The 57,671-nt window shown below is 30.5% G+C and carries 56 protein-coding genes and 1 pseudogene (1 of these 57 running past the window's edge); 29 read left to right on the top strand and 28 right to left on the bottom strand.

Translation table 11 applies throughout. The features are described from left to right. Window positions 1-169: 169 nt before the first annotated feature. Together BST83_RS16705 and BST83_RS16710 are read right to left on the bottom strand one after the other, a co-directional pair. A complete protein-coding gene (locus BST83_RS16705) occupies window positions 170-577 on the bottom strand; it encodes a hypothetical protein (protein ID WP_104810924.1) in 408 nt (135 codons plus the stop codon). A 15-nt stretch (window positions 578-592) separates the two neighbouring features. Beyond that, window positions 593-1,306, bottom strand: coding sequence for a hypothetical protein (locus BST83_RS16710; protein ID WP_104810751.1), 714 nt, complete (start codon window positions 1,304-1,306; stop codon window positions 593-595). Between the two features lie 76 nt (window positions 1,307-1,382). On the opposite strand from BST83_RS16710, the gene BST83_RS16715 reads away from it, so the two are divergent. Together BST83_RS16715 and BST83_RS21185 are read left to right on the top strand one after the other, a co-directional pair. Then, window positions 1,383-2,357: a LuxE/PaaK family acyltransferase gene (locus tag BST83_RS16715; RefSeq protein ID WP_104810925.1), complete on the top strand. Its 975-nt coding sequence runs from the start codon at window positions 1,383-1,385 to the stop codon at window positions 2,355-2,357. A 193-nt stretch (window positions 2,358-2,550) separates the two neighbouring features. Then, window positions 2,551-2,847: pseudogene (locus BST83_RS21185) on the top strand (YHS domain-containing (seleno)protein); the annotation flags it as partial. A gap of 80 nt (window positions 2,848-2,927) precedes the next feature. Here BST83_RS21185 and tyrS read toward each other — a convergent pair. Then, on the bottom strand, window positions 2,928-4,220 hold the full coding sequence (tyrS, locus tag BST83_RS16725; RefSeq protein ID WP_104810753.1) for a tyrosine--tRNA ligase: 1,293 nt from the start codon (window positions 4,218-4,220) through the stop codon (window positions 2,928-2,930). A 163-nt stretch (window positions 4,221-4,383) separates the two neighbouring features. On the opposite strand from tyrS, the gene BST83_RS16730 reads away from it, so the two are divergent. Next, the gene (locus tag BST83_RS16730; protein ID WP_104810754.1) at window positions 4,384-5,397 is read left to right on the top strand and encodes an SDR family oxidoreductase; all 1,014 of its coding nucleotides are present in this window, start codon (window positions 4,384-4,386) and stop codon (window positions 5,395-5,397) included. On the opposite strand, the gene BST83_RS16735 is transcribed toward BST83_RS16730, so the two are convergent. From BST83_RS16735 to BST83_RS16750, 4 genes are all read right to left on the bottom strand, one after another. Further along, on the bottom strand, window positions 5,375-5,875 hold the full coding sequence (locus BST83_RS16735; protein ID WP_240614798.1) for a DUF4296 domain-containing protein: 501 nt from the start codon (window positions 5,873-5,875) through the stop codon (window positions 5,375-5,377). The genes BST83_RS16730 and BST83_RS16735 overlap by 23 nt on opposite strands. Beyond that, a complete protein-coding gene (locus BST83_RS16740) occupies window positions 5,835-7,175 on the bottom strand; it encodes a dihydroorotase (protein ID WP_104810926.1) in 1,341 nt (446 codons plus the stop codon). The genes BST83_RS16735 and BST83_RS16740 overlap by 41 nt, the downstream gene beginning before the upstream one ends. Before the next feature lie 88 nt (window positions 7,176-7,263). After that, window positions 7,264-7,731 (bottom strand): GNAT family N-acetyltransferase, encoded by a 468-nt coding sequence (locus BST83_RS16745; RefSeq protein WP_104808305.1) that lies wholly within the window; start codon window positions 7,729-7,731, stop codon window positions 7,264-7,266. After that, window positions 7,732-8,451 (bottom strand): polyprenol monophosphomannose synthase, encoded by a 720-nt coding sequence (locus tag BST83_RS16750; RefSeq protein WP_104808306.1) that lies wholly within the window; start codon window positions 8,449-8,451, stop codon window positions 7,732-7,734. An 85-nt stretch (window positions 8,452-8,536) separates the two neighbouring features. Between BST83_RS16750 and BST83_RS16755 the strand changes: the two genes are divergently transcribed. Together BST83_RS16755 and BST83_RS16760 are read left to right on the top strand one after the other, a co-directional pair. Further along, window positions 8,537-9,178, top strand: a complete 642-nt coding sequence (locus BST83_RS16755) for a DUF4271 domain-containing protein (protein ID WP_104808307.1) — start codon at window positions 8,537-8,539, stop codon at window positions 9,176-9,178. A gap of 17 nt (window positions 9,179-9,195) precedes the next feature. Beyond that, window positions 9,196-9,942: a uroporphyrinogen-III synthase gene (locus BST83_RS16760; protein WP_104808308.1), complete on the top strand. Its 747-nt coding sequence runs from the start codon at window positions 9,196-9,198 to the stop codon at window positions 9,940-9,942. A 107-nt stretch (window positions 9,943-10,049) separates the two neighbouring features. Here the strand turns inward: BST83_RS16760 and BST83_RS16765 are convergent, their stop codons facing one another. From BST83_RS16765 to BST83_RS16785, 5 genes are all read right to left on the bottom strand, one after another. After that, entirely contained in the window at window positions 10,050-10,889 is an 840-nt protein-coding gene (locus BST83_RS16765; RefSeq protein WP_104810928.1) for an alpha/beta hydrolase family protein, read from the bottom strand. A 7-nt stretch (window positions 10,890-10,896) separates the two neighbouring features. After that, window positions 10,897-11,517: a LysE family transporter gene (locus BST83_RS16770; protein WP_104808309.1), complete on the bottom strand. Its 621-nt coding sequence runs from the start codon at window positions 11,515-11,517 to the stop codon at window positions 10,897-10,899. Between the two features lie 115 nt (window positions 11,518-11,632). Further along, complete coding sequence (gdhA, locus tag BST83_RS16775) at window positions 11,633-12,976, bottom strand: NADP-specific glutamate dehydrogenase (RefSeq protein ID WP_104808310.1); 1,344 nt, start codon at window positions 12,974-12,976, stop codon at window positions 11,633-11,635. Between the two features lie 199 nt (window positions 12,977-13,175). Then, entirely contained in the window at window positions 13,176-14,513 is a 1,338-nt protein-coding gene (gene gdhA, locus BST83_RS16780; RefSeq protein WP_104808312.1) for an NADP-specific glutamate dehydrogenase, read from the bottom strand. 178 nt (window positions 14,514-14,691) lie between these two features. Continuing rightward, window positions 14,692-17,724, bottom strand: a complete 3,033-nt coding sequence (locus BST83_RS16785) for a PEP/pyruvate-binding domain-containing protein (protein ID WP_104808313.1) — start codon at window positions 17,722-17,724, stop codon at window positions 14,692-14,694. Window positions 17,725-17,858: 134 nt separating this feature from the next. On the opposite strand from BST83_RS16785, the gene pheS reads away from it, so the two are divergent. The 7 genes from pheS (at window position 17,859) to BST83_RS16820 (ending at window position 26,428) form a co-directional block, all read left to right on the top strand. Then, the gene (gene pheS, locus BST83_RS16790) at window positions 17,859-18,878 is read left to right on the top strand and encodes a phenylalanine--tRNA ligase subunit alpha (RefSeq protein ID WP_104808314.1); all 1,020 of its coding nucleotides are present in this window, start codon (window positions 17,859-17,861) and stop codon (window positions 18,876-18,878) included. Next, window positions 18,878-19,135: a hypothetical protein gene (locus BST83_RS16795; protein WP_104808315.1), complete on the top strand. Its 258-nt coding sequence runs from the start codon at window positions 18,878-18,880 to the stop codon at window positions 19,133-19,135. The genes pheS and BST83_RS16795 overlap by 1 nt, the downstream gene beginning before the upstream one ends. 414 nt (window positions 19,136-19,549) lie before the next feature. After that, the gene (locus tag BST83_RS16800; protein ID WP_437438462.1) at window positions 19,550-19,957 is read left to right on the top strand and encodes a GbsR/MarR family transcriptional regulator; all 408 of its coding nucleotides are present in this window, start codon (window positions 19,550-19,552) and stop codon (window positions 19,955-19,957) included. 125 nt (window positions 19,958-20,082) lie between these two features. Beyond that, window positions 20,083-21,216 (top strand): efflux RND transporter periplasmic adaptor subunit, encoded by a 1,134-nt coding sequence (locus BST83_RS16805; RefSeq protein WP_104810929.1) that lies wholly within the window; start codon window positions 20,083-20,085, stop codon window positions 21,214-21,216. Between the two features lie 13 nt (window positions 21,217-21,229). Continuing rightward, a complete protein-coding gene (locus BST83_RS16810; RefSeq protein ID WP_104810930.1) occupies window positions 21,230-24,373 on the top strand; it encodes an efflux RND transporter permease subunit in 3,144 nt (1,047 codons plus the stop codon). A 4-nt stretch (window positions 24,374-24,377) separates the two neighbouring features. Then, the gene (locus BST83_RS16815; RefSeq protein WP_104811344.1) at window positions 24,378-25,793 is read left to right on the top strand and encodes an efflux transporter outer membrane subunit; all 1,416 of its coding nucleotides are present in this window, start codon (window positions 24,378-24,380) and stop codon (window positions 25,791-25,793) included. A 239-nt stretch (window positions 25,794-26,032) separates the two neighbouring features. Next, entirely contained in the window at window positions 26,033-26,428 is a 396-nt protein-coding gene (locus BST83_RS16820; protein WP_104810931.1) for a hypothetical protein, read from the top strand. Window positions 26,429-26,760: 332 nt separating this feature from the next. Here BST83_RS16820 and BST83_RS16825 read toward each other — a convergent pair whose 3' ends face one another. Beyond that, window positions 26,761-28,236, bottom strand: coding sequence for a Na+/H+ antiporter NhaC family protein (locus BST83_RS16825; protein ID WP_104810932.1), 1,476 nt, complete (start codon window positions 28,234-28,236; stop codon window positions 26,761-26,763). A 272-nt stretch (window positions 28,237-28,508) separates the two neighbouring features. Between BST83_RS16825 and BST83_RS16830 the strand changes: the two genes are divergently transcribed. From BST83_RS16830 to BST83_RS16845, 4 genes are read left to right on the top strand one after another with little or no spacing between them, the layout of a single operon-like run. Then, window positions 28,509-29,165 (top strand): hypothetical protein, encoded by a 657-nt coding sequence (locus BST83_RS16830; protein WP_104810933.1) that lies wholly within the window; start codon window positions 28,509-28,511, stop codon window positions 29,163-29,165. Further along, window positions 29,152-30,207: a sensor histidine kinase gene (locus tag BST83_RS16835; RefSeq protein ID WP_104810934.1), complete on the top strand. Its 1,056-nt coding sequence runs from the start codon at window positions 29,152-29,154 to the stop codon at window positions 30,205-30,207. The genes BST83_RS16830 and BST83_RS16835 overlap by 14 nt, the downstream gene beginning before the upstream one ends. Beyond that, window positions 30,204-30,875 (top strand): LytR/AlgR family response regulator transcription factor, encoded by a 672-nt coding sequence (locus BST83_RS16840; protein WP_104810935.1) that lies wholly within the window; start codon window positions 30,204-30,206, stop codon window positions 30,873-30,875. The genes BST83_RS16835 and BST83_RS16840 overlap by 4 nt, the downstream gene beginning before the upstream one ends. Before the next feature lie 2 nt (window positions 30,876-30,877). Beyond that, window positions 30,878-31,420, top strand: a complete 543-nt coding sequence (locus tag BST83_RS16845; protein ID WP_104810936.1) for a pyridoxamine 5'-phosphate oxidase family protein — start codon at window positions 30,878-30,880, stop codon at window positions 31,418-31,420. Between the two features lie 5 nt (window positions 31,421-31,425). Here the strand turns inward: BST83_RS16845 and BST83_RS16850 are convergent, their stop codons facing one another. After that, window positions 31,426-31,860, bottom strand: a complete 435-nt coding sequence (locus BST83_RS16850; RefSeq protein ID WP_104810937.1) for a TerB family tellurite resistance protein — start codon at window positions 31,858-31,860, stop codon at window positions 31,426-31,428. 97 nt (window positions 31,861-31,957) lie between these two features. Between BST83_RS16850 and BST83_RS16855 the strand changes: the two genes are divergently transcribed. Both BST83_RS16855 and BST83_RS16860 read left to right on the top strand, forming a co-directional pair. Next, the gene (locus BST83_RS16855) at window positions 31,958-33,604 is read left to right on the top strand and encodes a glycerol-3-phosphate dehydrogenase/oxidase (RefSeq protein WP_104810938.1); all 1,647 of its coding nucleotides are present in this window, start codon (window positions 31,958-31,960) and stop codon (window positions 33,602-33,604) included. Between the two features lie 41 nt (window positions 33,605-33,645). Then, the gene (locus BST83_RS16860) at window positions 33,646-33,978 is read left to right on the top strand and encodes a hypothetical protein (protein ID WP_104810939.1); all 333 of its coding nucleotides are present in this window, start codon (window positions 33,646-33,648) and stop codon (window positions 33,976-33,978) included. Between the two features lie 162 nt (window positions 33,979-34,140). Here BST83_RS16860 and BST83_RS16865 read toward each other — a convergent pair whose 3' ends face one another. Beyond that, window positions 34,141-35,487 carry a Kelch repeat-containing protein gene (locus BST83_RS16865; RefSeq protein ID WP_104810940.1) on the bottom strand — a complete coding sequence of 449 codons (1,347 nt, stop codon included), beginning with the start codon at window positions 35,485-35,487 and terminating at the stop codon, window positions 34,141-34,143. 603 nt (window positions 35,488-36,090) lie between these two features. Between BST83_RS16865 and BST83_RS16870 the strand changes: the two genes are divergently transcribed. From BST83_RS16870 to BST83_RS20870, 3 genes are all read left to right on the top strand, one after another. After that, window positions 36,091-37,611, top strand: coding sequence for a PhoX family protein (locus BST83_RS16870; RefSeq protein ID WP_205853617.1), 1,521 nt, complete (start codon window positions 36,091-36,093; stop codon window positions 37,609-37,611). A gap of 13 nt (window positions 37,612-37,624) precedes the next feature. Then, the gene (locus tag BST83_RS20865; RefSeq protein WP_240614844.1) at window positions 37,625-38,260 is read left to right on the top strand and encodes a hypothetical protein; all 636 of its coding nucleotides are present in this window, start codon (window positions 37,625-37,627) and stop codon (window positions 38,258-38,260) included. 183 nt (window positions 38,261-38,443) lie between these two features. Next, the gene (locus BST83_RS20870) at window positions 38,444-39,418 is read left to right on the top strand and encodes a cytochrome-c peroxidase (protein WP_240614845.1); all 975 of its coding nucleotides are present in this window, start codon (window positions 38,444-38,446) and stop codon (window positions 39,416-39,418) included. A gap of 61 nt (window positions 39,419-39,479) precedes the next feature. On the opposite strand, the gene BST83_RS16880 is transcribed toward BST83_RS20870, so the two are convergent. From BST83_RS16880 to BST83_RS16895, 4 genes are read right to left on the bottom strand one after another with little or no spacing between them, the layout of a single operon-like run. Further along, window positions 39,480-40,748: an MFS transporter gene (locus tag BST83_RS16880; protein ID WP_104811346.1), complete on the bottom strand. Its 1,269-nt coding sequence runs from the start codon at window positions 40,746-40,748 to the stop codon at window positions 39,480-39,482. A gap of 1 nt (window position 40,749) precedes the next feature. Beyond that, on the bottom strand, window positions 40,750-40,977 hold the full coding sequence (locus BST83_RS16885; RefSeq protein WP_104810941.1) for a hypothetical protein: 228 nt from the start codon (window positions 40,975-40,977) through the stop codon (window positions 40,750-40,752). 21 nt (window positions 40,978-40,998) lie between these two features. Next, window positions 40,999-41,658 (bottom strand): hypothetical protein, encoded by a 660-nt coding sequence (locus tag BST83_RS16890; RefSeq protein WP_104810942.1) that lies wholly within the window; start codon window positions 41,656-41,658, stop codon window positions 40,999-41,001. A gap of 43 nt (window positions 41,659-41,701) precedes the next feature. After that, window positions 41,702-42,697 (bottom strand): NAD(P)H-dependent glycerol-3-phosphate dehydrogenase, encoded by a 996-nt coding sequence (locus BST83_RS16895; protein WP_104810943.1) that lies wholly within the window; start codon window positions 42,695-42,697, stop codon window positions 41,702-41,704. Window positions 42,698-42,791: 94 nt separating this feature from the next. Here BST83_RS16895 and BST83_RS16900 point away from each other — a divergent pair, with 94 nt between their 5' ends. Genes BST83_RS16900 through dut form a run of 3 tightly spaced genes read left to right on the top strand, consistent with a single transcriptional unit; the run spans window position 42,792 to window position 45,548 of the window. Continuing rightward, a complete protein-coding gene (locus BST83_RS16900; RefSeq protein WP_104810944.1) occupies window positions 42,792-44,246 on the top strand; it encodes a lipopolysaccharide biosynthesis protein in 1,455 nt (484 codons plus the stop codon). A 2-nt stretch (window positions 44,247-44,248) separates the two neighbouring features. After that, on the top strand, window positions 44,249-45,112 hold the full coding sequence (locus BST83_RS16905; RefSeq protein WP_104810945.1) for an alpha/beta hydrolase: 864 nt from the start codon (window positions 44,249-44,251) through the stop codon (window positions 45,110-45,112). Between the two features lie 4 nt (window positions 45,113-45,116). Further along, window positions 45,117-45,548 (top strand): dUTP diphosphatase, encoded by a 432-nt coding sequence (gene dut, locus BST83_RS16910; protein ID WP_104810946.1) that lies wholly within the window; start codon window positions 45,117-45,119, stop codon window positions 45,546-45,548. A 189-nt stretch (window positions 45,549-45,737) separates the two neighbouring features. Here the strand turns inward: dut and BST83_RS16915 are convergent, their stop codons facing one another. Both BST83_RS16915 and recA read right to left on the bottom strand, forming a co-directional pair. Then, on the bottom strand, window positions 45,738-46,274 hold the full coding sequence (locus BST83_RS16915; protein ID WP_104810947.1) for a GNAT family N-acetyltransferase: 537 nt from the start codon (window positions 46,272-46,274) through the stop codon (window positions 45,738-45,740). A gap of 148 nt (window positions 46,275-46,422) precedes the next feature. After that, window positions 46,423-47,442 (bottom strand): recombinase RecA, encoded by a 1,020-nt coding sequence (recA, locus tag BST83_RS16920; RefSeq protein ID WP_170062811.1) that lies wholly within the window; start codon window positions 47,440-47,442, stop codon window positions 46,423-46,425. A 111-nt stretch (window positions 47,443-47,553) separates the two neighbouring features. Here recA and BST83_RS16925 point away from each other — a divergent pair, with 111 nt between their 5' ends. Then, window positions 47,554-48,345 (top strand): aldose 1-epimerase, encoded by a 792-nt coding sequence (locus BST83_RS16925; RefSeq protein ID WP_104810948.1) that lies wholly within the window; start codon window positions 47,554-47,556, stop codon window positions 48,343-48,345. Between the two features lie 4 nt (window positions 48,346-48,349). Beyond that, window positions 48,350-48,928: a pseudouridine synthase gene (locus BST83_RS16930; RefSeq protein WP_302849508.1), complete on the top strand. Its 579-nt coding sequence runs from the start codon at window positions 48,350-48,352 to the stop codon at window positions 48,926-48,928. Between the two features lie 28 nt (window positions 48,929-48,956). On the opposite strand, the gene BST83_RS16935 is transcribed toward BST83_RS16930, so the two are convergent. The 3 genes from BST83_RS16935 to BST83_RS16945 all read right to left on the bottom strand — a co-directional run bounded on the left by BST83_RS16935 (window position 48,957) and on the right by BST83_RS16945 (window position 51,492). Next, window positions 48,957-49,544 carry a porin family protein gene (locus BST83_RS16935; RefSeq protein WP_104810949.1) on the bottom strand — a complete coding sequence of 196 codons (588 nt, stop codon included), beginning with the start codon at window positions 49,542-49,544 and terminating at the stop codon, window positions 48,957-48,959. A 21-nt stretch (window positions 49,545-49,565) separates the two neighbouring features. Beyond that, window positions 49,566-50,348: a membrane metalloprotease gene (locus BST83_RS16940; RefSeq protein ID WP_104810950.1), complete on the bottom strand. Its 783-nt coding sequence runs from the start codon at window positions 50,346-50,348 to the stop codon at window positions 49,566-49,568. Between the two features lie 91 nt (window positions 50,349-50,439). Beyond that, the gene (locus tag BST83_RS16945) at window positions 50,440-51,492 is read right to left on the bottom strand and encodes a hypothetical protein (protein WP_104810951.1); all 1,053 of its coding nucleotides are present in this window, start codon (window positions 51,490-51,492) and stop codon (window positions 50,440-50,442) included. Between the two features lie 178 nt (window positions 51,493-51,670). Between BST83_RS16945 and BST83_RS16950 the strand changes: the two genes are divergently transcribed. Genes BST83_RS16950 through BST83_RS16960 form a run of 3 tightly spaced genes read left to right on the top strand, consistent with a single transcriptional unit; the run spans window position 51,671 to window position 55,674 of the window. Then, on the top strand, window positions 51,671-52,180 hold the full coding sequence (locus tag BST83_RS16950) for an RNA polymerase sigma factor (RefSeq protein WP_104810952.1): 510 nt from the start codon (window positions 51,671-51,673) through the stop codon (window positions 52,178-52,180). A 58-nt stretch (window positions 52,181-52,238) separates the two neighbouring features. After that, window positions 52,239-53,153 (top strand): FecR family protein, encoded by a 915-nt coding sequence (locus tag BST83_RS16955; protein ID WP_104810953.1) that lies wholly within the window; start codon window positions 52,239-52,241, stop codon window positions 53,151-53,153. Further along, a complete protein-coding gene (locus BST83_RS16960) occupies window positions 53,116-55,674 on the top strand; it encodes a TonB-dependent receptor (protein ID WP_240614846.1) in 2,559 nt (852 codons plus the stop codon). The genes BST83_RS16955 and BST83_RS16960 overlap by 38 nt, the downstream gene beginning before the upstream one ends. Window positions 55,675-55,677: 3 nt before the next feature. On the opposite strand, the gene BST83_RS16965 is transcribed toward BST83_RS16960, so the two are convergent. From BST83_RS16965 to BST83_RS16975, 4 genes are all read right to left on the bottom strand, one after another. Further along, complete coding sequence (locus BST83_RS16965) at window positions 55,678-56,118, bottom strand: GNAT family N-acetyltransferase (protein ID WP_104810954.1); 441 nt, start codon at window positions 56,116-56,118, stop codon at window positions 55,678-55,680. Window positions 56,119-56,160: 42 nt separating this feature from the next. Beyond that, entirely contained in the window at window positions 56,161-56,595 is a 435-nt protein-coding gene (gene rpiB / locus BST83_RS16970; protein WP_104810955.1) for a ribose 5-phosphate isomerase B, read from the bottom strand. Window positions 56,596-57,188: 593 nt separating this feature from the next. Next, the gene (locus BST83_RS19965) at window positions 57,189-57,362 is read right to left on the bottom strand and encodes a hypothetical protein (RefSeq protein WP_170062812.1); all 174 of its coding nucleotides are present in this window, start codon (window positions 57,360-57,362) and stop codon (window positions 57,189-57,191) included. Window positions 57,363-57,602: 240 nt separating this feature from the next. After that, a protein-coding gene (locus tag BST83_RS16975; protein WP_104810956.1) for a diacylglycerol/lipid kinase family protein crosses the window boundary here: on the bottom strand, window positions 57,603-57,671 show its final stretch. 861 nt of this gene lie beyond the right edge of the window; only the last 69 of its 930 coding nucleotides appear in the window; the start codon falls outside the window, past its right edge; it ends in the stop codon at window positions 57,603-57,605.

The following is a 57,671-nucleotide window of genomic DNA, read 5'->3' on the forward strand; positions in this document are numbered from 1 at the left end:
AAAAATTGTTAGAAAACTATCTTGTAAAGTGTCTTCTGCATCTTGATAATTTCGAGAATATTTTAAACAAACAGCAAATAGTTTACCAGAAAAAAGCTGATAAACCTCTGCTTGCGCTGCAATTTTTTGTTTGCAACATTCCTTTATAAGTTCTTCTAATTTGATGGTTCTAATTTACAGGAACTACAACTTCCTCAAAAATATTTTCACCGTTACTATCCTTTCCTTTATAAAACTTAAAAACATAATCTTCTACTTGTGAAGCTTTTACTGGAATCTTCTTTTCTTCTTGAATAATTGCAAGTGTACAATGAGAATTTAATTCTACGAACGCAGAAATAGCAACAATTCTCGTAGTATCTATAGTTTCATAATATATTTCATTAAAATGATAACATCCATTTGGCAAAGAATATTTTACTGTAATTGTATCTATTTGACCATAGGTAAAACTTACAGGCGCTATCGCTTCATCTATTGGTAAATAGTCAAACGAATAATTTAGTTCGTCCTTATCATTGTTTAAACAAGAGTAAAAAACAAGTAATCCAAATAAAAGTAGTGTAAATTTTTTCATTTTTTTTTATTTTAATTAATATATTAGTGTTGGAATTCCGTTTTGACATTTTACTGAAGTCGGAGGATTTGTAATTGAACAATCTGAAATTAAACCCCATTTAAAGTTAAAATCTTTTTCGGCTTGTGCATATGCTTCTATTTTCTTTAGAAATGAAGCAGTATCTATTTGCGATGAATAGGCAATATAACCTTGAGCACCTCCGCAAGCTTTTGATCCATAAGCAACAAAAGACCAATCAGTAGCATTTAAACAAGAAACACTGTAGGACAAATTTTGAATTTCATTAAATAAATCCATTAAACTTCTATGTTCTATTTCTTGTGACGAAAGTTCTCTTTTTACAACCAATTTTTCTTCTGAAAGTTCTAAAATTCGCCATTGAAAATCTCCTGTAAAAGAAGTTGTGGTTATCTTTACAAGACCTTCTTCTGCGAATTCCCAAGTTCCAACATAATCACTAAATGTTAAAGGTGGCGTTCCACACCAACCAGAAGAGCGTTCCGTAAAAATAGCATTTTTTTTAAATAATATTCCGTAAGAATCATTTGGTAAAGAATTTACTCGAGTAAAAGTTATTTGTTCATCTTGGTAATTAGCCTCTGCCCAATTGCCAATTAATAAACTATTATTAGGATCTATAATTATTTCATTACTTTGATTGTTAATTTCGCAAGAAAATAGAAAAACTGTAAGAAATAATGATAAAAAGGCTGTTTTAGTTTTCATAATATTGAGTTCTTTATTATTAGATGAAAAAACTTTGAGAAGGTTGCGTCTAATAATCTTATTTTTGCACTATTCTATGCAAGAAACTATTTTTAACATAAAGTCTAATGAGCAGTTTACAAAAGCTGCACTTGAAGTTTTTAAACACCAGTTTAAAAACAATAAAGTATATCGTTCTTTTTGCGATTTAATTAATAGACACCCTTCGGATGTTACAAAAGTAGCACAAATTCCGTTTTTACCAATTCAGTTTTTTAAGTTAAGAGAAGTACTTTCATCAACAGAAAAAGTAGAAGAAACTTTTACAAGTTCTGGCACAACAGGAAGTGCTACCAGTAAACATTTTGTAACGGATATTAATTTTTACAAACAGAGTTATTTAAACGGATTTGCGAATTTTTACGGAAACATTGAAGAATATACTGTACTTGCTTTATTACCAAATTATTTAGAAAGAAATGGCTCTTCTTTGGTTTTTATGGTGGATGATTTAATTGCAAAATCTAAAAATTCTGAAAGTGGTTTTTATCTAAATAACTTAGATGAATTGGCGAAAAAACTCCTAAATCTTGATAAAAAAGGGCAAAAAGTATTGTTGATTGGCGTTTCTTTTGCGTTGTTAGATTTGATTGAAAAATACCAGTTTAAGCTTAAAAACACCATCATTATGGAAACTGGCGGTATGAAGGGGCGAAGAAAAGAACTCATCAGAAATGAATTGCATCAATTGTTACAAGATGGCTTTGGGGTTGGTGAAATTCACTCAGAATACGGAATGACAGAATTATTAAGTCAGGCGTATTCTAAGGGAAACGGTGTTTTTGAAACGCCACCTTGGATGAAAATTTTAACCAGAGACACCGAAGATGCTTTAACTATTTTGCCAACAGAAAAAGCTGGCGGAATTAATATAATCGATTTGGCAAACTACAATTCTTGCTCATTTATTGCCACGCAAGATTTAGGGAAAGTTTACCAAAACGGAACCTTTGAAATTATTGGTCGTTTTGATAATTCAGATATTCGAGGTTGTAATTTAATGGTGTTATAGTTTTGTAATGTTCATTTCATTTTATCGACAATTATAAAAATAAGAACTCAATGAAACACTTTATAACTATTTATTATTATCAACTTCTACTACTTTTTTTGCACAAAACTACAACACTAAACAAGGATTTGTTGCAGAAGGCTATGACGTTGTTTCTTATTTTAATAACAAAGCCGAAAAAGGAAATAAAGAATTTACCACAGAATTTGACGAAGTAAAATTTAAGTTTTCATCAAAAGAGAATTTAGAAATATTTAAAAAATCTCCTAAAAAATACATTCCGCAATATGGCGGTTATTGTGCCTATGCCCTTGGTGTAAAAGCTGAAAAGGTAGCTGTGAATCCTAAAACTTTCGAAATTAGAGATGGCAAATTATACCTATTTTACGATTCTTGGGGAATAAATACATTTGAGTTATGGAAAAAGGAAGGAGCAGAAAAGTTACAGAAACAAGCAAATAAAAACTGGCTTAAAATAATAGATAATTAATATTTTTACTCTTCTAGACCAAAATTTATAATAAAAAAAAAGCTGAATTAATTCAGCTTTTTTTTATTATAAAGTTAATGTTACTCTACTACTAGTAAATAATATGTTTTTTTACCCCGTTGTAATAACACATATTTATTTGCAATTAAATCTTCTTTAGTAATTGTAAAATCTTCTTTTACTTTTTCTTTATTTACTGAAATTGCATTTTCGTTTAACGCTCTTCTTGCTTCACCATTAGAATTTAAAAAGTTAGTTTTTGCTGCTAAAGCGCCAATCATATCCAACCCTTCTTCAACATCAGCAATAGATACAGTTGCTTGTGGTACGCCATCAAACACATCTAAAAAAGTTTGTTCATCTAAAGACTTCAAATCAGAAGCTGTAGATTTTCCGAATAAAATACTAGACGCTTTTAAAGCATTTTCATACGCCTCTTTTCCATGCGTCATTATGGTAACTTCTTCACCTAATTTCTTTTGTAGCAAGCGAAATCCGGGATCTTTTCTGTGTTCAGAAATTAAATTTTCTATCGTTTCTTTGTCTAAAAATGTAAACTTTTTAATAAAGTTTTCTGCATCTTCATCCGAAGAATTTAACCAATATTGATAAAATTTATAAGGCGATGTTCTATCAGCATTTAACCAAACGTTTCCTCCTTCTGTTTTTCCAAACTTTGTTCCATCTGCTTTTGTAACTAAAGGAACTGTAATTGCATACGCTTTTCCTTGCGCTTTTCTACGAATTAATTCTGTTCCAGTAGTAATATTTCCCCACTGATCTGAACCACCCATTTGCAGTTTACAATTTTTCTCTTGGTACAAGTGATAAAAATCGTATCCTTGAAATAATTGGTAGGTAAATTCGGTAAAACTCATTCCTTCAGAAGATTCAGAACTCAACCGTTTCTTTACAGAATCTTTTGCCATCATGTAATTTACAGTAATATGTTTTCCTGTATCTCTTACAAAATCGATTAATGAAATATCTTTCATCCAATCGTAATTGTTTACCAGTTCCGCTTTGTTTTCTACGGACGCATCAAAATCTAAAAACCGTTCTAAGTTTTCTCTAACACCAGCAATATTTTTAGCTAAAGTAGCTTCATCTAATAAATTACGTTCTGCAGATTTTCCAGAAGGATCGCCAACCATACCAGTCGCTCCACCAATTAAAGCAATAGGATTATGGCCTGCATTTTGAAAATGTTTCAAAATAAAAATTTGAACCAAGCTACCAATATGCAGTGAGTCTGCAGTTGGATCAAAACCAATATATCCAGCAGTTTTATTTTTTAGTAAATATTCTTCTGTATCTGGCATAATATCGTGCAATAGTCCACGCCAGCGTAATTCTTCAACAAAATTTGTCATTATAAATCTATAATTAATTTAAAATATGTCTGTTAAACTTAGCTTATCGAAGTTTTTTTATCGATTTCCAAACTCTAAATTCAACATTGTTAAACAAGTTAAATAACTACTTTTTAACGCTACAAAGATAAACTTATCAATGAAAAAATCATAAATTAGCACTATGATTTTAGTTACTGGAGGCACGGGTTTGGTTGGTTCGCATTTATTGTATCATTTAAGTTTACAAAATGATACAATTAGAGCTGTTTATAGAACAGAATCGTCTTTAGTAAAGGTGAAAAATGTCTTTTCTTTTTATACGGATGACAAAAATTTATTCAATAAAATTGAATGGTTTTTAGCCGATATTACCGATGTTCCTTCTATGATTCCCGCTTTTTTTGATGTAACACACGTGTATCATTGTGCTGCATTTATTTCCTTTAACCCAAAGGATTATCGAGAAATGCGAAAAATAAATATTCATGGAACTGCAATTATTGTAAATCTTTGTATTGATGCAAAAATTGATAAATTGTGTTATGTGAGTTCTATTGCGACTGTTGGAAATTCGTTAAAAGGAGATCTCAGTACCGAAGAACACGAATGGAATAAAGAGCTAAATAATAGCGGCTATTCTATTACCAAATTTGGTGCAGAAATGGAAGTTTGGCGGGCAAGTCAAGAAGGTGTTGATGTAGTAATTGTAAGCCCCGGAGTTATTTTAGGAAGTGGCTTTTGGACTGCTGGCTCAGGAAAATTATTCTCTCAAGTGTATAACGGATTTCAATTTTATACCGAAGGAATTACTGGTTTTGTGTCTGTGCAAGATGTTGTAAAACCAATGATTTTGTTAATGAATTCCGATGTTAAAAACGAACGTTTTATTTTAGTTTCTCAAAACAAATCATTTAAAGAAATCTTCTTTTTAATTGCAGATGCTTTTGGTAAAAAACGACCCTCTAAAAAAATAAAATCCTGGCAAACCAATATCTTTTGGCGAGTTGCTTGGCTCCTATCAAAAATTACAGGAAAAGAACCTTTATTAAGTAAATATTCGGCTAGATCTGCACATGCAGTTTCTAAATATTCATCAGAAAAAATAGAAAAAATACTTAATTTTAAATTTGAAAAAACAGAAAAATCAGTTGAAGAGATTTGTAAAAACTATATTAAAGAGCATTCTTTACCTTAAAATCTTTTTTATTTAACACCAAACTATCCTCTTTTATGTTATTTTTCTTAATTTCCCTAACCTTGTTTAGAGAGTCATTTCGTATCGAATCTCGTCTAGTATTTATATCGTCGTATATTTTTTTCTCTTTTTCTAAGCTAGCTTTCGCGTCCTCAAAAATTTCTTGATACAAATCTATTTTAGACATATAATACACATTACTAGTTTGAAAACGGGCACTATCAATTTTAAATTGATCGTAGACCAAAGACATGTATTCAATCTTAGTTTCTAGATTCTTATTTTTAACATATTTAGCGGAAGATGCAATCATCATTTCTTGAATTAAAAGACGCATTGTATCTCTGGGAATTAAGTCTTTTGGTTCTTCTAAAATAGTATTACTTGTGCAAGAAACCAAAAATATAAAAATTAATAAATAACTTATTTTCTTCATTTTAACGATTAAAAGTGATGCGTTTTCCTTTAATTTCATCATTAAAAACACCATTATTATAAATTAAATTTCCATTCACAAATGTGTGCGTTATGGTGGATGAAAATGTTGTTCCTTCAAAAGGAGACCAGCCGCATTTGTATAAGAGATTATCTCTAGAAACAGTTTGTGGTTTGTTCGTGTCAATTAAAACGATATCAGCAAAATAACCTTCTTTTATAAATCCGCGTTTTTCTATTTGAAATAATTTTGCAGGATTATGGCTCATTTTTTCAACTGCTTTTTCAATTGAAATTATGCCTTCTTTTACTTTCTCTAAAATTGCAACGATTGCATGTTGTACAAGCGGTCCACCACTTGGCGCTTTTAAATACTTATTACTTTTTTCTTCTAAAGTGTGTGGTGCATGGTCTGTCGCAATAACATCAATTCTGTCATCTAACAAAGCCTCCCATAAACCCAACCTGTCTGCCTCTGTTTTTACCGCAGGATTCCATTTAATATGCGTTCCTTTTTCTTCATAATCTTTATCTGAAAACCACAAATGATGAATACAAACTTCTGATGTAATTTGCTTTTCTTCTAAAGGAATGTCGTTTCTAAAAAGACGCGTTTCTTTAGCAGTGGATAAGTGAAAAACGTGCAACCTTGCTCCTGTTTTCTTAGCCAGTTCAATTGCTTTGGATGAAGACAAATAACATGCGGCTTCACTTCTAATTATTGGATGATATTTTATAGGAATATCTTCGCCATATTTTTCAATAAACTCTTCCGTGTTTTTTCTGATGGTCGCTTCGTCTTCGCAATGCACAGAAATAATCATTTTGGTTGATGAGAAAATTTTTTCTAAAATTTCTTCATTATCCACCAACATATTTCCGGTAGACGACCCCAAAAATAATTTAATTCCGGCTACTTTTTTAGAATCCGTTTTTAATAATTCTTCTAAATTATCGTTGGTACCACCAAACATAAAAGAATAATTTGCGTACGAATCTTTTGCAGCAATTGTAAATTTATCTTCTAATAATTTCTGAGTGGTCGCTTGCGGAACTGTGTTTGGCATTTCTATAAAAGTTGTAATTCCGCCAGCAATAGCAGCTCTACTTTCTGCTGCAATATTCCCTTTGTGTGTTAAACCAGGTTCTCTAAAATGCACTTGATCGTCTATAAAACCCGGAATTAAATACTTCCCATCCGCATTAATAATTTCTACATTGACGGGAGCTTTTATTTCTGATGAAATTTGTTTTATAATTTCATTTTCAATGAGAACATCACCTAAAAAAATAGTATTTTCATTTACAATTTTTGCGTTTTTTATTAAAATTGATTTCTTCATTCTCATTATTATTTAATAGCAATTACACAAAGGTTTTCGCAAACTTTATTATTGATGTTTTTAATGTTATGCCTAATTAATCGCGTTTTTAAATATCCATTCTCATATTTACTAAACTCTTTATAAGTCCGAATCTTTCATAAGCTTTTATAGCGCCAACATTGTTACTATACACATCTAGCCTTAGCTCTTTCAAGTCTTTTTCTTTTGCCCAGCCTTTTAAAGATTCTAAAATTAGACTGCTAATTCTTTGTCCTCTAAACGCAGGTTTTACAAATATAAAACCAATATAACCATGCTTTAAATTTTTATGATATTCTTTAGAATCCTCTAATCTAATATATCCAGAAGCAACTAATTCATCATTAAGAACCCCAACAATTAAATGACTTTTTTTCGAAGTAATTAATTGCGGAATATTATAATAACACAAATCACCATCCGCCAAAAAAGAATCTAAAGGTCTTTCGAACCCTATAACTCCTTGTTCAAATTGTAACAAAGTTTCTAAATCATCTAAATTTGCAGTTCTAATAGAAATAGGTTTGTTTATCATTTATTTTGGTAAGCCTTTTAAACGCATTCTTATTACTCCAAAAAGTGCTTCAAACACAATATTTCCGCTCATTTTAGACGTTCCTAAAGTTCTGTCAGTGAAAATAACTGAAACTTCTTTTATATTAAATTTATGTTTCCAAGCTTTAAATTTCATTTCAATTTGAAAAGCATAACCAGCAAACCTAATTTTATCAAGATTAATGGTTTCTAACACATTTCTTTTCCAACAAACAAAGCCTGCAGTTGTGTCAAAAACCGGAATTCTGGTTATAAAACGCACATATTTTGATGCAAAATAAGATAAAAGTACTCGTTTCATTGGCCAATTAACAACATTTACACCTTGCGAATATCTTGACCCAATAGAAACATCTGCGCCGTCTTTATAACACTTATTATATAAACGAATTAAATCTTTTGGATTGTGAGAAAAATCGGCATCCATTTCTATAATATAATTGTATTTTTTTTCAATTGCCCACCTAAATCCATGAATATAAGCACTTCCTAAGCCGTGTTTACCAATTCTTTTTTCTAAAAAAAGCTGTTTTGGAAATTCCGTAATAAGATTTTTAACAATTTCTGAAGTTCCATCTGGAGAATTGTCATCAACAATTAAGATATGAAATGCTTTTCTTTGATTGAAAGTGGCTCTTATAATAGCTTCAATATTTTCTTTTTCGTTGTAAGTGGGGATAATAACTAATGAATCAGACATAAATAAATAATATATGTAAGTAAGAAAACAAATATACATTATATAATTACTAATTTTGTGTTAATCATAACGAAATGAAAACTACTTGCAAGCACTAGAAAAAATAATAACTACTAAGAGTTGGGTTACAGCATTAATAATGCTACTATTTATAGGCGTAGTTTTATTAAAAGCATTAGACACCAATAGATTAAAAGGAAGTGTTTTTAGTTTGTTTAATATCAACTTTATAGAAAGCGAGTCTGAAGAAAATACAAGCTTTTTTGACTCCTTTAAGATCGTAATTTTCATGTTTACGGTAATTGTATTATCCCTATTAGCGTATCGCTTTAAAACGTATAGATTATCAATAAATGTATCAAGCTTTTCGTCTTATCTGCCCGTTTTTTTAAGTTTATTATCTTATTTTTTAATTAAAAGAACTTTAGAGTATTTGCTTTTTTACTTATTTTTAATCAAAAGAGACGTGCGTTTTTTCATTGTTTCAAAGGTTAATTATTTACATACAATTACATTTTTACTATATTTAGCAATAGTTTTAAGTGAATATATAGGTTTAAAACAATGGTATTTATTTTATTTTGCAGCCTTGTTATTTATTGTAAGATTTGTAATTCATATAGTAAGTAACAAAAAGCTGATATTTAATAAGTTGTTTTATTTTATTTTGTACATTTGCGCCGTTGAAATAGCCCCGCTATTTATATTGTTTAAAATGATGTTTTAATTATAGAACGAAAGCATATGAGAGTGAAAACAATTTTAGTATCACAACCTGCTCCCAAGACAGAAACTTCACCTTATTTTGATTTGTCTGACAAACAAAAAGTAAAAATCGATTTTAGATCTTTTATTCATGTTGAAGGGATTACGGTTAAAGATATAAGGTTACATAAAATTGATTTTAAAAACTTTACTGCAATTATTTTAACAAGCAGAAATGCTGTAGATCACTTTTTTAGAGTTGCAGAAGAAATGCGCTTTAAAGTGCCAGATTCTATGAAATATTTTTGTCAATCTGAGGCCGTAGCTTATTATTTACAAAAATATGTTGTGTATAGAAAACGTAAGATTTATGTTGGCACAAGGACGTTTACAGATTTAACCAAGTTAATAAAGAAACACAAAACAGAGAAGTTTTTATTACCTTCTTCGGATAAGTTAAAACCTTTAATACCTGCTGAATTAGATGAACTAGGCATTAATTGGACACGTGTAGATTTATATAAAACGGTAGTTAGTGACTTGTCTGATTTAGAAGATGTTTTTTATGATGTTTTAGTGTTTTTTAGTCCTTCAGGAATAGAATCTTTATTTCATAATTTCCCAAACTTCAAACAAAATAATACAAGAATAGCAGCTTTTGGTAATTCTACCATAAAAGCAGTTACAGAAGCTGGTTTAAAGTGCGATATTGAAGCACCAACTCCGGATACACCTTCTATGACAATGGCTTTAGATAAATATATTAAAGAAATAAATAAAAAATAATTTATTCTTAATTTTTACACTAAGCTTGTCGAAGTGTTTTTTCAGGGCAATATAAAACAAAAAAAATCGAACAGAAATGTTCGATTTTTTTTGTTTTAACAATCTATTTACTTCAAAAATTCAACACAAAATTTTACGGTAATTTCTAATTCTTTTGATCCCATTTTTTCTTTCCACGGATGAGAAGTATTAAAAACATGATTTGCATTTTCAATAATTTGATATTCACTTTTTGGATTCCATTTATGTAAATTTTCTGCTTCCTCGATCAAAACAGAAGTATCAGCATCTCCATGAATAATTAACTGCGAGATTTTTAAATTCTCAGTTGCTTTTTTCACATTAAAACGTTCTTTATTTTTGATAAAATCTTCATAAAACTGATAAAAATGAGGCATTTGCTGTTTTGTCCTTCCGTTTAAAACATATTTTACGCCGTCTTTTTTCCATTGCTCTAAATCGCCAATTGTAGCTGTTCTTTTTTCAAAATCACAAACTCCCGCCAACGTAATTACTTTTTTAATTCTGTTATCTTCATTTGCTTTTAATAACACGATTCCTCCACCTCTACTATGCCCAATCAAAGAAATAGCTTCTAAATTAATTTCATTTTTAAAATCCGAATTACCAGAAATCCAATCGATTACGGTTTCTAAATCATCCAATTCTTTTGTATAATTATTAGTACCAAAAGCTTCTAGATCCGGAAAATCTATTGGGTTATCAACAGTTCCTCCATTATGCGAAAAATTAAATTTGATGAAGAAAAACCCTGCATTTGCAAAAGTTTCCGCCAAGATATTCCAAGCTCCCCAATCTTTAAATCCTTTGTACCCGTGACAAAAAATAATTATTTTTTTTGGTTTCTTTGTTTCTTTATAAAAAACATCTGTAACGATAGGTTTGTTGTGTTTTCCTTTAACTTCTATGTTGTTTATATTTTTCATCTCTTCTTTAAAAAAATAGATTAATTACTGCTAAAACAGCTACGAATGCGGTTAAAATAGCTAAAATTATATTGATGTCTTTTGTTAGTTTCCCAGTCTTTTTCTGAATAAAATTAGCGGATTTCCCATATAAAAAAAGGATATAAAATGTACCAATTGCAGCTCCTAAAATAAAAAATAAAACGGAAATAACATCAAAACTAAACCTATTAAAAGCATCTAAAGTTGCCACTATTCCGCAAAAAAAAGGAATCGAAAACATATTTAAAACAGATAACGTAATTCCTGCTAAAAAAGCATTTTCCTTTTTTACAGCACCTGTTTCAATCTTAATTTTCCTTTTTTTTGATTCTCTGTAAAAATAGTAAGATAAAAAAACAAAAATTACAATCGCTATTTTTTCTAAGGTTTCTATAATTAATGGATTTTCTACAATCCCTTTCGTTAAAAAAACAGAAATATAAGCTTGTGGAAGTGCAACTACCGAAACACCAATTGCATATTCATTTAATTCTTTTTTACCGTTTTCTAAACTAATTTTTAGCGCTGTCATGTTTAGCATACTTGGAGTTATCGAGCCCAGAAAAGAAAAAATAAATCCGAAGAAAAAATGTGAAACTAAAATCATTACTTAAAAATTGATAGGTATTATAATTTTTTTTAAAACTACGGTATATATACTTACAAAAAAACGCATCAAATAAATTGATGCGTTTTTTATATTTAAATTTACTACTAAATCTTTATACAACTCCTTGGGCTAACATTGCGTCTGCAACCTTTACAAAACCTGCAATATTTGCACCTTTGATATAATCTATTGTTCCGTCTTCATTTTCACCATATTCTACACAAGAATCATGAATATCTTCCATAATATCTTTTAATTTATCATCTACTTCTTTACGAGACCAACTTAATCTTAAAGAATTCTGACTCATTTCTAAACCAGAAGTTGCAACTCCCCCTGCATTTGAGGCTTTTCCTGGAGCAAATAATATTTTTGCATTTTGAAACTCATGAATTGCTTCCGGTGTAGAAGGCATATTTGCTCCTTCAGAAACACACATACAACCGTTTTTAATTAATTGTTTTGCTTCGTCTCCATTCAACTCATTTTGAGTTGCACATGGTAACGCAATATCACATTTCACAGACCAAGGTCTTCCTCCTGCTACAAATTTTGCATTTGGATATTTTTCTGTGTATTCGCTAATTCTTCCTCTTTTTTCATTTTTGATGTACATTATATGCTTCAACTTTTCTGTGTTGATTCCTTCTTCATCTAAAATGTAGCCTCCAGAGTCTGATAAAGTTAAAACAGTAGCACCTAATTCTATCGCTTTTTCTGCAGCATATTGTGCAACGTTTCCAGAACCAGAAATCACTACTTTTTTACCTGCAAAAGAATCTTCTTTACGCAATAACATATTTTGTGCAAAATACACCGTACCATACCCTGTTGCTTCTGGTCTAATTAAAGAACCACCCCAAGACGCACCTTTACCAGTTAAAACTCCTGTAAATGAGTTGTTTAATTTTTTATACATACCAAACATAAATCCAATTTCTCTTGAACCAACACCAATATCCCCGGCAGGAACATCTGTATTATGACCAATATGTCTATACAATTCTGACATAAATGAATGACAAAAACGCATAATTTCATTTTCTGATTTTCCTTTTGGATCAAAATCAGAACCACCTTTTCCACCACCCATTGGCAAAGTAGTTAACGAGTTTTTAAACACTTGTTCAAATGCTAAAAACTTTAAAATACTTGCATTTACTGTTGGATGAAAACGCAAACCACCTTTATAAGGGCCAATTGCCGAATTCATTTGTATTCTATATCCTCTATTTACTTGTATTTCTCCATTATCATCTACCCAAGAAACTCTAAAAGAAATTAATCTTTCTGGCTCTACCATTCTAAGTAAAATATTTTTACCGTTATAAATATCGTGATTTGCGATATAAGGAATTACAGTTTCTGCAACTTCTTGAACGGCTTGTAAAAATTCTGGCTCATGGTTATTTCTAGTTTTCACCATTTCCATAAACTCTTTAATCTTTAATTCCATAATGTTTGATTTGATTTTCTACGATTTGTATACAAATTTAACGATGTAAATGTAAGAATTTTTCAATATCAGTAAATTAAAATACCCAAAATTACTCCTACAATTCCAACAAAATTTGGATAATACTACTTGATATTTCTTTGAAAATAAAAAAAATGCATCAAAAAAATGATTCATTTTAGTCTTTAAAATATATTTTTTACACAACTCCTAAATCTAACATAGAATCTGCTACTTTAATAAAACCAGCTATGTTTGCTCCTTTTACATAATTTATATAACCATCTTCTTGTGTTCCGTATTTTAAACAAGCGGTATGAATAGAATGCATTATTTGATGTAATTTATCGTCTACCTCTTCTTTAGTCCAATTTAGCTTCATCGCATTTTGAGACATTTCTAAACCAGAAACTCCTACTCCACCGGCATTTACCGCTTTACCTGGTCCATATAAAATTTTGGCATTATGAAATACATGAACAGCTTCTGGGGTACAACCCATATTAGAAACTTCTGCTATATATTGTACGCCATTTGCAACCAGTTTTATTGCATCTTCCTCGTTTAATTCATTTTGAGTTGCACAAGGCATTGCAATATCACATTTTACACTCCAAGGTTTTTCATTAGCATAAAATTTGGCTTCTGGAAATTCATCTGCATACGGAGAAACAATGTCATTATTAGATGCTCTTAACTGCAATAAATAACTTATTTTATCATGATCGAAACCTTTTTCATCATAAATATATCCATCAGGACCAGAAATTGTAACTACTTTTCCGCCTAATTCGGTGATTTTTAAAGCAACACCCCAGGTTACATTTCCAAAACCGGAAAGTGAAATTATTTTACCATTAAAATCATCATTTTTAGTTTCTAGCATTTCCTTTGTAAAGTAAACACCACCAAAACCTGTTGCTTCTGGTCTAATTAAGCTTCCTCCCCAATTTAAACCTTTTCCTGTAAAAACGCCTGTATGTTCTTGCTGTAGTTTTTTATACATTCCGTACATAAACCCAATTTCTCTACCACCGGTGCCAATATCCCCAGCTGGCACATCTGTACTTGGTCCAATCATTCTCCACAATTCTAACATAAATGCTTGGCAAAAACGCATAATTTCGGTGTCCGATTTTCCTTTTGGATTAAAATCTGAACCTCCTTTTCCACCTCCCATTGGCAGTGTTGTTAAGGCGTTTTTAAATATTTGCTCAAATCCTAGAAACTTTAAGATACTTAAATTTACACTCGGGTGTAAACGGATTCCTCCTTTGTAAGGTCCTAACGCATTATTATATTGTACTCTATGCCCTAAATTTACTTGAACATGGCCTGCATCATCAATCCAAGAAATTCTAAATGTTAAAATTCGATCTGGCTCCACCAAACGTTCAATAATTTTAGCCGCTTCATATTGTGGGTTTTCATTATATATAGTCTCAATAGACACTAAAACTTCGGTAACAGCCTGTAAATATTCTTTTTCACCAGGGTGTTTCGTTTCCAAATTTGTTAAAATTTCTTTTACATTCATATTGATATACTTAATAACTTTTTATAGAATAATTTTATACATCAAAAATACATTTTAAAATTGATTTTAAAATGGAATATTTATCGAGTTTTTTAATATTTAACAATAATTTATCCGTTTTTTATGAATCTTAATGTTTATTCATTTATTTGAAGACTTTTTTTATTATATATACATTTTACATAAATCCTTCCGGAGGTAATTCTTCAAATGATTCTTCTATATTTGAAGCACTGTTTTCCAATGAAATACCTTCTTTAAAAATAGCTGCTTTATTATTTTCACCATCAATAATAGCTGTAAGTGCATTTTTAAAGGAAATATGCCTTAAATAAGAATCTTCAAAAACAGCCTCGTGTTTATTTAAGTAATCTACATCAAAAAAACCATCATCTATAAACGGATTTATCGTTAAATACCCCACTTTAAATGATGTTAAATTTTGAAAAAAATGGGTTCCTTGACTTGGATCTATTCTAAAGTTATTTAAACCAGATTCTACTATTATTTTTGCTGCTGAAATTTGAGACCAAAGCACAGGAATTCCTAACCAAGAATCACTTGAGCCCCAGCGCCCCGGGCCAACCAAAATATAAGGTTTATCTAATGCAACAAATTTTCTATTAATTTCTTCAACTGCATTTGCAATATCTCTTGTATTGGCTGAATTAAAAGTTTCTGGTTTTACATAAACTACATCGAAAATGTTTTCATATTTTCCATTTCCTAAAGCAGATTCAGAATAAATTATGGTCTCAGAAATATCTAAATTTTCAGGTAATTTACTAACCGTTTCCATACTTTGTATGATTGGTCTTATTTGTAAAAAGCTAAATTCTTTTGGTTTCCCTGGCGGAACATCTAGCTTTACGGCAAACTCTATCTCTATTGGATTTCTCATTTCTCGTTGCCCAACACGTAAGAGTTCTTGTAAAATTTCTGGCAACGGAAACGTATTGTATTTTAAAATATTATCAAACGTGATTACACGAATACCATCATGCATTACGCCCGGTTTAATTGTATTATTTTGTAAATCGTATGTCGATGCTACAAACTTTAAGGAACCATGGTTTTCTGCTTCTCTGATTGTTACTTTCTTTTTATTGATTGCTTCACTAGTTGAAATTTTATAACTATCAGGATCAAGATCTAAACCATAAAAATACTGTTGCGTATCTCTTTGCGTAGAGCCTGGAGAAGATAATTGCAACACTTTTTTTGGATAATAGGGTGAAAAGCGTAATGTTTGTCCGCCCCCAACAATTATTTCACCTAAACCAAGAGCAATATTAGCAATTCCTTCACTTGCCTTTTCTTCTCCAATAGGATAAAAATTAATAGAACGTGCTACTCCAGAAATATTTGGATAATATACATCTTGATATTGTTTACCTGTAACTTCTTGTAAAATTACAGCCATTTTATCTTCTTCTATAGTATGTGATATCGCTTTTAAATAGGATTTACTGTTTTCAAAGAAGGCAGATGCAATAACCGATTTAATGGCATTAGAAACCATTTCAACTTTTTTGTTTATGTCAGAATTTGGTATCATATACGTTGCAAAAACCCCCGCAAAAGGCTGATAATTTGAGTCTTCTAACATACTAGAGGAACGCACAGCAATGGGACATTTGGTTGTTTCTAAGAATGCCTTAATATCTTCTAGCGCCCATTCTGGTAAATCCTTTGAAATAAATTTATTTAATATTTTATCGTCATCTGTGCATTCTGCAGCAAATTTAATTAATTTGTGGGTCTCTATAAACTGATCAAAAACATCGGTACTTATTACTACCGTTCTTGGTATTGTTATACTTACGTTTTCAAATTTATTATATAAACTATTACGTTTTAAAAAGGAATCTATAAAAGCCAAACCTCTTGCTTTTCCGCCTAAAGCACCTTCACCAATTCTTGCATAGCCAACAAACTCATCGTATTTATATTTGTTAAATTTTACAATTACACCTCTAGATCTGTATACTCGGTATGCTTTAATAGAGTTAATTAAAAAGTCTCTTATTTGATCATTGTTTTCAAATTCATCATATTCTATAACGCTAAGTAAATCTGCTAAAGAAAAAAGGGCTCTTGATTTTAACCATTTAGAAAACTCGCTTCTTGTTGCGTGATACATCAAACAATCTTCAGAAACATTTTTTATCGCTCTTTGAAATTCACCTAAATCTTTGGCTGTTGCTAAAACTTTCATTTGCGTAGGATCCCAAAACTCGAAGTCTCCAAAAGCAAAATATTTCATGATATAATTTTTTATATCAACACCTAAAGTTTCTGAGTGTTTGTATAAAAATTTACCTTTAAGTTCTAACGCTCGTTTTTCGTTACTTGCATTCGATGATTGAATTAAAAAAGGAAAATACCGTTTATAATTTCTTACATAATCTAAAAATAAGAATCCTGCTTCTTTATTTCTCACGCCATCTTTATAATAATTAACATCGGATATTACCCCTAATAAATTATCTTTATAAGTATCAAATAAACCAATACCCTCTTCATAAGTTGTAGCTAGTAAAATTTTTGGTCTTCCTCGCATTAACATCATTTTTCTGTGCTCATTTAAGCCTTCAGACATTAATCCTTGTGTTTGTTTAAGGATCACTTTATAAATAAGTGGAATATATCTAGAGTAAAATTTTAGCGAATCTTCTACTAATAATATGGCTTTAACACCCACAACATTAATATCAACTTCGGCATTCATTCTATCTTCTGTTAATTTTATGATGGCCAAAAATATGTCTGCATTTCCATTCCAGTGAAAAACAAAATCTATACTATCGGTATTTTCTTTTTGTAGCTTACTTCTTAATAGCGAAGAATGATAACTTAAAGCAGCAATTGGTACATCAGGAAAGGCTTCTTTAATTTTTTTTGATGATTCAAAAGCATTATGATTACCAATATCTAACCAAGTAATAACAATGTCAATTTGATGAGATTCCATCATTATAATAGCTCTTTTTGCAGAATTTGCATGAATAAAATTTGGTGGATGCCTTAAATTTAAAGAGGTGTATTCATTAAAGATTCGTTCCTCAATTCTACCATCTTCTTCAAGCATGTAAAAATCGTAATTAGAACAAACTATTAATACCTTATTAATTCTATTTTGCATTAATTTATCAAAAGTAACCTCCTTAAATGCGTATGTTTTTAAGTTTGATAAGATATTTTCTTTCATTTTAATTCCATTTTTATGACGTACAATATATTCAATTTCTAGTTTAGAACTTTAATAAAATTTAAGTATTCAACTCAAAAATTAGATTCAACAAAAATAAAAAGGTGTAAATTCGCCGTTTAATTTATTATGTAATGTTAGATACAGTAAAAGAGCTTATTGGTGATGTAAAATCTTTTAAAGCAACAACAAAAGACGAAGTTGAGACTTTTAGAATTAAATATTTAGGTTCTAAAGGTTTATTAAAAGATTTATTTGCAGAATTTAAAAATGTGGATGCCGCGTTGCGTAAAGATTTTGGACAAGCATTAAACAATTTAAAGGCCTCTGCAGAGTATAAAGTTGCTGAATTAACAGAAGCTTTAGAAAATTCTACCAGCGAAAAATCTTTTTACGGAGATTTAACACGTCCGTCAGAACCAATAGAATTAGGTTCTAGACATCCAATTTCATTGGTTAGAAATCAAATTATTAAGGTTTTTAATAGAATTGGTTTTACTGTTTCTGAAGGGCCAGAAATTGAAGATGATTGGCACAACTTTACAGCGTTGAATTTGCCAGAATATCATCCTGCAAGGGACATGCAAGACACGTTCTTTATTGAGCAAAATCCAGATATTTTATTGCGTACACATACTTCTTCTGTGCAAGTGCGTTATATGGAAGAAAATAAACCGCCAATACGCACAATTTCTCCTGGAAGAGTTTTTAGAAACGAAGATATTTCTGCAAGAGCACATTGTATTTTTCATCAAGTAGAAGGTTTATATATTGATACTGATGTTTCTTTTGCTGATTTAAAACAAACACTTTTATACTTTACAAAAGAGATGTTTGGAAAGTCTAAAATTAGGTTAAGACCTTCTTATTTCCCTTTTACAGAGCCAAGTGCAGAAGTAGATATTTATTGGGGATTAGAAACAGAAACAGATTATAGAATTACAAAAGGTACCGGTTGGTTAGAAATTATGGGTTGTGGAATGGTCGATCCTAATGTATTGAAAAATGCCAATATTGATCCAACAAAATATTCTGGTTACGCTTTTGGAATGGGCATAGAACGTATTGCAATGTTATTATATCAAATTCCTGATATTAGAATGTTTTACGAAAATGACAAACGTCTTTTAGAACAATTTAAATCAGTTATATAATGAATTACTTTTCACAATTTTGGGACGAAAATAGAGATGATGAACATGCAGATTGGGGTTTCTCAACTTGGTATTTTGAAACGAACGATGCAGATGAAGTTTTAAAACAAATTACTGTTTATAAAAACGGAAAAATTACCAAATATGATTTAGAAAATCAAGAAGATAAATTTGGTGGTTTGTGCGAAGGAACATTAACTATTGATGACTGTGATGGAGATGAAATTTCTAAAGAAAGTTTTTACGAGATCTGGTAGTTTAAACCGAATTTAGTTCCTCTTTTTATAAAAAATTGCTTTATGCTGATAAAAAAATCTTTTTCTTCTTATTTCTAGTGTAGCTTTAATTATTTTTTGGATTGCATAATTTTCTCGAATTCATTAGTTTTATAAATCAAAAAAAAATCTTTGATTTTGATGACACTTTCAATCTTTAATTTTTATCTAATAATTAGAGCGTTAAACAAAGAAAATAATTTAAAATAACAGTTTTAAAAACACATTAAACACGTTTAAGATTTTTATAACTATCATTTAAAAGCCGATAATTCTATCGGCTTTTTTCTTTAACATTTTTTTTAACATTCGTTTGGTTCTGATTGTTCCGAACTAATTGTATCTTTGAAAAGAATTTTATACCAATCTAAAAATTGGGTGTATAACAGCATAAAAATGAACGAAAACATTTGCAAAGAAAAGATGGCTTTGGTTGAAAAACTAGGAGTGCATTTAGAAAAGAGAGAACAGCTAGCGCCTGTTGCTGCGCGTATTTTATCCTATATAATTCTTACCGGTAAAAAAGGAACCACTTTTGAAGATATGGTGAGTATTCTTTTTGCGAGTAAAAGTACCATCTCTACACATCTGAATCATTTACAAGACTTAAAGAAAATTCAGTATTTCACAAAAACAGGCGATCGTAAAAAATACTTTGTGATCAATAAAGACATTATCATTCAACATGTTGACCAAATAATCAGCAATTGGAAAGAAGTGCGTGAATTACATCTAGAAATAAAAAACTATCAAGAAAACGAAAACAATCAAAAATCGAAAATAAAGAAGAAAAATTCGATTTAAATTTTCACAATGAATATATAAAATTTATAAATGAAGCTTCTGCTTCTATAGAGGAGTTAAGAGTAAAAATAATAGACAATCAAAAATAATAGACAATCAATTTGATACTTAAACTAAGATAAAAAATGAAACATACTAAATTAATAATATTACTAGCACTAAGTAGCTTTTTACTTATTTTAAATTGTACCAATAAACAAGAAAATAATGTAGCTTTAAACCAAGCGCCACCTGCAGCTTTTCCTGTATCGCAAATGCAACCTAAAACGGTAACGGGTTATCAAGAATACCCAACAAGTATAGAAGGTTTAATAAACACTGAGGTTAGCCCAAAAACTTCAGGTTATATTCAAAAAGTATTTGTTGATGAAGGTCAAAAAGTAAAAAAAGGACAAGTATTGTTTCAATTAGAAACACAATCATTAAATCAAGATGCCGGCGCTGCAAAAGCACGTATTAATGTGGCACAAATTGAAGTTGATAAACTAATTCCGTTAGTAGAAAAAAACATTATTAGTGCTGTTCAATTAGAAACTGCCAAAGCTAATTTAGCGCAAGCAAAAGCCAATTACAGCAGTGTTTCTGCAAGTATTGGATATGCTAGAATTAAAAGTCCTATTGATGGCAATATCGGTGCAATTAATTTTAGAGAAGGTGCATTAATTGGTGTAAATGATCCTATCCCATTAACTTCTGTAAGTAATATTACACAAGTGTATGCCTTCTTTAGCTTAACGGAAACGCAATATTTAGACTTTTTACAAAATTCAGAAGGTAAAAATGTATCAGAAAAACTAGCAAATTTTCCTTCGGTTAATTTAATTCTTGCTAACGGAAACATGTATGCCGAAAAAGGTAAAATTCAAACAAGTACAAAACAAATCAATCAAAATACAGGAACCGTAAGTTTAAGAGCTGTCTTTAATAATCCTACTCAATTACTAACAAATGGTAATAGTGGTAAAATTCAAATTCCTATTATTTATAAAAATGTTACTGTAATTCCGCAAGTAGCAACTTATGAGCAACAGGGTAACATCATGCTGTATAAATTAGGTAAAGAGAATAAGGTCTCAAATACAATTGTTAAAGTAAAAGCAGCAATAGATAACCTATATGTTATAGAATCTGGTGTAGATCTAAACGATAAAATTATTGTTTCTGGTGTGGGCAAATTAAGAGACGGAATGACTATCTCTCCGCAAGAAACTTCTTTTGAAGAAGCAATTAAACCTATAGCAACATTATTTAAAAACTAGAACCCCATAGATTATGTTAAAAACATTTATTGAAAGACCCGTGCTTTCAACGGTAATTTCTATTATCATAGTTGTACTTGGTATCATAAGTATATCAAGTTTACCAATAGAGGAATACCCAGATATTGCACCACCTACAATTAAAGTAATTGCTTCATATCCTGGTGCCAATGCAGAAACCGTTTTAGAAAGTGTAATTATACCTATTGAAGAGCAAATTAATGGTGCAGAAGGTATGGATTATATTACCTCTACCGCATCTAATACAGGTACCGCAGAAATTACCGTATATTTTAATCAAGAGGTAGATGCAGATATTGCTGCTGTAAACGTTCAAAATCGTGTAGCAAGAGCAAACCCGTTATTGCCACAAGAAGTTATTCAAACAGGTGTAACAACTCAAAAGCAAGAAACAAGTGCTTTAATGTTTATATCTATGTATTCTGAAAATGAGGAATACGATGCTACATTTATTCAGAATTACTTAAAAATAAACGTTATTCCTGGCTTACAACGTATTAGTGGTGTTGGAGATGTTAGTGTATTCTCACAACAAGATTATGCGATGCGTATTTGGCTAAAACCAGAGAAATTAGCCGCTTATAATTTAATACCTTCAGACATTACAGCAGCTTTGCGAGAACAAAACTTAGAAGCAGCTGCAGGATCTTTAGGTCAGAATAATGGCGAAGCATTTTCATATACACTAACTTATAGTGGTCGTTTTAAAGAAGAAAAACAATATGGAGATATTGTTATTAAAGCCATAGGAAATGGTCAGTTCCTACGTTTAAATGATGTTGCTAAAATAGAATTAGATGCGCAATCTTATGCGTCTAACGCAATGAGTTTAGGAAATCCTGCCGTATTTATGGGGATTTTTCAAACAAAAGGTTCGAATGCAAAAGAAATTATAGAAAACATTAAAACTACTTTAAAAAGCGTTAAAAAAGACCTACCTACGGGATTAAATATTTTTATCCCTTATGATACCAGTTTGTTTTTAAATGCATCTATAAATAAAGTAATCACTACTTTATTGGAGGCTTTTATATTGGTTTTTTTAGTAGTATTTCTATTTTTACAAGATTTTAGATCTACGTTAATTCCTGCAATTGCAGTGCCTGTTTCTATTATTGGTACTTTCTTTTTCTTGAATGTCTTTGGATACTCAATTAACTTATTAACACTATTTGCATTAGTGCTCGCAATTGGTATTGTGGTGGATGACGCTATTGTAGTTGTAGAAGCCGTCCATGCCAAGATTGATGAAGGAGAAAAAAATGCTAAGAAAGCAACACTAACGGCAATGAATGAAATTTCTGGCGCTATTGTCTCTATTACGTTGGTAATGGCAGCGGTATTTATTCCGGTAACATTTATTTCTGGACCAACAGGAGTTTTTTATGAGCAATTTGGAGTTACTTTAATTATCGCGATTCTTATTTCTGCAGTAAATGCTTTAACGTTAAGTCCGGCGTTGTGTGCTTTATTATTAAAAACACATAAAGAAGATGAAGAAATAAAAGGTAAAAGTCCATTAAAACGTTTTTACACGCTTTTTAATCGCGGATTTAGTGCTACAGTAGAAAGATACGGTAAATCACTTCAGTTTTTATTCAAAAGAAAATGGATACCAGTTTTACTATTAGTTTTAGCTGTTGTCGGAATTTTCTGGACATCTCAAAATACGCCAACAGGTTTTGTTCCTAACGAAGATCGAGGAATTATTTTTGCAAATATCGAGTTACCAGTGGGTGCTTCTTTAGATAGAACAAATGCTGTTACAAAAGATTTGTACAAAAAAATAAATGGTATTGAGGGTATTGTAGGTGTAAACTTTATTAATGGTAGAAGTTTAATTAGCGGAGCTGGTAGTAATTACGGTTTCGGAATTATAAAATTAGCAGATTGGGCAGATCGTGAAGATCCATCAACATCTGTGCAAGCAATTACAGGTAAATTATTTGGAGTTGTATCAACAATGCCAGAAGCAAATATTATTTTCTTCTCGCCACCAAGTATTCGTGGTTTTGGAAACTCCGGAGGTTTTGAGGTGAATTTACTAGATAAATTTGGCGGAGAATTTAAAGATTTAGATAAAGTGAATACAGAATTTGCGATGGCAATTATGAGTCATCCAGAAATTAAATATGCACAATCGTCTTTCAACACAAATTATCCACAATACGAAATGGAAATTAATGTGCCTTTAGCGAAAGAAAAAGGGGTTCCTATTAATAGTATATTCTCAACATTACAAGGGTATATTGGTGGCGTGTATGCATCCGATTTTTCGAAATTCGGAAAACAATTTAGAGTGTACATTCAAGCTCTGCCAAATGATAGAGCGAGTGTAGATGATTTAAATAGTATGTATGTAAGAACAAGTTCTGGTGAAATGGCACCAATTACGCAGTTTGTAAAATTAGAACGTGTATATGGCCCACAATCGGTAACACGTTTCAACTTATTTAATTCTACAACCATAACAGGTGCAACAAACGATGGTTTTAGTACAGGTGATGCTATTAGAATTATTGAAGAAGAAGTGGTAAAATTACCAAGTAATTACACCATTGCATACTCTGGTTTAACACGAGAAGAAGTAAATGCAGATAACCAAACCTTATTTATTTTTGCATTGAGTATTTTATTTGTGTATTTCTTATTAAGTGCACAATATGAAAGTTATTTATTACCACTTGCTGTAATATTATCACTTCCGTTTGGTGTATTTGGGGCCTATATTAGTACGTATTTCTTCGGATTAGAAAACAACATTTATTTCCAAATTGCTTTAATTATGTTGATTGGTCTGCTCGCCAAAAATGCCATCTTAATTGTAGAGTTTGCATTGCAGCGAAGAAAAAATGGAGAAAGCATTGTTGATGCAGCTATCCACGGAGCAAAAGCCCGTTTACGTCCTATTTTAATGATCTCGTTTGCCTTTATTTTAGGATTAATGCCTTTAGTTTTAGCAAAAGGTGTTGGTTCGGAAGGAAACAATTCTATTGGTACAGGTGCCGCAGGCGGAATGCTGATAGGAACGGTTTTAGGAGTATTTGTGATTCCTATTTTATTTATATTCTTTCAATGGTTGCAAGAAAAAGTTTCTAGCAAACCAGCAGTCATCGCTCAACAAAATGAAGATTAATTATATGATATCAATTATAAAAAATATACGCCTTCAAAAAGGACTCGTTTTAACCGTAATGGTTTTTACATTACAAAGTTGTTTTGTTGCTAAAGAGTACACAAGACCAGAAGTTACAGAAACCCAAAACTTGTACAGAACAGATAATTTGCCATCAGATAGTATATCTATGGCAGCTATATCTTGGAAAACCTTGTTTACAGACAGCTATTTAAATCAGTATATAGAAGAAGGGCTGCAAAATAATATGGATGTTCGTATTGCTATTCAACAAATGATAGCGGCACAAGCGTATGCAAAACAAGGTAATGCTGGTTTTTTACCTTCGGTTAGTATCGGCGCAAATGCAACGCATCAAGAACTTTCAAAAAACAGTCAATTTGGATCCTTATTTAGCGGAGGAATAGATCAGTACGATATTACTGCAAATCTATCTTGGGAAGCAGATGTTTGGGGAAAAATTAGAAGTAATAAACGTGCTTTTGCCGCAAATTACTTGCAAAATGTTGCTGCACATCAAGCGGTAAAAACGCAATTAATTTCTAGCATTGCTATTACCTATTATCAACTTTTGGCTCTAGACGCGCAATTAGAAATCACCCAAAAAACTATTGAGTCTCGCAAAAATGGTGTGGAAACCATTAAAGCTTTAAAGGATGCAGGTTTAACAAATCAGGTTGCTGTAGATCAAAATATTGCACAGTACAAAAGTGCAAGAGCATTGGAGGTAGATATTGAAACCGCTCTTTTTAAAACTGAAAATACATTGAGTATTTTACTAGGAAAAAGTCCACACAAAATTGAAAGAAGTCGCTTAACAAATCAAACCATAGATACCGATTTAAAACTAGGCGTTCCAGCAACTTTATTAAGTAACAGACCAGATGTTATGGCTGCTGAATATAATTTAATTCAGTCTTTCGAATTAACAAATATAGCTAGAAGTAATTTTTATCCATCGCTAAAATTAACTGCTTCTGGAGGTTTTCAAAGTTTAGAGCTAGATAAATTAATAAGTGTAAACTCTTTGTTTACGACAATTATAGGTGGTTTAACACAGCCTATATTTAATAAACGAACCTTAAAAACGCAAAAAGAAGTGGCGCTATCGCAACAAGAGCAATCGTTACTTCAGTTTAAAAAAGCATTATTAGTTGCAGGTAGCGAAGTTTCTAACGCTTTATTTACGTATAAGTCTGAAACTAAAAAATTCGAATTTAGAAAGAATGAAGTGGAGGCATTACGACAAGCAGAACAAAATTCTGATGAGTTACTAAAAAACGGGTATGCTACATATTTAGATTTATTATTAGCTAGACAAAGTGCTTTAAGTGCAGAGCTTAATATTATTGACAGCCAGCTACAACAATTAGTTTCTATTGTATATTTATATGAAGCTTTAGGAGGCGGATGGCAGTAATTTAATTTAAAGAATACTAATCAATTTAAATTTTGAGTCCTATTTTAGTTGCAACAAATTCTTCTAAAACATCTAATAATTCAGTATAATGCTCTACTACAAAAATTCTCAACTTGACATCCCTAAAAGACCATTTGCTTCGAGTGAATATGAAAAAAGAGTATCTTCGTAAAAATCTAAGCGATTGTAGTGCGCCAAATTACAAAAACGCAAACAAATTGTTTTCTTGATTATTTTTTATGAAAAAAGACATTCAAATACCCGAAGTTACAGACGTAGAAATTGCCGTTGTTTATGAATACAATGCTATTTATAGAACGGATGATTGGAATGTGTACATTATCAATAATAAAAATGTTGATTTAGAAATGATTGTAATTGTTACTCAGGGTTTTTCTGATACAAAAATCACCTCTTTATTCCGTAAAAAAATTGATGTGCTACCAGCAAACTCTTTTGCTAAAATTGAATTAATTCAGCCCGAATTATTTACACTAAACAACCGCTTTCAAGTTACTTTTTTTGAAGGAAATGTCTTGTTCGAAAAAACATTCACCTTTAAAGAAAACGCGATTAAAGAAGGAGCTTTGCGAATGCTTCCTGAATTGCAAAAACGTGGAATTTTAGCGAGTTAAAAGTTCTCTACACTTTTTTATCCTTACTTTTTTCAATAAAAAAACTCGAACTAACAGGTGTTTTATTCTTGCTATATTATTGCGAGAAACGAAGCAATTTCTTTCTTACAGCCCAAAAAAACTTCACTTAAAAATAAGTAAGATTGTTCTAGAATAACAAACTTTTCTTAAAGAAGCCCGCGTTAGCGATTGAAGCATTGTTTGAGCTCTTTTATGACGAACGAATAAAAAGCGATTGCGGAAAGCGCGACCCTTGTGGTAACGCCCAAATTCTTAAAAAAATTCGTCATTCAATTCAACAGTTTACTTCGTCATTCTTCCTCGCAATGACGTTACCCCATAAAACCAATAATCAGATACAAAATGGTAGTAATTGCACCGCCAACCAACGCATAAGGCAATTGCGTTTTTACATGATCTATATGATCACTAGCAGAAGCCATTGAAGAAATAATAGAGGTATCCGAAATTGGCGAACAATGGTCTCCAAAAATCCCTCCTCCTAAAGTAGCAGCAACCACAATCGTTATATCTGCACCATGAATAGTTGCCATAGGCACAGAAATTGCCAACATAATGGCAAAAGTTCCCCAAGAAGTTCCGGTAGAAAAGGCAATAAAAGAACTAATGATAAAAACAACCGCTGGTAACAATTCTGGCGACAACCAATCTTTCGTTGCGTTTGCAACATAGATTCCTGTTTCTAATTCTTTACACGCGTCACCAATTGCAAACGCTAACAACATCAGTAAAGCCAACGGCATTAACTCGCTAATTCCTTTTAAAGTTAACTCAATCGCTTCTTTTGGATTCATAATTCCTTGGATAAAATACATCACCATTGCCACTAATAAAGAAGTAATTACCGCGTATAAAACAGATGACGAACCAGAACCTTCGCCAATTGCTTGCGAAGCATGATTTAAAAAGGAGCTAGCTTCTTTAACCGCATCCCAACCTGTATATATCAAATTAATTGGCATCATGCACACCATTACCAGCAGCGGCACAATCATATTATACGCTTTGGCGGGAATTCCTTCTTTCGGAGGAAAAGAAGTTACGGCATCCGAAACCATAGGTTTAGAATCTGGGTTCATTAACTCACCTGTTTCTTTGGTTCTTTTTTCCGCTTTTTTCATCGGACCAAAATCCTTCTTAGAAAGTATCACTGCAAAAACCATTGCAATGGCAATTAAAGGATAAAAATTATATTTTATGGATGCCATCATCACAGAAAATGGTTTTTCAATTCCTTGCGTTAACAAAAGCCCCATGATGAAAGCGCCCCAAGCATTAAAGGGAATTAAAATGGATGAAGGCGCAGAACTTGAATCTGCAATGTAGGCTAGTTTCTCTCTCGGGATTCCTAATTTATCAAAAATGGGTCTGTATAAAGTTCCTACAGTTAGAGAACTAATACTTGTTTCCACAAACAACAACAAACCAGTTACGGTTGCTAAAACCTGAACCATTACTCTACTATACCCTGTTTTTTTCTCTTCTAATTTTACCAATCGTCTGTTTAAAATATTGATAAAACCCTCTACTCCTCTCGAGTATTGAATAAATATCAACAAAGCACCAACCAATGCACTAAACATAATCGTTCGTGTATTTCCTTCGGATTGAAAAACATTTACCATCCCTTCAATCATCGCTAAAGTACCGTCTAAAAGATTCCATCCTTTAATAATTAACCAGGAAAACCAGATTCCTAATAACAAAGCGATGTATACTTGTTTTGTTTTTAAGGCTAAAATAATCGCAACAATAGGTGGTATTACTGATAGAAATCCATATTCCATAGAAAGCGTGTTAATTTTGGCTAAAGGTAATACTTAATAAACATGTTACTTTGTAAATTTATATTCTTCTTTTAAATCTTAATATCAAAGAAAATACTTTTGATTTAGATCTATTTTAAAAAGTAGTTTTTTTGTTGCAGGAGATTCCATGCGGTTAAGAGATGGCTTAAAAACCCTGTTTCACCGAGAAAAAAATAGTGTTTATCTAAAAAATTTCTTTTTTATCTGCTTCTGCTCTTTTTTTGTGCTAAATAACTTTAAATTTGATACTTATGAAAAGTAGAAACACAATTTTAGGAATTTGTTTAATACTATTAACTTCTTGCATAGTAAAATCTTTACATCCTTTTTACACCAAAGAAACCATCACTTTTGATCAAAATTTTATTGGAGATTGGCAAGATTCTAAAAAAGGAAAATGGAAAGTTATTTCATTTAAAGAAGAAATAACAAAAGACAATCCTGTTGAAAAAATGGATAAAGAGGATCTAAAAATCTATAAAGAATATAAAAATAGCTATTATATTTTAAGAGAATATGAGGATAAAGAAGTTATTTATCTTGCGACTCCTTTTAAAATAAACAATCAAAAATTTTTAGATTTTTTCCCTTTAGATCATCAAGAAGGTGTAGATAATTTATTACAAAGTCATTCTATTTACACACATAGTTTGGTAAAATATGATGTTCAAAAAAACGGAGAAATAGAAATAAGATGGCTAGATGAGGATAAATTTCAAACCCTTTTTAAACAAAAAAAGATTAAAATAAGGCATGAAACTATTGGAATTTTAAATGAAAATTACTTGTTAACGGCAAGCTCTAAAGAATTACAAAAATTCATAGAAAAATATATGGCTTCTAATGATGCTGAAAAATGGGAAACCTCTACGAAATTTACGTTAACTAAAGTAAATGCTACAAATTAAACATTTTTTAAAAAGAACAAATGCCCATAATATACTGGTTTTTAACGCTGTATTATGGAGTTGTTCTTTTCTGATTCTTCTGTTTCTTTTTTCTGGAAGTTCATCACCTGCAAAAATCGATTATATTTATACCGCAAGTTTTATATTTACTTTAGTGGTTCCCGTTTGTATCAATTTATATTGGTTACTGCCTACATATCTTAAAAAGGAAAAGTATGTAATTTTTGGAATTCTGTTTATTCTAAACCTTATTGTATTTGCCCAGATAAATCCTTGGTTTTTTAATGTATTGGTGGATACTTTTTTTAAAGATTATTTCTTTATTTCGTATCACAATAAAATAGAAATCTATTCTATTTTTGCAGTATTTTTTATCCTATCAGTACTCATAAAGCTTGCCGAAGATTGGGTCTATTTAAATGAATTTGAAAATAGAACACTTAAAATTCAGAATCAGCAGATAGAGAATCAACTGTATTATTTAAAAGGTCAGATTAATCCACATTTTTTATTCAATTCTTTAAACGTATTGTATTCGCTTGCAATCGAAGAGAAAAAAGAAGTTACAAATGCCATTTTACAGTTATCCGATATTTTAAGATATGTTATTTATGATGTAAATGCAGCTCAAATAACTATCAAAAAAGAAATTGAACTTCTTACCAATTACATCGAATTTGAAAAAAACAGGCATGTACAAAATTCAACTATTACATTTGATTATAAAGTTGATAAAAATCTAGAAATATATCCGATGTTATTATTGCCATTGCTAGAAAATAGTTTTAAACACGGATTGAAGAGTGGGGTAAAAAATCCTTATATTGATGTAAAATTAATAGTCAAAAACAAAAAAATAGATTTTGTGATTTCGAATAATTTTAAAGAAATTACAAGTTATAATACAAAAGAGGAATACGGAATTGGTTTAAAAAATATTCAAGAAAATTTAGCCATTATTTATCCTGATAAACATCTTTTTTCAATTGAAAATAGCCATACTATTTTTACTATAAGACTAACAATAGATATAGAAAAATGAATATACGTTGCATAATAATTGATGATGAGCCTTCTTCGCAAAATGTTCTAAAATCATTTGTACATAAAATCGATTATTTAGAGTTGGTACAGGTTTGCAATAGTGCTTTAGAGGCTTTAGAATATTTAAAAAGCAACACGGTAGATTTGTTTTTTTTAGATATTAATATGCCGCAACTTTCTGGAATCGATTTTTATAAATCACTCAAAAATCCGCCAAAAGTAATTTTTACAACTGCTTATTCAGCTTATGCTTTAGAGGGTTTTGAAGTCGATGCCACAGATTATTTGTTAAAACCTTTTTCTTTTCATCGTTTTGTAAAAGCGGTTTCAAAAGTTAAAGATTTGAATGATGCTAAAATCGATTATATCATTGTAAAATCAGACAAAAAATTACATCAGATAAAAATTGAAAAGATCTATTTTATAGAAGCTTTGGGAGATTATATTAAAATTCATTTAAAGAATACCTTTTTAGTAACCTATAAATCTCTAAAAATGATGCATACTTCGCTGCCAAAGTCTATTTTTAAACAAGTTCATAAATCGTTTATAATTAACAAAAATAAACTGCAATATATAGAAGGGAACATGGCAATCATTAACTCAAATAAAATACCTTTAGGACAAAAATATAAGAAAGAATTTATTGATCATTTTAATGCATAAATATGTCAAAATTTTACACAGAAATAACCTCAAGACTACAAAAATTTATTGAAGCTCAAAAAATATTTTTTGTGGCAACTGCACCAAGTTCTGGAAGAATAAATTTGTCACCTAAAGGCATGGATTCTTTTAGAGTGATTGACAAAAACCACGTTTTGTGGTTAAGTGTTACAGGAAGTGGTAACGAAACTGCCGCTCATTTATCAGAAAATGAACGAATTACAATACTGTTTTGTTCTTTTGAAAAAGCACCAAACATTTTACGTTTGTACGGCAAAGGAAAAGAAATTAAACCAAAAGATGAAAATTGGAATGAATTAATTTCGTTATTTCCAGAAACCCCAGGAACGCGTCAGATTTTTAAAATCAGCATTGAATCTGCTCAAACTTCTTGCGGAATGTCCATTCCGTTTTTTGAATTTAAAGGAGAAAGAGACGATTTAAATGATTGGGCAACAATGCAAGGTAAAAAGGGAATAGAAAACTATTGGGAAGACAAAAATCAATCAAGTATTGATGGTTTGTCAACTCATATTTTAAACTAAAATCCTTAAATACTATTTACTTTTTTAATCGCCGCCGTAAAATTGACTAAATCATTTTCATTTCTAACTAATAAAATTGCTTCATCGCATACTTTATCAACATTATCAAAAGGAAAATGTAAACCGATGGCAACTTTGCGTAGTAATTTAACTTGCAATGTATCTACTTCTCCATCAACAAGAATCATTTTTGTTAAAAAATATAAACGCTCAATTCTCTCTTCATAATTTACAGGAGAGTTTAAAGGAAATTTTTCTGGATTATTTAAAATAGCGGTAAACTCTTCTACAGTTATATGTAATTTCTTTGCTGATTTAATTAACAAAGCTTCTTCTTCTTTGCTAATTTTGCCATTTACTTTTGCCATTTTTACGATATTGGAAAAATGACCTATTTCTTGTTTGTGCTTTCCGCTAGAATATAAATCTGATATTGACATTTAAAAAAATTAAATGGGGTGAAACTATTGCTTTTTTTGTACTTTGTTCACAAATATAATCTTTTCGTTAAAATAGCACTAATTTTTAACTTTTTCCATGGACAACTTTTCATATTTCAACAGAGAAAATATCATCAAAGACTTACAATCTACAAAATTTGATGTCTTAATAATTGGTGGCGGAATTACAGGTGCAGGAATTGCTTTAGACGCAGCCTCACGCGGAATGAAAGTAGCCTTGATCGAAAAAAACGACTTCGCTTCTGGTACAAGCAGCAAATCAACAAAACTAATTCATGGTGGTTTGCGCTACTTAAAACAATTCGATTTTTGGTTGGTAAAAGAAGTAGGTACTGAGCGCGCAATTGTGCACAAATTAGCGCCACATTTAGTGATTCCAGAAAAGATGATTTTACCCTTAATTGATGGCGGAACCTATGGTTCTTGGCTCACATCAATCGGTTTAAAAGTATATGATATTTTGGCTTCAGTAGAAGGTGAAGATAAACGCAAAATGCTCACAAAAAAAGAAGCTTTGGAAAAAGAGCCTTTGCTACCTAAAAAGATTTTAAATGGCGCTGGTTATTATGCAGAATACAGAACTGATGACGCGCGTTTAACAATCGAAGTGTTAAAAACAGCGGTAAATTATGAGGCAAAAATTATCAATTATACAGAAGCTACCGAATTCATTTATGAAGAAAATAGCGTCGTTGGCGCCAATGTAAAAGATGCGTTTTCTGATGAAAATTATACTATAAAAGCAAAATATGTAGTAAATGCTTGCGGTCCATGGGTTGATGAATTACGCCAACTAAACAACTCTAAAATTGGCAAACGTTTGCACTTAACAAAAGGAGTTCATTTGGTCGTTGCTTATGAAAAATTACCTGTAAAACAATCGGTATATTTCGATATTCCTGATGGTAGAATGATGTTTGCAATTCCCAGAGGAAAAGTTACCTACTTTGGCACAACTGACACCAATTATCAAACGGATAAAAATAATGTAGAAACCAACTTAGTGGATGCTACTTATTTAATATCCGCAGTAAATAACATGTTTCCTGAAATTAATTTAAGCCTCGAAGATGTGCAGTCTTCTTGGGCAGGCTTGCGACCATTAATTCATGAAGAAGGAAAATCGGCTTCAGAATTATCTAGAAAAGATGAAATTTTTGTTTCAGATACCGAACTGATTTCTATTGCTGGAGGAAAATTAACAGGCTACAGAAAAATGGCAGAACGTATTGTAGATTTGATTGCAAAAAAATACAAACGTCGTTTTGAAAAGGAATTTAAAGACGTAAAAACAGAAAAATTAGTACTTACAGGAGGACCTTTTAAAAACTTTAATGAAGTAAAAAGCTATACAGATGCTATCTATAATAGAATTGCAGAAGTAGACTTTTCTCAAAAAGATGCAGAATATTTAGTGTATAATTATGGCAAGCAAACAGATATTATATTAAAAAAGTTTGATGAATTTACAGAGGAAAATCAGCAAGAAAAAATGATAAAAGCAGAAGTTTGGTTTACCATAAACTATGAAATGGCCTGCAACACAACAGACTTTTTTATGCGAAGAACTGGAAGGTTATTTTTTGATAAACCAAGTGTAGATTTATACAAAGAATACGTTACACAACTATTTGAAAATCAGCTTAATTTAGATAAAAAAACAAATGAAAAAAATGTGAAAATATTGAATGAAAATTTAATATCAATTTTAACTTTCAATTAAAAAAAATACTACATTTGATATGATTTTAATATTCATAAAAAATGAAAAAATTATTTACTGCGGCCATAATGCTGCTTATCGCAGTTTCTTTTTCTGCTAAAAAAGTTACAATTCAAGAAAATAAATTAGTTGCTACTTTTAAAGGTGTTACAGAAAATGATTACTACAAATTTATTGATGATCAAAAAGTAGAACATTTATTTTACGATTTAGATGAAAACGTAGAATTAGGTTTAGAAGATGATGAAAACATCGGTAAAAAGTTCTCAATTACTTGGAGCTCTAAAGAAATTGATGAAATAAATAATGAAGGTGATGAAACAGGCGTTAAATTGACTGTAAAAACCATCTTAACGATTACAAAATTTAAGTAAAGACAAAAACCAGATGTTAAATTTAACATCTGGTTTTTTTTATTAAATTATTTACTTCATTCTGTTTTAAGAATTTTATTAACTTCTAAAGATAAAATTCTAAAATAGTGCAGTATCACAAAATAATACTACAAATTTGCCTTACAAAAGTTTATAATTGAATTAGTTCAAATTCCTAAGAGTTTTAATTCTGATAGGTTCTGTATTAAAAAACTCTGAAACAGCTATACTAAACATTCCGTTTGAAGGAAATTTCCTATAATCTTCATCATGATAGCCACCAATTAAATATAAATTTTCATTTAAAAAATGCATGTTAGCGTTGTTCAAATTTAAATCGATTTTATATTCTTTTAAAATATTTGTTTTAGGTTCAAATGTTATCATTTTGCCATCTTCTTGTAGGTAAATAAATTCAGTATCCATAGTTATTGAAGGTTTTCTCATTCCTCTAAAAAGAGTTCCTTCATTTTTCCAAATACCTGTTTTTAGGTTAAATGATTCTATTTCTGATAAATTCTTTTTATTAAAACCACCAAATAAATATAATTTATCTTCAAAAACAATACCCGTAACTTCTTTTGCATTGGGCATTTTAGTAAGCAAATACCAATACCCCGTTTTTAAGTCAAAAAAATGAATATCATTAGAATATTTTATTACTCCGTTTTTATACTTCTTAATAGAACCACCAAAAACCAAAATTTTATCATCATAAAGTACAGCGCCAAAATCTACTGCTTGATGTGGGTTTGTTTCATCTTTCTTTATCGATAAATCTTTTAATTCAACAAGCTCTATTTGATCTGCCAACAACTCTCTTGACTTCTTTTTAGATAGCGTTTTACCACCGATTAAAAGAACAGTATCCTGGTAAAATATTGCGTTGTGATAGGCTCTTTTTATAAGTTTATCTTTTTCAATACTCCATTTTTTATCAATAATATCGTACGCTTGTATATCTCCTATATAATTATTAAAACTAATTGGTTTTGGTCTAGCTAAGCATTTCATTAATTCTTGTAAACTATTATATGGCAAACTAAGACATTCTTTATTTTTTTCGTGTTCACTAGAAACATCGCCGCCAAATACATAAATTTTATTCTTCTTTATAATTGATCCGAAAGAATAAACCGCTTTAGGCATGTCTTGCAATTTATTAAAATCGATGCTACTTTTAAGTTGTTTTTTAGTGCTAATTTTTATCCCTTTTAGCTCTTCTTCTTTTTCATCAAGAAAAATTATTGTACTTGACATATCTTTCTTGTATAGAATTTCTAGATTGTTATATTTGAGATGAGAAATACTAATAGAAATACTTTTTTTGCTTACTAAATCAAGAGAAAATGCTCCATTTTCGTCAGTATAAATGGCGGTATCAAGAAAAAAAATATGTGCTTTTTCTATTGGTTCTTTTGTAGAAGACGATAAAACTTTGAATGTAATTTTTTGTGAAAAACTAATTGATGAATACATTAAAAAACAAATTATGGTAAGATTTTTCATGTACAATTTTATTGCAATGTAATAAAATTATGACCAAAAACTAAAATTTACAATAATTTGCTGACAGTATTAGAACTTAACCATTTGAATGCTCTCTAAAGTTTCTTGTTTTTCTGTAAGAAATATAATTAAAGACATGTTGCTTTTACTGTATAAGACTTATTTCATTTTATATTTAAGATGGGTAAGAGAAAAAGTAATACTATCTAATTTCTTTAACATAAAAGAGAACTCACCTTTTTCGTTTGTATAGGTTGTTTTATTTATAAAAAAAATGTGCGCTTTTACAATAGGTGCATTCGTTTAAAAATCTAAAACTTTTAATGTTATTTTTTGCGAAAAACAGTTAATAGAAAAAAGTGATTAATGATTTCATAGCAGGATTGGTCTTATGCAACATATATCAATAATTATGCCCTTCATAATAAAAAGAACTCTATATTTTTCATGTTATTTGATCTCTTCTAATCCCTTACATTTTATTAACGTTGTTAACTTTAAACTTACCATAAATTGATAAAACAAAATTCTTAGCTTAACACATTTGACTCCTTCAAAGAATAGTTTTGAAAAATATAAAACTAAAACTTAAACTTAAAATTTATGAAGAATTATTTAAACTTGTTTTTTACTCTTTTTTTTGCTGCTACAGCTAGCACTTTACTTATAAGTTGTGAAGTAGAACATGGAAAAGATGGTATTAATGGAATTGATGGGAATAATGGAATTGATGGCGATAATGGGGTTAATGGAAAAGATGCTTCTGTCTTTTTAGCTGCATCAAAATCACCTAATCTATTAAAAGTGACCGGTGATTTTGTAAACTTAAAAATCACACCAATTTTAACTTCTGAGGATGTGATACCAAACACTCCTGATTTTGTATACGGATCTATGGCAGATGGCGCTGGCTTAATTAATAATGGAGATGACACCTATACTTTAATTAATAATATCGAAGCAGACTATTCTATTGCTCGTATTTTGTTAAACAAAAATTTAAGACCTTTTCATGGAGAATATATCTTAAACGCAACCGCTACTGCTGAAACAGCGCAATGTTCAGGAACTTTAATTAGTCCTGAAGAACATGGATTTGGCCCTTTATATTTATCGGGTGGTGAATGGGGTGGTGCATCAAAAGGTGTATTTGTTTTAGATCCTTCAAAAAGCACTAATGATGCTAGTTCGGGAGAATTATTACCTGCCCTAGGACAGTGGTCTACTGAAAATGCTGTACCTATTGGAAAAGATGCTTATGCCGATAAAACAGTTGTATTTATTGGAGATGATCATGCCGACAACTCCGTTCCTTCTGGTCAATTAGGTATGTATGTTGGAAATAGAGGTGATTTAAATAGCGGTAAATTGTATGGTTTAAAAGTAACTACTGCAGGCGTTGATTTTGAAGTAGATATGCTTGAAGGATCCACCTATAATGCTGAATTTGTTGAATTAGCTGAAAGAGAAATTACCGCATTAGATACCGAAGCCAAAACCAAAGGTGTTATGGGGTTTTCTAGGTTAGAGGACATTGATTGGAGAAGAGGGACTGCGGCAAACCAAAGAGAAATATATTTCTGTGTTACAGGACGCGATAAACCAGATTTAATTGGTAAAGGAAGTGTTTTAGGTCGTGTATACAAAGTTACTTTAAATGAGTCGGATCCTACAGGAGCTTGTAAAATTACCTGTGTGTTAGATGGTGATAAAATTGGTGGTAAAGCGCAAGGATTTCATTCTCCTGATAATATTTTAGTCACAGAAAACTATGCCTATATTCAAGAAGACCCAAACGGCTATTTGGATACTACTGTTAATGGATACGCTAAACTATATCAATATAACTTAACAACTGGAGAGATAAAAACGGTTTTAGAATGCGACCAAAATAGAGCCGCTGGTTTAGGCTATGGTAAAACGACAAGTAGATGGGAAATTACAGGTATGATTGATGTAACAGATATTGTTAACAATGGTAGTAACAATTTCTTATTAATTACTCAAAACCATGGATGGGAACCTGCTGATGGAACTTCTTTTACCGACCCAAAAGCAAATGCTAACTTAGCAAATAGAAAGGAAGGTTCTATGCTATACTTAATCAAAGGACTAGAAAGATAATTTAAAAAACATCATGAATAACAACTTATTTATGAAAGCGAAGGCATATACTTTTTGTATGTGTCTTTTGCTTTTAAGCACATTAGGCTGTGAAAAAGAAGAAAAAATAACCACTATTTCTTCCACAAACAAAAAAATAAAAACATTTTATACTTCAGAATTAAACAGCTGTATTACCCTACTCGATTCAATTTCTATTTTAAAAAAGATAGAAGATAATATTTCGCTGTATATAAAAGCTCGAAAACACTTTAAAAAGATAGAGCCTATTTTAGCTTCAATAGATAAAAACAACTACAAATCTTTAAACGCTCCTAATATTTTACAAGTTCAGGAAGAAGATTTAACCGATATTAAAATTAGAAACCCTTTTGGTTTTCAAGTGATTGAAGAATTACTACACGAATCAAAAATTGATACATTACAACTACAACGCACGCTGTTAATTACGAGTAGTAGATTAAAGCTAATTAAAAAAAATGCCTATATTAATTTAAAAGATTATCATATTATTTGGCTCGTTAGAGACCAGATAATTAGAATTGCTACCACGGGTATTACAGGTTTCGATTCACCAGTTTTAGGCACATCTTTACTTGAAAGTCAATATACTTATAAAACACTCATAACTCTTATTGATTTTTTTTAGGATAAATTTACGTCTAAAGAAGTTTACGCTACTTTAATAGCGTCTTTTCAAAATGCAATTAAAGTATTAGATCACGATTTTGATAGTTTTGATCGCTACACTTTTATCAAAGAACATACCGATAAACAATTAAAATTATTAATTGAAACCCAAGAAGATTGGAAGGTTACATTTCCTTTTGAAATGGCTATATCAAATAATGCGACGGCTCTTTTTAGTCCAAATGCAATTAATGTATTCTATTTTACGGATCATAAAAGTGATACCACGCATTTAAAGCAAAAAGAATTGTTCGGAAAGGAATTATTTAATGATAAAACACTTTCTAAAAATTATACGATGGCGTGTGCAAGTTGTCATATTAAAGATTTGGCGTTTACAGATGGTGAAAAAACGTTTAATAGCCGACAAGTAAGGAATAGTCCAACCTTAACATACGCCGCTTATCAACAATCCTTTTTTATGGATGCGCGCACGGGAAGCTTAGAAGGGCAAATAGTGGGTGTTGCGGACAACCACAACGAATTTAACCTACCTATGGATTCTATTGTTAACCGAGTTAAAAAGAATCCAAAATATAAACGCTTGTTAGCTTCTTTATATGGATCTAAAAAATTAGATTTTAATATTAGACATGCCATTGCATCGTATATCAGAAAACTAAGTCCGTTTAATTCTAAGTTCGATAATAACATCAATAAAAAAGAAAATACCTTAACCAATCAAGAAAAAAAGGGTTTTAATTTATTTATGGGAAAAGCAGTATGTGCCACTTGTCATTTTCCTCCATTATTTAACGGAACTGTGCCTCCTAATTTCATGGATACCGAATTAGAACTAATTGGTGTTCCTGAAAAAAACGATACAATTAATGCTGTAATTAGCACCGATCCTGGTCGATATAATATATTTCAAACCAAAGAAAGAAAAGGATTTTTTAAAACACCTACTGTTAGAAACATTGGTAAAACAGCCCCTTATATGCACAATGGCGTCTATAAAAACTTAGAAGCAGTGCTAGATTTTTACAATCGCGGCGGTGGAAAGGGTATCGGAATTTATGAAGAATACCAAACCTTGCCTTTTGATGAATTAAATTTAACTAAAGAAGAACAAAATATGATTATTGCTTTTATGAAAACACTCACAGATCAGTAAAAATAGTAGGGTATAAAATTCATCTTAAAAACCTGTTTTTACCTAAAAAGCAGGTTTTTTGTTATTCTTCCTTTTCGTGCTCTTCAATCTCTTCTGTTAAATCTAAGTTTCTTATTGTTGGGCTCACAATTCCTGTAGCAACAACCGTAATTAAAGTCATGGTTCCACCAAAAACGACGGCAGCCACGGGGCCTAAAATTTTAGCAGCTAAACCACTTTCGAAAGCACCTAATTCGTTCGAAGAACCGACGAACATTGAGTTTACAGAAGATACTCTACCTCTCATTTCATCCGGTGTTTTTAACTGTAATATCGTTTGACGAATAACCATTGAAATTCCGTCTGCCGCACCACTTACAAAGAGAGCTAAAATACTGACCCAAAAAATAGAAGACAATCCAAAAGCAATGATACTTACTCCAAAAATGAAGACAGAAATAAGCATTTTTTTACCTGTATTTCTGTTGATAGGAATGTAGGTTGTTAACAACATGGTTAAGATGCTGCCTATAGAAATAGAGGCATTTAAAATACCAAAACCTTCTGGACCCACTTTTAAAACATCTTGCGCGAATACAGATAAAATCGCCACCGTTCCTCCAAATAAAACAGCAATCATATCTAAGGTTAAAGTACCTAAAATTGCTTTATTTTGAAATACAAATTTAACACCTGCTTTTAAACTTTCTGTAATAGGTTCTCCTATTTTTGTATTTAAGATAGGTTTCTTTTTTATTTGGAAAAGGGTAATAAATGACAGAACTACTAAAATAAAAACGATTGAAAGTGTTTTATCAACCCCAATCCAACCAATAAAAAAACCACCACAAAGAGCTCCAGAAACAGAAGCCGCTTTCCAAGTACTTGAGCTCCATGTTGCTGCATTATGATATATTCTTTTAGGAACCAACATCGCTACTAACGAGAAAATTGTTGGTCCAAAAAAAGAACGTAAAAATCCGCCGAAAAAGACCAATCCATAAATAGCATATAAAACAGTATTTGTAGACCAACTGTTTAGTATTGAATCTGTTGTTAATAAAAATAAACCTAAACTAATCAATGAAAAAGCACCTGTACATAGTGCTAATAAATTTCTTTTTTCCCTTTGATCCACAATATGACCAGCAAATAATGCCATAGAAAAAGCAGGAATAATTTCCATTAAACCAATAATACCCAAAGATAATGGGTCTTTTGTAATGCTATAAACTTCCCATTCAATAACAATAAATTGCATAGACCAACCAAAAACTAGTAGAAATCTAACAAATAAAAAAATATTAAATTCTTTTATTCTCAGTGCTGCATAAGGATCGTTTTTAGCCATTTTATTCATTTTGAGCATTCCAAAAAATTGATGGTTTATTATAAAAAGAGGTATCTATAAAATAGCGTATTTCTTCTGCTTTATTTTGCTGCCGTTCTACAAGTAAAGTACTTGTTTTTTTGCTTGTTCTAAGGAAACTGATAATTGTTTGGATAGGTAAATCGATGCTATAGCTGATTTTTTCTGAAAGGATATCTTGTAATTCATTTTTTACCTGTTTGATATTCATAGCAAAATTAACTAATTTAATCTAGCTTAATTTCATATCCATTAAAATGGCAAATGTTTGATTAATATCTTCCTCTTTTACAACAATTGTCATTTCGTTAGTGGTAGAAATAATTTCTTGTAAAGGAATATCTGCCCAAGCTAATTGCTTTAAAATGAAGTAGTAAATACCTGATTGTGCTTGATTTTCTTTTGGTAATTTTATGGTAATAGAAGCTAGATCTAAAACACTATTGATTAAAGTTTCTGGTTCAAAAATTTCTTCAACAAAAGGTCTTAAGTTTTTACTGGTAACAATATTAGTTTCAAAAATTCCTTGAGAAACTGTTAAAAAATAATCAGAATTTTCTGAAGATTTGGTTAGAATTTTAGCAATTTCACGCAATAAAGATGGCGTGTTTTTAAATGTAAAATCACACAAATCAGAGCGCACAATTACATCACCCAAATTTAAAGCTAGCTTTTTTATATTTTTTCTTATGCGCAATTCGCTTGCTGGTGAAAGCCTGTTAATCGCCATCATTACAGCACCAACCTTCACATTTTTCTTTAAAACAGCAGAAACTTCTGGTAAAATAATTCTAGCTAAAGAAGAAACATTTATCAACTTCTCGTTCAAAGCTTCTTCTATAAAAGGAGTTTTTCTAATGGTACTTTCTACAACTTCTTGTATGGTTTTCATGGTAAAAGTTTAAAAACATAAATAATTGTTCAAAATTAAACATTTAATCCAATTTATTCGTCAACTTTTTAAATTCTTTTTTCGGATTTTTATTATCATACAAAATAGTGTAAACAGCATCTATAATTGGCGTTTTTGTACCATTGTCCTCCTTAATTTTAAAAGCACTTTTGGTAGCATAATATCCTTCTGCAATCATACTCATTTCCATTTGCGCAGATTTAACCGTGTAGCCCTTGCCAACCATATTTCCAAATTGTCTATTTCTACTAAAAGTTGAGTAGCCAGTTACTAACAAATCGCCCAAATATGCAGAATCGTTAATGTTTCGTTTCATTTTATGTACTTTTTTGATGAAGCGCTTCATTTCTCTAATTGAATTGCTCATTAATACCGATTGAAAATTATCTCCATACCCTAAACCATGCGCAATTCCGGCAGCAACAGCATAAATATTTTTTAACATCGCAGCGTATTCTGTGCCAATAATATCATCAGAAATCTTGGTTTTTATATAATCGCTTTCTAAGGCTTTCGACATTTTTTTTGCTTTTTCTTCATCCTGACAAGCAATTGTTAAGTAGGATAAACGCTCCATAGCAACCTCTTCTGCATGACAAGGACCTGTGATTACACCAATATTTTCTAGCGGAATCTCATAAATTGTATTAAAATGTTCGCCAACAATTAATCCTGTTTCTGGAACAATCCCTTTAATAGCCGAAAAAATCGTTTTCCCTGCTAAGGATTCTTTTAATTTATGGAGTTCGGTTGTTAAAAAAGCAGACGGAATAGCAAAAATTAACACTTCATAATTGGCAACCATATAATTTATATCATTAGATAAATCTAAATGATTTGCATCCAACTCTGCAGAACTTAAGTATTTTGGGTTGTGATCATTTTCCTTAATATATCTTATTGAAGCTGTATTTCTCATATACCAGCCAACAGTTTCCATATTTTCTGTCAACATTTTAACAATGGCAGTTGCCCAACTTCCTCCTCCAAAAACCGCAATTTTCTGATGCTCGTTCATATATCTATCTTTATGCGTCAAAAGTAACAAAACTATTAACTTATCAAGATTCCTTGACTCTTTTATTATCTTTGCCTACTATAATTAAACATTTTTGAGTACATTAAAACGCTTTTTTAAAGACACTATTATATACGGAATTGCTGCTGTTTTGCCACGTGCCATCAATATATTTCTAGTAAAACTGCACACTTCAACCTTGGATGCAGAAAAATATGCAGTAAACACAGATTATTATGTGTACGCCGCTTATTTAAACGCACTGTTAACTTTTGGAATGGAAACTGCCTTTTTTCGCTTTTTTTCAAGAGAAAAAGACAAAGGAAAAGTAGTTTCTACGGCGTTTATTAGTTTGCTAATTTCAACGTTAATTTTTCTGTTTTTAGCCTTGTTTTATAATGATACCATTTCTGCTTTCTTCGGATTTAAAAACCCTTTATTCTTTAAGCTATTGGTGTATACAATTACGCTAGATACTTTGGTAGTTGTGCCTTTTGCTTATTTACGCGTAACCAATAAACCTATAAAATTTACAGTTATTAAACTCATAAATATTGGGGTATTTGCCATTTTAAATATCTTCTTTTTATGGTTTGTGCCGTATGCGATTAACAACGGAATTTCTTTACCAGAATGGCTCGTAAATTATTATAATGAAAATCCAAAAGTAATTCACATTTTTGTTGCCGGAGCAGTTGCAAGTTTATCAACTTTTTTATTGATGATTTCTGTTGTTTTTAAATTCAAATTTAGTTTTGACCTTAAACTCTTTAAAAGAATGTTTCTATATAGTTTTCCTCTCATGATTGGTAGTATGGCTTTTGTAACCAACGAAAACTTAGACAAACTTTTATTGGGCGATATTTTAGGTGATAAACAAATGGGAATTTACGCTGCATGTTACAAATTAGGCGTTTTTATGACCTTGTACATTGTCGCTTTTAGAATGGGTGCAGAGCCTTTTTTCTTTAACAATGCTCATAAAGAAAATGCCAAGGAAACCTATTCTAAAATTTTGACTTGGTTTACCATTTTTGGGGCATTTTTCATGCTTATTGTGGTTGTTTTTGTTGATTTATTTGCAAACATTTTATTAGGCAAGCCCGAATATTTCGAAGCACTTTCTATTGTGCCAATTATACTTTTAGCCAACTTGTTTTTAGGGGTTTATAATATTCTATCGATCTGGTACAAACTTACAGACAAAACAAAATACGGCATGTATTTCTCTATTATTGGCGCCTTTATAACGATCGTTTTTAATATTGTAATGATTCCTAAAATTGGTTTTATGGCTTCGGCATGGGCAACTTTATGTGCATTCGGAACGATGATGATCATCTCTTACTTTGTGGGTCAAAAACATTATCCTATAGATTATAAACTCAAAAAAGTTTGTTATTATTTGGTTTCGGCAACCGTTTTTGGACTGGTTTCTTTTCGATTATTTAGAGGGCAATATTGGTTTTCTGTATTCACTATTTTTCTTTTCTTCGGATTGATTTATTTTAACGAGAAAAAAGAAATTAAACAACTCTTAAAACGATAATTATGAAGCGAACAATACTAGTGCTTTTATCGTTTTTATTTCTGACGTATTCTTTCAAAACATACCCTCAGAAAAAGGAAGGTTCATCAACAAAAGAAAAAAAATCTACAAAATCAGCGAATGTTTCCATCCTAAAAAAAGAATTTATTATTGATGGCTTAAATGATATTTCTCATAAAATCTGGTTGTATTTACCACCAAATTATCATTCATCCACAGAAAATTATCCTGTACTTTATATGCATGATGTTCAAAATTTATTTGATGATACAACATCTTTTGTAGGCGAATGGGCGGTGGATGAAACACTAAATGAACTCTATCATAAAACAGGTAAAAGCTTTATTGTGGTTGGCGTAGAAAATGGTGGAGAAAAAAGAATTGAAGAATATACACCCTGGAAACACGAGAAATATGGCGGCGGAAAAGGAGATATCTACATCAATTTTTTGGCAAACGAATTAAAACCTTTTATTGATGAAAATTACAGAACAAAATCAGAAGCAAATCAAACTGCCATTATTGGGAGCTCTTTAGGCGGATTAATTTCTTTTTATGGAGGATTTAAACATCCAGAAGTTTTTGGTAAAATTGGCGCGCTTTCTACCTCTTTTTGGTTTTCTGATAAAATAAATACGTTTGCAAAAGAAAACGGAAAACAAACCAACACAAAACTTTTTTTATTAGTCGGTGAAAAAGAAGGAAATGCTATGGTTCCTAATACTCAAAACATGGAAAAACTATTGTTAAAAACTGGTTTTCCGAAAGAAAATATTAAAACAAAAATTGTTACCGAAGGAAAACATACAGAGTCTTTTTGGAAAGCAGAATTTTTAGAAGTAATTACATTTTTATATAATTTATAAATACATGAACGTACAAATCATAAACAAATCGAAACACGCAACGCCAGCTTACGAAACTGAGGGTGCAGCAGGAATGGATTTAAGAGCAAATATTGATGCAGCCATCACACTTAAACCTCTAGAAAGAGCTATTGTAAAAACAGGCTTATTTATTGCTTTACCTATTGGTTTTGAAGCGCAAGTTAGACCAAGAAGTGGTTTGGCTGCTAAAAACGGAATTACCGTTTTAAATTCTCCTGGAACTGTAGATGCAGATTATAGAGGAGAAATTGGCGTTATTTTAGTCAATTTATCAAATCAAGAATTTGTTATAAATGATGGCGAAAGAGTTGCGCAATTAGTCATTGCAAAACACGAACGTATAATTTGGAAAGAAGTAGAAATTTTAAACGAAACTGAGCGTGGTTCTGGTGGTTTCGGAAGTACAGGCGTATAGTTTTGTGCACATGTACTAACAAAAAATAAAATTATGACTTTATGAGTATGTGAATGGCTAAGTACAAAAATATAATTTTTAGTAAAAAATATTAGAATACTATTTGTGTTATTGGTTTTATTCGCTGATATTGGTACTGGGCCTATTTAATTCTTTGGCTAGTACAAGTATTGTCTAAAAAGTAATTTCTTACAGTTTTTTATACAATTGACTCATTTTTCGAACCTCTTCAAGCATTAAATTAAAAGGTAAAAATGTGTGAGAATGATATGTATATCCGCGATTTTTATAGAACTGAAAAGCTTTTGGTTGTGCATCCATGGCATCTAACCAAATAATTTCATAGCCTTTTTGTTGGACTTTTTCGTCTAACCAAGCAAGTATTTCTTTTCCTATTCCTTTGCCTTGTGTTTTTTGGTGCAAATAAATTCTGTGCAATTTTACTTGTTTTTCTTCTGATAAACCGAGTAGTTTTTCATCCCAAACAAATCTAAAATTTCCAACAATTTCATCTTTATAAATAACAAAATAATATTCAGCATTTTCTGCTGATAGTTCTTTTAAAATATGCGCTGTTGAATATTGTGAGTCCACATACCAATCGCCTTTATCTAACCAAAAATGACTGTATGCTAAAGGGTATACTTCTTTCATCAACTTAAAAAGAGCTATTGAATCTGCGCTTAAAACAGGCTTTAATTGTATATTCTCTGATAGTATAATCAATGAAATTCTTTATAAATTTATTGTACAAAAATAGTGAAAACTAGTTTTATTTTATCGGTTTTAGTTATTGAAATTATAACCAAAAAAACTGCTGTAGATTGATTATTTCTTCAGCAGTTTTAATAATAATAGTTAGAACTTTTAATACTTATTCTTGATTTTCAATAGCTAATTTTATTTTCTTTTCTAGCTCATCGGCTAATTCAGGGTTGTCTTTAATCAATCCTTTTACAGCATCTCTACCTTGACCTAATTTAGTTTCACCGTAACTAAACCAAGAGCCACTTTTCTTAACAATGCCTAATTCTACACCAATATCTAAAATTTCTCCAACTTTTGAGATTCCCTCTCCATACATAATATCAAATTCTGCAACTTGAAAAGGTGGTGCTACTTTATTTTTTACAACTTTAACTTTCGTACTGTTTCCAATAACTTTGTCTCCGTCTTTTATTTGTGTTCTTCGTCTAATATCTAAACGAACGGAAGCGTAAAATTTTAACGCATTTCCACCCGTAGTAGTTTCTGGATTTCCAAACATTACTCCAATTTTTTCTCTTAACTGGTTGATGAAAATAACCGTACATTTTGTTTTAGAAATTGTACCTGTTAATTTACGCAAGGCTTGAGACATTAAACGCGCATGAAGACCCATTTTAGAATCTCCCATTTCACCTTCAATCTCTGCTTTTGGCGTTAATGCAGCAACAGAATCTATTACAACAATATCAATTGCACCAGAACGAATTAAATTTTCTGCAATTTCTAAAGCTTGTTCACCGTGATCTGGTTGAGAAATAATTAAATTTTCTACATCTACACCTAAATTTTCTGCATAAAAACGATCAAATGCATGTTCTGCATCAATAAAAGCTGCAATTCCTCCTGCCTTTTGAGCTTCTGCAATTGCGTGTAACGTAAGTGTCGTTTTACCCGAAGATTCCGGACCATAAATTTCAATTACTCTACCCCTTGGATATCCGCCAACCCCTAAAGCTAAATCTAATCCTAAAGAACCAGAAGATATTGACTCTATATCGTCAATAGCAACGTCTCCAAGCTTCATTACAGCGCCTTTTCCGTATGTCTTGTCTAACTTGTCTAAGGTAAGTTGTAATGCCTTTAATTTTGCTTCTTTATCTTTGTCTATTACTTTTTCTTTTGCCATAAATCTAAATAATTTTACTTTTAATTTTGTGCCACAAGTTACGAAAATCTAAATCTAAAATCCTAAAATTTAAACTAGATTTTTACACTATTTTTACTTAAAATTAAGTCTATGAATTCTACCATTTTTTTAAAAAACACAAATAGTCAAGTTATCATTGATAAAGGCGAATTAATTAGTTTTCAAAAAGAGAACCAAGAATATATTCATCAAAAAGGAAGTAAAGGTTGGCGAAATTCTGATATTGAAATGTTTCCTGTAATTGGGCCAACTTCTAAAAATAATTTCCGAGTTCATACCAAAAATGGTGATGCTATTCAAGATCAGCACGGTTTGTTGCGTGAATTAGAGTATTCTTTAATTTCTTCGGATGAAAATGGCGCGAATTTCATCAAAATATACAAAAAAAGTACCTGGATAAAAAACAGTAAATTTCCAGCAAAATCCACCGAAGAAAATTTATTTTGGCCTTTCGATTTTACTTTCGAAAAGAATTTTACACTAGAAAATGATGTTTTAAAAATCGAATTCATCATCAATTCAGAAGAAGGAATGCCTTTTATGTTAGGTTATCATCCAGCTTTTTTATTATCAAATAATGGCAACGAAACATTAGAATCTAATGACACAAAAATCACCTTGGCTGAAATTTATAAAGCAGGTCATAATGCTTTTCCTGTTTTAAATTCTGATAAAATAATCTTACAAAATAGCGACAAAAACCACTTAGAAATTAGCACTACAGGTTTTGATAATTTTATGTTGTGGACAGAGGTTGATAATATGTTGTGTATAGAACCTATTTCGCAGTATACTTCGTTCACAGACCAAAAATTTTCTGAAGAAAAAATGACTTTATCAAAAGGAAAAAACATTTTTTCTATCCAACTTAAAGTAGTATAATTTGATAAAAAAACACCGTCATTTTATAATTCACAAACCTTGGGGAATGATTTCTCAGTTTGTAAATCCCGCAAAGCGAAAGAAAAAATTATTAGGAGATTTATATGATTTTCCTCCAGGAACAATGGCAATTGGTCGTTTAGATGTTGCATCCGAAGGCTTACTTTTATTAACTACGAACGGAAAAGTATCTGAAGAAATTAGAAGTAGTAAATACGAAAAAGAATACTATGTTCAGGTTGACGGACTTATTACGCAAGCAGCTGTAGAAGAATTAAAAACAGGAGTAGAGATAGGTTTTGACGGTAAAAAATACATTACAAAACCAGGAAAATCTTTTTTAATTGACGATCCGAAATTTCCATTAAGAAGTCAGAAAATTAGAGATGAAAGACACGGCCCAACAAGTTGGGTTTCTATTATTATTAGAGAAGGAAAATTTAGACAAGTTCGTAAAATGACTGCAGCTGTTGGGTACCCAACGTTGCGTTTAATTCGCGTTAGAATTGGAGAAATAGAATTAGGAAATTTAGAAATTAACGGTGTAAAAGAGGTTTTAAATTTCATAAAAAAAGAGAAGTAAAATTACTTCTCTTTTTTATTAATTGTAATTAAAAATCAAATCCTAAATAGACTTGCCAAACTCTATTTTTTGGTTTGTCTTCATCGTAAATGTCGCTTTGCCCTAAATGATATCTTGCGCCTAAACTAATACCTGCGTCACTTTTAAAACCAGCTCCTAAATTTACGCCCCAGTCAAAATTGCTTGGTTCAAATTCTTTTGATGTATCATACAAAACAAAACCAGAATCAAAGGTTTCTTTGTGCGAAATTGAAAACCCAATTTGTGGTCCAGCTTCTAAGAAAAAACTTTTTACAGGATACAATTTTAACATTAACGGAATATTTATATAATCAAGCTTTTGTGTATAGGTAGTATTCCCATCTATAATTTTATATCCTTGTTGAGAATATAAAATTTCTGGTTGAATAGAAATATTTTTACCAATAAAAGATTCGCCATAAACACCTATGTGAAATCCATTTAATTTTTCGGTTTCAGAAGACCCGTCAAAACTAACGGAAGATAGATTATAACCTCCCTTAATACCCGCTGTTGATTTGTTCGTTGTTTCTTGTGCATTTACCGATATAATACTTGTAATCAATAATGCAACTGTTAAATATACTCTTTTCATTTTTTTATTGTTTTATTATTATTATTTACCTCCGTTTGCTTTTAAATCTGCTAGACATTGTGCATCTAGTTTTGGTGCTTGGCCACCAGAAATCATACTGGTAATTCCTTGACTATTTTCTGCAGCCCAATACATTAAACAATCTTCTTCAATACAATGTTTTGGATGTGCAGCATCTTCATGATCGCTTTGTAAATCGCTTCCTAAATTGGTTAATCCTAAAATATGACCAAATTCATGATGGATTACCGATGATTCTAACAAACTTCTTTCTGGCTCAAAAGCACTATCGCTTAAACCGTGAATTGTTTCTTCATAAATTACAAAGGATGTGTTCCAATATGCAGCACCTAAAATTGAACCTTGGTTATTATCTTTAGAAGATTTTCCGTTTATAAACAACACCCAAACTGAAATTGTTGTACTTGTATTGTATTGAGTTCTAAATTCTTTTTCTATAGCGACCACTTCATCTAACGTATATACTGATTTTCCTGTTGATGCAATTTGTTTTTCAATAAACTCAACTCCTTCCGGTTTAAAAGTGGTATTATTTATAAAATTTTTGAAGTTATTTTTTGCAGTTGCCGATGGTTTAAAACCTTCAATATAGGCAACTTCAACAATCATTTTTTTAAAGCTATCCGCAGAAAGTAAATCATTTGCTGATGATCCTGTTGCTTGTCTATTTGTTGAAACATTTGTGTTTCCGTTATTTCCGGCATCAATTGTATCGACTGTTTCTGAGGTGCAAGAAATAAAGAGGGTACAGACTAAAACTACTTTTAAAATACTATATTTCATTTTACTTTTATTTAAAATTTTACGACTACAACGTTTGTAGTAATAGTCGTAAAATTATGATCAACTAACCAAAAACCAATCTATATTAATTTTATATCTTCTTAAAAGCCAAGGTTACAGAAGAATCCGTTTTACTTTTTAACGTAATTAGCGTATTGCTATAATTACTTATTACCCAATTATTGCTTAATGCACTTACTGCTGTATTGCTTGCAAAATTGATATTTACAAAAGCATCCGTTTCTGAACTTACTGTGTAGGTTCCGTTCGCTTCTCCTAAAGCCGAGTTTACAACATTTTTAGCAACTATTTTTAAGTCATTTTTAAATTCGATAGACCAATTTGCATAGTCATTGGCTGTATTTACACCTGCAACCAAAAACGTTTCTACCTTAAATTTTGTTCCGCTTAAAATAGCTTCTACTTCAGTAGCTGTATTTGTAGCATCCTCTTTTTCGTCTTCAAATTGAACACATTCTGAAATTGCATTCTGAAACTCAGCATCGCTTTTAATCTGAACATTTGTTCCGTTACTTAAAGTTGCGCTTATTGGATAATTTACAGCAAACAATTCATCGCCTTTTAAATTTGTCATAAACGTGTACAGTTGTTTTTCTGATTGCACAACTACACTTCCTGTTTGTTCTAAACGAACACTATACGTTAACATGGTAACAGGAAATTGAATATCTACACAAGAAATGGCGTCTTTTCCTTGAGATTCTGCATTCTCACATTCTTGTTTTAACGTGTTAAATGCTGATTGTGAACTAATCGTTGTTTCTGTGTATGCACTTGTTCTAACTCTTATTGGAAAACTAAATGTTACCGCGTCACTATCGTTATTAAATTGACCCATAATGTTTAAAACTGCCGAAAAATCTAATTTACTTAGTATTGTAATTTGTTGTCCGTTTACATTTGCTGTTAAAGGGAATAATAATTCTGTACATGCATTACCATCTAAAAAATCATCATTAGAACCGTCATTCATTGTTGCTCTTTGATAATTTGACGCCGTTGGGGATGTAGATGAATTTGCATTCGGATTTGTACCAACTTGCGAGTTTTCTTCAGATTGGCAAGAAGTGAATCCTATTATTGCTGTTAAAGCAATTGCTGATATCCTTTTTATTTTTTTCATGCTATTAAATTTTTAGATGTTTTGTTTGTTATTTCTATCCGTAAAACAACTTTGTATTATTTTACCCTACTTTTTTTTGAATGGCTATTTTTTTGGCTCTCTATAAGTAAAACAACTAAACATATATTTACCCTACCTTCGCATCAAAATATTTTATTTTATCTTTTAAAACCATTTTATGCCTTATAAATCACTTTGTGATGAAATATATTTTAATGAGTTTTATACTGCTCATATACAATCTGCTAGTAATTTTGCGTATTACAAGTCTGGCGATAAAAGCACTTCTTTAGATTTAGCGCAGGAAGCATTTATAAAAATCTGGGAGAATTGTGCAAAAGTAGAGTATTCTAAAGCAAAATCTTATTTATTTACAGTGGTTAACAACCTTTTTTTAAATATAGTAAAGCACAAAAAGGTAGTTCTTGAATATGCAAAAAGTAGTCCTTATTTAGATGTTAATAACCAAAGTCCAGATTATTTATTAGAGGAAGAGGAGTTTAAAGACAAACTAAAAAATGCCATTGCAGATTTAACAGAAGGCGAACGAGAGGTTTTTTTAATGAATAGAATTGATGGAAAAAAATACAGGGAAATTGCAGAGATGTTAGAAATTTCTCAAAAAGCGGTTGAAAAACGAATGTCCTCCGCGTTAAAAAAGTTAAGGACCAAAATTGATGGTATTTAATTTATATAAGGTAGGGTAAACTGCTTTTTAGTTGTTACTTACTATAGAAGCATAAAAGATGGAAGATAAAAACGACTTACTAAAATGGCTAAACAGAGAAACCTCGGATGAAGATCTTGTGCGCTTAAAAGAAACGGACAATTTTAAAACTTTAGAAAAAATTGCGCATTATTCGGCGCAAATAGAAACACCAAAAGTTGATGTAAAAGAAGCGCTTGCAGCTTTAAAAATAAAAACACAAAACAGTTCTAAAAAAGGAAAAGTTTTACAATTTAATTTTAAACAATTGTATAAATATGCAGCAGCGATTGTTGTTTTATTTGCAACATCCTATTTTTTATTATTTAACAATACGGCTAGTTTTAAAACGGAGTTTGCCCAAACAAAAACCTTTAATTTACCTGATAATTCTGAAGTAGTTTTAAACGCAAATTCAAAAATTATCTATTCTAAAAAGGATTGGGAAAAAAGCCGAAACCTAACTTTAGAAGGAGAAGCTTATTTCAAGGTTCAAAAAGGGAAGAAGTTTACTGTAAATACAGCAATTGGAGAAGTAACTGTTCTTGGAACTCAATTTAATGTAAAGGAAAGAGCAAACTATTTTGAGGTTAAAACCTTTGAAGGTTTAGTAAGTGTTACTTATAAAGGTAAGGAGGTAAAGTTGCCTAGAGGAACCATTTTTAAAGTAGTAAACGGTGCAATTGATGCCGCAAATACTTTTGATGTAAACGAGAAATCTTGGTTGCAAAAAGAGTCTAATTTTAAAAGTATTGCGCTGCGTTTTGTTTTAGCTGAAATCGAAAATCAGTTTGAGTATACAATTGAAACAAAAGATGTTGATTTAGACATTTTATATTCTGGTGGTTTTACACATACGGATATAAATATTGCATTGCAATCTATTACAATTCCCATGCAATTATCATATAAAATTGATGGTAAAAAAATTACCATTTTTAATTATGGTACATAAAACACATCTTTTTATTATCATATTTTTATTAATGGTAAGTGTTGCTTTTACTCAGAATTCTTCTGATAAAGTAACGCTTTCTTCTTTGATACCAACACTTGAAAAAACCTATGACATTAAGTTTTCGTATTCTGATACCGATATAAAAAACATTTTTATTGAGCAACCCAAAAAAAAACTTTTAATAGAAGAACTCCTAACTTTTTTAAACGAAAAAACGTTTTTACAATTTAAAACTTTAGACAACAGATATGTTACAGTTTCGTTTTTAAACAAGTCTATTTCTATTTGCGGAACAATTTTAGAATCAGAATCATTAATACCATTTGTATTAGCATCCGTAAAAGTAAATGGCTATAATTTAGGCACTACCACCAACAATGAAGGGATTTTTTATTTAAAAAATGTTCCTGTAAATGCAATGTTAAGTATTTCTTTTATCAGTTTTAAAACAAAAGTAATAGCTGCTAAAGAATTGTTTTCTAATTCAAGTTGCAAACAATTATTTTTAGAAGAGGAAACCGAGCAATTATCAGAAATAACTATGCCAAGATTTTTAACTTCTGGTTTGCAAAAAAGTGCAGACGGAAGCGTGGTTTTAAACACAGAAAAATTCGGAATTCTTCCTGGTTTAATAGAACCAGATATATTACAAACTATTAAAATTTTACCAGGTATAGAAAGTGTAAACGAAAGTATTTCTACTATTAATATTAGAGGCGGCACAAATGACCAAAACTTAATACTTTGGGACGGAATTAAAATGTACCATGCTGGTCATTTTTTTGGATTGATTTCTGCCTACAATCCTTATTTAACGAAGAAAGTTGCTGTTACTAAAAATGGAACAAGTAGCGCTTTTTCTGACGGAGTTTCATCAACCATAAATATGGAAACTTCAAACAGAATTACAAATACATTTTCTGGCGGAGGAGGTTTTAATTTATTAAGTGCTGATGCTTTTTTACAAGTTCCAATAAAAGATAATTTAGAGGTCCATGTTTCTGCAAGAAGATCTTTTACAGACCTCATAAATACACCAACTTATACTAATTATTTTTCACGAAGTTTTCAAGATAATTCTATCTCTTCTAATTCTATAAACAACGCTGAATCAAATTTTTACTTTTATGATTATTCTTTTAAAGTTTTATATGATTTGAATTATAAACACGCAATTAGAACTAATTTTATCTATATAAAAAACAGTCTAGATTATAAAGAAAAATACGCCTTTAACAACACAATAATTGAAGAAGATAGCGATTTAAAGCAAGAAAATTTAGGTGCAAATATTACTTGGAATGCCAATTGGAATGCTAAATTTTCCACCAATTTATCTGCCTTTTTTTCTGATTATAAAATAAATTCATCCGATTATAATAGAGATACAGATCAATTTCAAACGCAGTTAAATAACGTTTTAGAAACAGAAGTAAAACTGAATTCTACCTATGAATTTACAGATGATTTACATTTTAAAAACGGACTCGTTTTTAACGAAATAGGCATCACAAATACAACCACTGTAAATGCACCAACTTTCTCTAAAATAGTGAAAAATGTATTGCTAAAAAGTGCTTTTTATTCAGAAATTGAATATCAAAAAAAGAATACGTTTGCAAGATTTGGAGTGCGTTCTAACTACTTTCATAAGTTTCAAAAACTGTTAATTGAACCTAGAATTAACATCCGACAGAAATTAAATTCAGAATTCTCCTTAAAATTAGAAGGAGAGTTTAAAAATCAAACTACCGCCCAAAAAATAGATTTTGAAGATAATTTTTTAGGAATCGAAAAAAGAAGATGGATTCTTTCTGATGACGAAAAAACACCAATTATAAAAAGTAAACAAGCTTCTTTTGGTTTAGAATATTCTAAAAATAAATTTTATATAGATATTACTGGTTTTTATAAAAAAGTAAACGGAATAACAGCTGCTAATCAAGGGTTTTATAACAACACGCAAACCTTTAATTCTATTGGTAATTATGATGTAAAAGGTATAGAATTTTTAGTGAATAAACAAACTGAAATTATGAGTACTTGGGTAAGTTATACCTACTCTAAAAATAACTATACTTTCGATGTTTTTAATCCTCAAACCTTTTCTAATAGTTTAGATATTTCGCATTCCTTAAGTGCTGCATTTAATTATAATGTAACCGAAAATTTAAAAGTTTCTTTTGGTGGTGTTTTGCGTTCTGGAAAACCCTATTCAAAACCTATTGAAGGCAATGAAACTATCCAAAATGGAAATAGAACTATTGTAAATTATAACAATCCTAACCAAGAAAGATTAGCTAATTTCTTTAGAATTGATTTGTCTGGAAGTTATGATTTTAATTTTTCGGAGGCTGTAAAATCTACTATCCGTATTGGTTTTACCAACCTTACTGATAAAAAAAATACGATAGATTCTTACTATGTTGTAGATAATTCTAACACAAATAATGTAAGAAGAGTAGATAATTTTTCTTTGCCTTTTACCCCAAATTTAAGTTTTAGAGTAAATTTTTAGTAATTATAATTTATTCATTCTAATATGCGGAATTCCGTCTTCTAAATAACCTTCACCAACTTGTTGAAAACCATGATATTCATAGAATTGTTTTAAATATACTTGAGCAGAAATCGTAATTTTATCAACCTTAAAATGAGTTTTTACAGCTTTAATAGAAGCTTTCATTACATCATGCCCAAAACCATATTTACGTTCATCAGCAGCAACAACAACTCTACCAATACTTGCATTATCAAAATAGTCTCCTGGTTTAAAAATACGAGTGTAAGCAATTATTTTATCATTTTTTACACCAAAAAGATGCAATGCTTTTTGATCTTTAAAATCTAAATCTTGATACACACAATCTTGCTCAACCACAAAAACTTCTGAGCGTAATTGTAGAATTTGATACAACTCGTGAGTTGTAAATTCATTAAATAATTTTATTTTGAAATCCATATTAAAATCTCTCGACTGCGCTCGAGATAGTATTTTAGTTAATTATCCGGCACAAGAAATTTTACTCACTCTATTTTGATGACGGCCACCCTCAAATTTAGTAGTAAGAAAGATATCTACAAAACCGATAGCTTGCTGTAAAGAAACAAAACGCGCAGGAATTGCTAATATATTTGCATTATTATGCTGTCTTGTTAAAGCAACCAACTCATTATTCCAACACAATGCAGCTCGTATACCTTGATGTTTGTTTGCGGTCATTTGTGCACCATTACCAGAACCACAAATAATGAAACCTAATTCGGCTTTACCCATTTCTACAGCTTCTGCAGTTGGATGAATTGCATCAGGATAATCCATAGAATCATTTGTATCTGTTCCAAAATTTAGAACTATATATCCTTTATTCTCTAAATGTTTTATAATTTCGAATTTGTATTCAGTACCTGCGTGATCGTTACCAATGGAAATTGTCATAATAAATTGATTTTAATTATGTTGTGATAACAAAAGTACAGAAACTAACGGTTATCAACAGTTATAAACAATTAAAAATTTATCATTTTTAATAACCTTTTAATTTTTAACTCTTTAGCTATATTACTAAATTGTTAAGAAGTATCCGTAAAGTTTTACAAGTAAATTTGGTGAATTAAAAATTTATTACAATACAGCGAGTAGTTTAACATATACAATTTTTTTTATGAGTTTTTGATAAAAGTTTATCAACATAAAATTTACAATTTATTTACATTGAAAGGTATATTAATTATTAAAAAAAGTTGGTTAATTACTGTTTGTAAGTTTTGTTAATAACTACATTTTTTAGTTGATTTTAAACTATTTAAATAATTCATAACATGTAGATGGTTTTTAATAACTCATTATTAAAAGTAAAATAGTAAAATTTTATAGTAGCTATTCACACACTATTATAAACACCATTGTTTTTTAAAATTTTAATAAAATAAATATAATTATAATATAGAATGTTTATAACTATTAAAAACATGAAATTTTAAAAATCAAAAGTAGTTTAAAATAAAAAATATTTTGAAATTTAGAAAAAGTTAAACCGTTTTCTTTTTTACTTTTAAAAGATATAATGTGTCTTTTTGAATTTCTACGGCTTCTTCTGTAGTTTCAATTTTATTTAAAGAAGTATTTATACTAATTGCAGTTACAATAATACCTGTAATAAATATAAAAGCGAATAAAGCAATGATTTTATGTAAGTTTTTCATCTTAAAGTTATAACCTCTTTTTATAAAGACGTTTTATTTTAACAAACGTTACAATTTTTTTAAGACTTATTTAACTATATTGAACTCTATTTTAAAAACTACGAAGTAGTGTATTAAAATTGCAAGTTGTATTAATCCGTTGAAAAACGGGATCTTAATTTTATAATTTTGAGATTCTTCTTTCGGTCCTCATTTAGAATGAAAAACGTAAGGTCAATCAGAATACAGTGATGAATCTTTTTAATTTACCACAAAACGAACCGCTTTTTCTATAATTGTTACAGTCACTTTTCCTGTGCTAATTAACTC

It is taken from the genome of Polaribacter filamentus (genome assembly GCF_002943715.1).
Lineage (GTDB): Bacteria > Bacteroidota > Bacteroidia > Flavobacteriales > Flavobacteriaceae > Polaribacter > Polaribacter filamentus.

Coding starts and splice junctions, on each gene's coding strand:
- BST83_RS16705 (WP_104810924.1), bottom strand. CDS start 577: ATGAAAAAATTTACACTACTTTTATTTGGATTACTTGTTTTTTACTCT.
- BST83_RS16710 (WP_104810751.1), bottom strand. CDS start 1,306: ATGAAAACTAAAACAGCCTTTTTATCATTATTTCTTACAGTTTTTCTA.
- BST83_RS16715 (WP_104810925.1), top strand. CDS start 1,383: ATGCAAGAAACTATTTTTAACATAAAGTCTAATGAGCAGTTTACAAAA.
- tyrS (WP_104810753.1), bottom strand. CDS start 4,220: ATGACAAATTTTGTTGAAGAATTACGCTGGCGTGGACTATTGCACGAT.
- BST83_RS16730 (WP_104810754.1), top strand. CDS start 4,384: ATGATTTTAGTTACTGGAGGCACGGGTTTGGTTGGTTCGCATTTATTG.
- BST83_RS16735 (WP_240614798.1), bottom strand. CDS start 5,875: ATGATGAAATTAAAGGAAAACGCATCACTTTTAATCGTTAAAATGAAG.
- BST83_RS16740 (WP_104810926.1), bottom strand. CDS start 7,175: ATGAAGAAATCAATTTTAATAAAAAACGCAAAAATTGTAAATGAAAAT.
- BST83_RS16745 (WP_104808305.1), bottom strand. CDS start 7,731: ATGATAAACAAACCTATTTCTATTAGAACTGCAAATTTAGATGATTTA.
- BST83_RS16750 (WP_104808306.1), bottom strand. CDS start 8,451: ATGTCTGATTCATTAGTTATTATCCCCACTTACAACGAAAAAGAAAAT.
- BST83_RS16760 (WP_104808308.1), top strand. CDS start 9,196: ATGAGAGTGAAAACAATTTTAGTATCACAACCTGCTCCCAAGACAGAA.
- BST83_RS16765 (WP_104810928.1), bottom strand. CDS start 10,889: ATGAAAAATATAAACAACATAGAAGTTAAAGGAAAACACAACAAACCT.
- BST83_RS16770 (WP_104808309.1), bottom strand. CDS start 11,517: ATGATTTTAGTTTCACATTTTTTCTTCGGATTTATTTTTTCTTTTCTG.
- gdhA (WP_104808310.1), bottom strand. CDS start 12,976: ATGGAATTAAAGATTAAAGAGTTTATGGAAATGGTGAAAACTAGAAAT.
- gdhA (WP_104808312.1), bottom strand. CDS start 14,513: ATGAATGTAAAAGAAATTTTAACAAATTTGGAAACGAAACACCCTGGT.
- BST83_RS16785 (WP_104808313.1), bottom strand. CDS start 17,724: ATGAAAGAAAATATCTTATCAAACTTAAAAACATACGCATTTAAGGAG.
- pheS (WP_104808314.1), top strand. CDS start 17,859: ATGTTAGATACAGTAAAAGAGCTTATTGGTGATGTAAAATCTTTTAAA.
- BST83_RS16795 (WP_104808315.1), top strand. CDS start 18,878: ATGAATTACTTTTCACAATTTTGGGACGAAAATAGAGATGATGAACAT.
- BST83_RS16800 (WP_437438462.1), top strand. CDS start 19,550: ATGAACGAAAACATTTGCAAAGAAAAGATGGCTTTGGTTGAAAAACTA.
- BST83_RS16805 (WP_104810929.1), top strand. CDS start 20,083: ATGAAACATACTAAATTAATAATATTACTAGCACTAAGTAGCTTTTTA.
- BST83_RS16810 (WP_104810930.1), top strand. CDS start 21,230: ATGTTAAAAACATTTATTGAAAGACCCGTGCTTTCAACGGTAATTTCT.
- BST83_RS16815 (WP_104811344.1), top strand. CDS start 24,378: ATGATATCAATTATAAAAAATATACGCCTTCAAAAAGGACTCGTTTTA.
- BST83_RS16820 (WP_104810931.1), top strand. CDS start 26,033: ATGAAAAAAGACATTCAAATACCCGAAGTTACAGACGTAGAAATTGCC.
- BST83_RS16825 (WP_104810932.1), bottom strand. CDS start 28,236: ATGGAATATGGATTTCTATCAGTAATACCACCTATTGTTGCGATTATT.
- BST83_RS16830 (WP_104810933.1), top strand. CDS start 28,509: ATGAAAAGTAGAAACACAATTTTAGGAATTTGTTTAATACTATTAACT.
- BST83_RS16835 (WP_104810934.1), top strand. CDS start 29,152: ATGCTACAAATTAAACATTTTTTAAAAAGAACAAATGCCCATAATATA.
- BST83_RS16840 (WP_104810935.1), top strand. CDS start 30,204: ATGAATATACGTTGCATAATAATTGATGATGAGCCTTCTTCGCAAAAT.
- BST83_RS16845 (WP_104810936.1), top strand. CDS start 30,878: ATGTCAAAATTTTACACAGAAATAACCTCAAGACTACAAAAATTTATT.
- BST83_RS16850 (WP_104810937.1), bottom strand. CDS start 31,860: ATGTCAATATCAGATTTATATTCTAGCGGAAAGCACAAACAAGAAATA.
- BST83_RS16855 (WP_104810938.1), top strand. CDS start 31,958: ATGGACAACTTTTCATATTTCAACAGAGAAAATATCATCAAAGACTTA.
- BST83_RS16860 (WP_104810939.1), top strand. CDS start 33,646: ATGAAAAAATTATTTACTGCGGCCATAATGCTGCTTATCGCAGTTTCT.
- BST83_RS16865 (WP_104810940.1), bottom strand. CDS start 35,487: ATGAAAAATCTTACCATAATTTGTTTTTTAATGTATTCATCAATTAGT.
- BST83_RS16870 (WP_205853617.1), top strand. CDS start 36,091: ATGAAGAATTATTTAAACTTGTTTTTTACTCTTTTTTTTGCTGCTACA.
- BST83_RS20865 (WP_240614844.1), top strand. CDS start 37,625: ATGAATAACAACTTATTTATGAAAGCGAAGGCATATACTTTTTGTATG.
- BST83_RS20870 (WP_240614845.1), top strand. CDS start 38,444: ATGGCTATATCAAATAATGCGACGGCTCTTTTTAGTCCAAATGCAATT.
- BST83_RS16880 (WP_104811346.1), bottom strand. CDS start 40,748: ATGGCTAAAAACGATCCTTATGCAGCACTGAGAATAAAAGAATTTAAT.
- BST83_RS16885 (WP_104810941.1), bottom strand. CDS start 40,977: ATGAATATCAAACAGGTAAAAAATGAATTACAAGATATCCTTTCAGAA.
- BST83_RS16890 (WP_104810942.1), bottom strand. CDS start 41,658: ATGAAAACCATACAAGAAGTTGTAGAAAGTACCATTAGAAAAACTCCT.
- BST83_RS16895 (WP_104810943.1), bottom strand. CDS start 42,697: ATGAACGAGCATCAGAAAATTGCGGTTTTTGGAGGAGGAAGTTGGGCA.
- BST83_RS16905 (WP_104810945.1), top strand. CDS start 44,249: ATGAAGCGAACAATACTAGTGCTTTTATCGTTTTTATTTCTGACGTAT.
- dut (WP_104810946.1), top strand. CDS start 45,117: ATGAACGTACAAATCATAAACAAATCGAAACACGCAACGCCAGCTTAC.
- recA (WP_170062811.1), bottom strand. CDS start 47,442: ATGGCAAAAGAAAAAGTAATAGACAAAGATAAAGAAGCAAAATTAAAG.
- BST83_RS16925 (WP_104810948.1), top strand. CDS start 47,554: ATGAATTCTACCATTTTTTTAAAAAACACAAATAGTCAAGTTATCATT.
- BST83_RS16935 (WP_104810949.1), bottom strand. CDS start 49,544: ATGAAAAGAGTATATTTAACAGTTGCATTATTGATTACAAGTATTATA.
- BST83_RS16940 (WP_104810950.1), bottom strand. CDS start 50,348: ATGAAATATAGTATTTTAAAAGTAGTTTTAGTCTGTACCCTCTTTATT.
- BST83_RS16945 (WP_104810951.1), bottom strand. CDS start 51,492: ATGAAAAAAATAAAAAGGATATCAGCAATTGCTTTAACAGCAATAATA.
- BST83_RS16950 (WP_104810952.1), top strand. CDS start 51,671: ATGCCTTATAAATCACTTTGTGATGAAATATATTTTAATGAGTTTTAT.
- BST83_RS16955 (WP_104810953.1), top strand. CDS start 52,239: ATGGAAGATAAAAACGACTTACTAAAATGGCTAAACAGAGAAACCTCG.
- BST83_RS16960 (WP_240614846.1), top strand. CDS start 53,116: ATGGTAAAAAAATTACCATTTTTAATTATGGTACATAAAACACATCTT.
- BST83_RS16965 (WP_104810954.1), bottom strand. CDS start 56,118: ATGGATTTCAAAATAAAATTATTTAATGAATTTACAACTCACGAGTTG.
- rpiB (WP_104810955.1), bottom strand. CDS start 56,595: ATGACAATTTCCATTGGTAACGATCACGCAGGTACTGAATACAAATTC.
- BST83_RS19965 (WP_170062812.1), bottom strand. CDS start 57,362: ATGAAAAACTTACATAAAATCATTGCTTTATTCGCTTTTATATTTATT.